Genomic DNA, 56,504 nt, shown 5'->3' on the forward strand with positions numbered 1-56,504 from the left:
TTCTGCCGCTTCCTCGACGGCAAGCTGACCGAGGATGAAGAGAGCGTGGAGATGGTGTGGTGATGAAGGGCGAACAGATGATGAATATAGATTTCAGTGGCAAGCGGGTCTGGGTGACCGGCGCCGGCCGTGGCATAGGGCGCGAGGTGGCCGAGCAGTTCGTGGCCGCCGGCGCCTCCGTGGTGGGGCTGGATCTGGCCTTCTCCTATGAGGATTACCCCTTCGCCACCCGGGTGCTCGACATTCGTGACTCGGGGGCGGTCAATGCCTGCTGCGCGCAACTGCTGGCAGATGGCGGGCTGGACGTGCTGGTGAACGGAGCCGGGGTCTTGCGCCTCGGCCCTACCGAAACCCTGAGCGATGCCGACTGGGACGACTGCCTCGCGGTCAACGCCAGCGGCGTCTTCTACCTGCTGCGGGCCCTGGTGCCCCACTTCAAGGCGCAGCAGAGTGGCGCCATCGTCACCATTGGCTCCAACGCCGCTCATGTGCCGCGCATGCAGATGGCGGCCTACTGCGCCTCCAAGGCGGCGGTCACCAGCCTGACCCAGACGGTGGGGCTGGAGCTGGCCCCCTTCGGGGTGCGGGTCAACCTGGTGTCGCCGGGTTCGACGGATACCGAGATGCTGCGCGGCATGCTGCCCGATGAAGGGGCCATGGCCCGCACCATCCAGGGGCTGCCAGATCAGTTCAAGCTCGGCATTCCGCTTAACAAGATTGCGACGGCGCAAGAGATAGCCCACACGGTCCTCTTCCTGGCCTCGGATCTGGCCAGCCACATCACACTGCAGGATCTGGTCGTCGACGGCGGCGCCACCCTGAGCGCCTGAGGGCTCAAAGACAGATGAACAATATGATCACGCTGCTCAAGCAGCTGGAACGTCAGGGAGTGAAACTGGCCCTGAACGACAAGGGGCAGCTCATCTCCCAGTCGAGCAAGGAGGCGGTGACCCCCGCCATCGGCGCCCAAATCAAGGCTCACAAGGATGAGCTGGTGCGCTGTCTGGCCGCCCGCGCGGCCTTCGAGGCGCCCATCGCGGTTTCTGAGGAGGCCAAGCGCACCCTGCAGGGACCGCTCTCCTCCTCCCAGAGCGGGCTCTGGTTTATCGAGCAATACGAAGAGGCCTCCCACCTCTACAACATGCCGGTCTACTTCCGGGTGCGCGGCGAGCTGGATACGGCCGCCCTGGAGTTTGCCTTCGATCACCTGTTTGCCCGCCATCCCAGCATGCGCACCCGCTTCGTCAAGGACGAGGCGGGCAGGGGGGCCCAGGAGATCCTGCCCCATGTCCCGTTCAAGCTGCAGATTGAGGATATGAGCTCGGCTCCCCAGGCCGAGCGCGAGGCCTATGTGGCCCGCCGGGTGCGCGAAGAGATAGGGCGCCCCTTCTCGCTGACGAAAGGGGATCTCAGCCGGGTCAACCTTATCCGGTTGGGGACTCATGAACATGTGCTGCTGATCACCCAGCACCACATCATCTCCGACGGCTGGTCGGTCAAGAACATGTTCGCGGACTTGAAGCGCGCGTTTCTCGCCCATCAGAACCGGGAACCCCTGCTGGTGGCCGAGTTGCCGCTCAACTATCTGGACTACGCCCACTGGTTCAACTCCCCGCGTTTTCTCGACTATCACGCCGAGTTCAAGCCGTTCTGGGTGGACCGCCTGGGGGGCAGCCCAGAGGTGCACGGCCTGCCGCTCGACAAGCCTCGCCCCGCCCATCAGGGCAGCGGCGGCGAGCTGGTCTTCTCCACCATAGACAACGATCTGTGGGACAGCTTCAAGCGCCTGTGCCAGCGTCACAGCACCTCGAACTTCATCGGTCTGCACGCCCTGTTCGCCCTGCTGATGGTGCGCCAGAGCGATGAGAAGGAGGTGGTCATCGGCACCCCGCTCGCCTACCGAGAGCGCCACGAGATTGAGTCTCTGGTGGGCTTCTTCGTCAACACCCTGGTGCTGCGCACCCGGCTGGAAGGGCGACCGAGCTTCGTCGATTACCTGCAGCAGTGCCGGGAGGAGGATCTGGCAGCCTTTGACCATCAGCTCTATCGCTTCGAAGCGCTGGCCGAGGCCATTGGGGCGGATCGCACCACCGCCATCAACCCCATCTTCCAGATCATGCTGGTCTATCAGGCCAAGGTGGATTTCAACGATCTCATCCCCGGCTGCGAGCTGGTGGAGGAGACCTCCCCCGTGCTGCCCGCCAAGACAGACATCTCGGTCAAGGTAACCGAGCTGATGGACTCGGTGCGGGTGGACTGGCTGTTCGCCACCGCCCTGTTCGAGCGAGAGACCATCCAGTCTTACGCCGATCGCCTGCTGCACCTGATGCGCGCCGTGGTGGCGGCCCCCGAGACCGACATCTGGCAACTGCCCCTGGAAGCGGGCATGGACGACGCAGCTCTGGGGTTGGAGCTTGCGAGCCTGCCCATCGACTACCCGAGCCGCGACACTCTGCTCTGCCATATCGAGCGTCGCGTCCTGGCCCACCCCACTGCGTTGGCTGTGAGCGATGACAAGCATGTGCTCAGCTATGGGGAGCTGGAGGCCGAGGCCAACCGGCTCGCCCACTGGCTGCTGACCCAGGGCGTGACCCCGGGTGCCGCCATCGGCCTGCAGGCCAAGCGGGAGTCGGCCTTCGTCATCGGCCTCTTGGCCTGCTGGAAGGTGGGGGCAGCCTATGTGCCGCTCGACCCCGCCTATCCCGCCGAGCGGCTGGCCCACATCCTCGGCGATGCGGCCATTGGCCTGGTGCTGGGGGGCGAGCCGGACGCACGCCTTGGCGACGCGCTGGCGGGCACGGGTGCCCAGTACTACAACCTGCACCAGCTGGCGCTGGATGAGATGCCAACCAGCGTCCCCGCCGTTTTCCGCGATGCTGCCATGCTGGCCCAGATCATCTACACCTCGGGCTCCACAGGTTTGCCCAAGGGGGTCATGGTGGAGCAGGGCAGCCTGGTCAACCTGATGGCGGATCACGGGGCGCGCGTCGCCCTTGATCACGATGGCGCCATGTTCAACTGCATGTCCCTCTCGTTCGATGCGGGCAACATGACCACCCTGCTGCCCCTTTACTGCGGTGCCGCCCTGCACTTCGGCGAGCCGGGGGAGGGGGTGATCGCCGCCGCCATGGCCAAAGGCGCCAGTCATATGATCCTGCCGACGGCCCTGCTGGCGAACCTGCTGCCACCGGCGGATCTCGGTTCCCTGAAGGCCATCGGTTTTGGTGGCGAGGCCTGTCCCAGCTCCCTGGTGGAGCGTTGGGGCAACCGGGTCGCGCTCTACAACATGTATGGCCCGACCGAGTGCACAGTGACCGCGCTCTGCGCGCGCCTGCGTCCGGGTGAGCCCATCACCATAGGCCAGCCCATCGACAACCTGAAGGCGGTGATCCTGGACGAGGCGGGCAACCCCTGCCCTGTGGGGGTGCCCGGCGAGCTCTGCCTGACCGGTCTCGGCCTCGCCCGTGGTTACCTCAACCTGCCGGATCGCACCCAAGAAGCCTTTATCGAGCGCACCCTGGTCAGTGGCGCGGGCACCCGTGTTCATCGCCTCTATCGCACCGGGGACAGGGCCCTCAGGCGCCGTGACGGCAACCTCAGCTACCTGGGACGCATCGACGAGCAGATAAAGCTCAGGGGTTATCGCATCGAGCCCGGCGAGATAGAGACCCAGATTGCCGCCATTGAACCTGCCATCCGCCAGATCAAGGTGGTGGTGCAAGAGGGTCGATTGCTGGCCTATGCCTGCCTGCAAGCCGGCGCGACCGAGCCGGACGCCGAGGCCTTGCTGCAACGGGCCGGCGAGTGCCTGCCCGAATACATGGTGCCGGTGCGCCTCTGCTGGTTGCCCGAGATGCCGCTCACCCCCAACGGCAAGCTGGACCTGCGCCGCCTGCCCGCCATCAGCTGGCAGGAGAGCAAGGGCGAGCCGCAAAACGAGCTGGAGCAGACTGTGCTCGCCATCTGGCAGGCGGTACTCAAGCAGCCCCTCGGGGTGGAGGATGACTTCTTCCGCTTAGGCGGAGACTCCATCCTCAGCATCCAGCTCACCACCCGCTTGCGAGACGCCGGCCTGCATTGCAGCGTGAAGGATGTGTTCGAGGCCAAGACGGTGCGCCGTCTGTGCCGCCAGCTCGGTCAGCAGCAGGCGGTCAGCCACCAGACGGAGCAAGGGATCCTGGAAGGGGAATTCCCCCTGCATCCGATCCAGCGCTGGTTCTTCGAGCAGGGCTTTGCCAAGTCCGGTCACTGGAACCAGGGTGTAATACTGCGTCTGCCAGCAGGGGTTGACGACGAGGCCCTGATGGGCTGGATGCGCACCCTGCTCGCCCACCACGATGCCCTGCGTTTGGCGGTCACCCCGACCGGTCAGCGCTATCTGGCCGAGCTGGCGCTGCCGCCCCTGCATCGGCTGGATGCGGCCACGCTGGATGAGGCCGAGTTGCAGGCTTGCCTGACCCAGTGGCAGGGGGACTTTGCCCCCGAGCAGGGCCAGACCCTGGCCTGGGCACGGCTTCGCAACCTCACGAGCGAGGCGGATGCCGAGCCCGTGGAGGGGCTCTTTATCGCCTTCCATCACTTGGTCATCGACGCCGTCTCCTGGCGCATTTTGGCCGAGGATCTGGTCCGTCTAGCCGAGGGCCGTGCCTTGCCCGCCAAGGGCAGCAGCTACCGCCAATGGGGAGAGGGGCTGGCCGCCTACGCGACCCGCGAAGCGGCCCAGCTGGCGTTCTGGCTGGGGCAGGGGGAGGGCAGCGAGCAAGGCTTGCTGCAGGCCCAGCGCGCCCCCGATGGCCGCGCCGCCGCCAGCCTGCTGCGCCTGGATGAGCAGATCACCGCCCGCCTCATCGATGAGGCCAACCAGGCCCACCTGACCCAGGTGCCGGATCTGCTGCTGACGGCCCTGACCCGTACCCTGAGCGAACTCGGTTACGGCGCCAAGCAGTGCGTGATGCTGGAAGGGCACGGCCGTGAGGCCATCGATGCGCAGCTGGATGTGAGCCGCACCCTCGGCTGGTTCACCAGCACCTATCCCCTGGCGCTGGCCAATAACCCGTCCTGGAGCGATCTTGTCTGCGATACCAAGGAGCGGCTGCGGGCCGTGCCGGACAAGGGGGTGGGCTTCAACGCCCTGCGCCTGCATCACCCTCGTGGTCAGGAGCTGCCTCACTCCGCCATCGTCTTCAACTATCTGGGGGTCTCCCACAGAGGCACCCCGGCCCCCTGGCAGCCCCTGCCGGTGGCGCCGGGCCAACCCTCGGCGCCACAGAACCTGCCGCGCGAGCTCATCAGCCTGCACGGCGGCGTCTACGGCGGCTGCCTCACCCTGCGCCAGGTCGGTGCCCTCAACCAGGAAGCGAGCGACGCCCTGATGGCGGCGCTGGCGGCCAATATCGAGGCCCTGGTGAACGCCTGCTGCGCGCAAGCCAAACCGCGCCGCACCCCGAGCGACTTCCCGGGGCTGGCCCTGACCCAATCCACCCTGGATGGGGTGCTGGACGCGGCAGAGGCTGGCGGCGAGGTGGAGACCCTTTTGCCCATGACCTCATTGCAGCAGAGCATGCTGCACCACAGGGTTCTGGTGCCCACGGATAGCGCCTATCACCTGCAAACCGAGATGAGCTATCGGCAGGCGCTGGACGTGGCCACGTATCGCGCCGCCTGGCAGGCCCAGCTCGCCCGCTGGCCCGTGCTCAGAGCCGGCCTCATCCTGGCGGATGGGATGGCGCTGCAACGCATCATGGCCAGGGCCGAGCTGCCCTTCCACTATGAAGACTTGTCCGGGCTTGGAGATGCCGAGGCACGGGTTCAGGTCTATCGTCAGCAGGATCTGGCCAGACCCATACCGCTGGATCAGGCTCCCCTGCTGCGCATCGCCTGCTTCAAACTGGGCCCCGATCACCACAAGGTGATCCTGAGCGCCCATCACGCCGTGCTCGATGGCTGGAGCGGCCCAGTGCTGCTGGGTTCGGTGCATCGCTGCTATCAGCAGTCAATGACGCACGCCCTGAAGCAGGGGGCCTCGCCCGAGGTGCAAGCAGACGGCGCCTGGCTCGCCTTCGGTCGCCATATCGCAAGCCAGGCCTCGGCCAGTGCCGCCTACTGGCAGGGTCGCAGGGATCTGCTGGCCAAGCCCAACGATCTGTCGGCCTTGTTCGGGGTAACTCTCGAACCCGGCCTGAGCGGACGCCTCACCCAGCAGACCCCCGAGCTGTGCGGCCAGGGTCTGGTCCCGGAGATCTCCGGACGCCTGGAGAGCCGGGCCCGCGAGCTGGGTGTCACCGCAGGCCTCTTGGCCCAGTACGCCTGGCATCGACTGCTGGCCCGTCACTGCGGCGACCCTGTGACCCTGGTGGGCAATGTGACCCCGGGCCGGGATTTCCCCATCGAGGGGATCACCCAGAGTGTGGGGCTCTATATCAACAGCCTGCCGCTGGCCCTGGATTGGCGCACCGACCTGACCCTGACGCAGCATATCGCTCAGTTGCAGGGGGACTTGCTGGCGCTCAATCAGCACGGTACCCAGTCCCTGGCGGCCCTGACCCGAGGTGGCCCGCGCCTGTTCCAGAGCCTGTTCGTGTTCGAGAACTACCCCATGCCATCGCCGCCGGCGACCCCAGAGCCCCATCAGCTGGTGCCGCAGTTTGGCGCCGTGGTGGAGAAGGTGGAGCTGCCTCTGTCCCTGGTGGTCAACGCCCGCGGCGGCCGGCTTAACCTGCGCCTCGAGTTCGATGGCGAGCAGATAGATCGGGGACGTGCGCAAGCCGTGCTGGCCCTCTGGGTCGCCGAGCTGGAGTGGCTGGCAGAGGTCAATCTGGTCCAGAGCGCCCGTCTCTCGGATGCCAAGGCGCCTGGCGCTCTGGCGGCGTCTGCGCCGGTGGCGGGCGAGGCCATGCCGACCCAAGCCATGCCGACCCAGGCAGAGGCGCGCCGACTGCTGGCCCTGTGGCAGGATCACTGCGGCCAGCATGCAAGTTGGCAGCAGAATGTGAGCGAGCTTGGCATCGATTCGGTGCAACAGCTCGCCCTGCTGGCGGCCCTCAACGAGGCGTTCGGCGCCCGCCATGGGACGCTGAGTCTGCAACGTCTCAAGGTGCAGGGCTCGCCGAGTCAGCTGTTCAACCACTGGCTGGTGCGTCTGCCCGAGGAGGTGATATGAGCACGGCGATAACCCTTAATCCACGGCAAGGGGATACCCCCCCTATTGCCCGGCAGGGCGAACAGGGACTGGGCGTTCGGCTGGCTCGCGTGTTGGGGGGGACACCGCTCGCCCCCGCCATCGCTATGAACGGCCACTGGCTGAGCTACGGGGAGCTGGACTCTCGGGTCGGCCAGATTGCCGCCAGTCTGCGTGGCCTGGGGGTAGGAGAACGAGTCGGCCTCTATCTGACCCGCACCCCTGACTTGGTGGCCAGCCTGCTCGCCTGCCTGTGCCTCGGGCTCTGTTTCGTGCCCCTCGAGCCGGATTTCCCGGTGGAGCGGCTGCAGGGCATCGCCCGCCAGGCGCGGCTCTCGGCTGTGCTCTGTGATGACGTCGAGGGCTGCCCCGAGTTTGGCTGCCCTCTGCGTCCCCTGAGTCATGTGAGTAACGAGGCTCAGGGTGGGGAGGCCTGCGCCTGGCCCCAGGTGGATGACGCCCTGGCCGCCTACATGATGTTTACCTCGGGCTCCACCGGCGAGCCCAAGGGGGTGGTCATCAGCCGTCGGGCCCTGCTCTGCTTCCTCGACGGGATCCGCGAGCGGCTCGGCCTCTCACCCAGCTGCCATTGGCTCTTTATCACCACCCCGGCCTTCGACATCTCCTTGCTGGAGATGTTGGGGCCGCTCTGGGGTGGCGGTCGGCTGACGGTGGCGGACAACGGCCACAACAAGGATCCCCTGGGGATGATGGCCCTGCTGGCGGCGGACTTTTCCATCAACTGGCTGCAGGCGACCCCCGCCTGCTGGCGCATGCTGCTCAAGGCCGGCTGGCAGGGCAGTGACAGCCTCACCGCCCTGTGCGGCGGCGAGGCGCTGGACGCAGGATTGGCCGAGCAACTGTGCGCCCGCACCCAGCGGCTCTGGAACTGCTACGGCCCGACCGAGGCCACCGTCTGGTCCCTGGTGAGCGAGGTGCGCATGCCGCTGGCCGATGGGCGCATCCGCATAGGCAACAGCCTGCCGGGCTACCGGCACTGGGTGCTGGATGGCGCGGGTCAGCCGGTGGCGGAAGGAGAGGAGGGGGAGCTTTGCATCGAGAGCCCGGCCCTGTGTGAGGGGTATTGGCGAAAGCCTGCCCTGACGGCGGCGGCCTTCCTGCGATTGGATACCCATCGCCTCTACCGCACCGGCGATCGGGTGCGCCAGCTTGGCTGCGATCAGTTCCTCTATCTCGGGCGGCGCGACGATCAGATAAAATTGCGCGGTTTTCGTATCGAGCTCGGCGAGGTGGAGGCGGGCCTTCGCCGCCAGGCCGGGGTGCAGGAGGCGGCAGTGCGACTCATCGGCGAGGGGGATGACGCCATGCTGGTGGGCTATGTGGAGGCAAAAAGCGGGATAACCCTCAACCGGCTCGCCATGCGCAAGGGCCTGCAGGCGAGCCTCCCCCACTATATGGTGCCGGCGCGGATTATTCTGCTCGATGCTCTGCCCAAGACAGGCAGTGGGAAATTGGACAGAAAGGCGTTGCCGCTGCCGGAGTGAACATCATAGACAGACCCATAAAAAGAGAAGCCCGCATGATGCGGGCTTCTTTCTATCCGTCGAGGTGGCTCACAGGTTAGCGGGTGATGGGGGCGGCGTCCGGCTTGCTCATCAACTGCTCCACGTCGCTGATCACCTGAAGAGCCGCCTGGGGGCCGCCGGTGGAGGTCCAGAGGGACCCGTCCACGGCGCCGAAGCGCTTGCCCTTGATGGCGCCGAGCTGCTGGAAGGCCGGGGTCTGCTCGGCCTGCTTCATGGCATCCACCGCATCGCCGCTGGCGCTCAGGGTACCGATCACCAACCAGTCACCGTCCAGCAAGTTGAGGGATTCCAGGCTCAGAGCCGGGGAGTGGGGAGTCCTGTCACCGATCTGGTGGGGCGGGCGGGCCAGCCCCATCTCCTGCACCACGCTACTGGCGAAGGTGCTGCCGTGCATGTAGCTCGGCCCCTTGGGGTTCCAGCGCACTATGCTCACCTGCTCGCCTTGATGCTTGGCAAGCTTGGTGCGGGCCTCCTGCAAGCGGGCATCGTATTGGGTGAGGAAAGCCTTGGCCTCGGCCTCCTTGTTCATCACCAGGGCGCTGCGCTGGAAGATGACCTTCCAGGGCTCACCCCAGTTGCCGGTGACCACGGTCGGGGCGATCTCATTGAGCAGGGTCAGCAATTCCGGTTTGGTCTGACCGGTCAGGATGAGATCCGGCTCCAGATCGATGAGCTTCTCCAGGTTCGGGTTGTCCAGATCCCCCACTATGGTGATCTCCTTGCCCGCCTTGTCCAACAGATAGCGGGGCAGGGTAGCCTGGCCGCGTCCGTTGACGGTGCCGACCGGCTGCACCCCCAGGGTCAGGGCGGTGTCCAGGTCGAGCTCGCCCAGCACGACGACGCGCTCTGGTGCATCCGGGACGGTTTGGGACTGGCCGTTGGCATCGATAACCTGGCGAGTCCCGGCCTGGGCCTGGGAACCGACCAGGCTCGCCAGCATCAGGGCGGCGGCCAGGGGGGAGGAGATCTTCATGGTTACATCCTTATGGGTGAAATCGGCGGGCACCCTGGCGGTTCTGCCTATCGACTGGACGGCTCTGTCTATCGCCAGGGTGCACTCTCTTTGTTCGGCCCCAAATGGGCGGGAACATGCTACCACAGGAGCGATTGAGAAGCGTTGTCATTTGTATTTGTGGCATGTTCCGGGCTGGCTTTGGTACCATCAGACACCCATGCTAGGAGCCTTCCATGCCCCCTTCCTCCCCCTCCGCCGATGGGCGCTTTATCCGTCACGCCGATGCCTTGTTCATGCCTTGTCTCGACAGCCTCCCCCTTCACAGGATCTGTTTCGATCTCGCAGCCTTCGGGCCCCAGTGCTTCGCCGAGCAGGGGATGGCCTTGCCGGATGAATTACAAAACGCCGTGGCCAAGCGGCAGGGGGAGTTTCTGGCGGGTCGGCTGGCGGGGCGGCTGGCCCTGCGTCCCTATGGGCTGGGCGACGAGACGGTGGCCATAGGCCAAAACCGGGAACCGCGCTGGCCCGCGGGGATGGAGGGCAGCATCAGTCACAGCCAGTTGGCCGGGCAGGGCATGGCGCTCTGCGCGGTGCGCCCTGGCCGAGCGGGACTGGGACTGGATCTGGAGGCCTGGCTCGATGCCGATCAAGCGGCGCAGCTCTGGCCCGGTATCGTCGATAAAGGGGAGTGGGAGAGGCTGGCCGTGGGGGCCGCAGCCGCCGACCTGAGCCTGGCAGAGGGGCTGACCCTGGTTTTTTCGGCCAAGGAGAGCCTGTTCAAGGCACTCCATCCTAGGGTGGGGCGCTATTTTGACTTCCTCGACGCCAGTTGGTCGGCCATGGGGCCCAGGACCCTGGCGCTTTCCCTCAACACTCGGCTTGCCCCGGATCTGCCCGCCGGCTGGTATTGCATCCTGCACTGGCAGCGGCTGCCGGGGGGCCTGCTTACCTTGCTGGCGCTTTGATGGGGATGAAACATCAGAAATAAGAGATAAAAAAACCGCCGATGGGCGGTTTTTCATGACTGCGTCAGGCTCGCTGCCTGTTCGTTTCGGGCTCGCTGTGGTGGTGCTGCAGGGTTTCTGAGCGCCGGCGGGGCACTATGACGGGGGCACCGTCGCCGGGGGCATGCAGAATGTCCACATCGGTGTGGTAGAGGCGGTCGATAAGGGGCTTGGTCACCACCTCCCGGGCCGGCCCCATGGCCTGGATGCCGCCATCCCCCAGCGCAATCAGTTCGTCGCAGTAGCGGGCGGCGGTGGCGAGATCGTGGATGACGATGAGCACCGTCTTGCCCGCTGCAGTGATCTGGTGGATGGCCTCCATCACCTCGGTCTGGTGGCCTATGTCGAGCGCGCTGGTGGGCTCGTCCAGCAAGATGATGTCCGCATCCTGGGCCAGCACCATGGCGAGCCAGACCCGTTGCGCCTGACCGCCGGAGAGGGAGCTGGCGCTCTGATGCCAGATGGACTCCAGCTGCATCCGCTCGCAGGCCCAGCGCACCATGCGCGCATCCTCCTCGCTCCACTGATTGAACCAGCCCTGATGGGGATGGCGACCGTATTGCACCAGCTGTTCTACCAAAATGCCGGCCGGCACCAGGGGGCGCTGGGGCAGGTAGGCGAGCTCCCGGGCCAGGGCCTTCATGCCGTAGCTGGCGAGCGGCTTGCCCTTGAGCAGGATCTCCCCGCACTGGGGCTGCTCCTGGCCCGCCAGGAGTTTCAGCAGGGTGGACTTGCCGCCGCCGTTCGGTCCGACTATGCCCACCAGCTTTCCCTTGGGGATGGTGAAGGAGACGTCCTGGAACACGGCTTTTTGCTGATAGCCGAAGTGGAGGCCGTTTGCGGAGAGCGTCATCGAGGAGCCCCTTGTTGTTGATTGATCAGAATAGATGGCGTCATCAGTCGGCCTTCTGTCTGTCTTTGATGAGCACGAACAGCAGCAAGATGCCGCCGAGAATACGGGTCATGATGCCGGTGGCCACCTCGTGGGGGCTGGCCAGCACCCGCACCAGGGTATCGCTCGCCAGCAGCAGCAGGGCGCCGCACAGGGCGGCTATCCAGAGCGGCACCACCCGATCCCGGGAGAGCCAGGAGGCGAGGATGGGGGCCGCCATGGCGATGAACACCACGGGGCCACCGATGGCGGTGCCGAGCGCAGCCACGATAATGGCCTGGGCCAGCACCCCGAGCTGCACCCGGTTGACGTTCACCCCCAGGGTCTGGGCCGTGGTGGGGCCGAGGCGCAGCACGCCGAGGGCGCGAGAGAGATACAGGATCCAGGGGCAGATCAGCAGGATGATGAGGGCCACCGGCAGCACGGTGCCATAGCCCTGGCCGACGAAGTTGCCCATGTTCCAGAGATAGAGGCTGGTGAGATGCACCAGGGACTGGGTGGACATGACGAACTGGCCGATGGCGTTCATCAGCTCGGAGACCCCTATGCCGATCACCACGAACAGATAGCCCTGCTCCCCCGGCTTGTTGCACAGGGCGTAGAGTACGGTGGCGGCGAACAGGGCGCCGAGGGGGGCAGCCCACCAGGGCCAGCTGCCCAGGGTCAGGTAGAGGGAGAAGATGATGATGGCCAAGGAGGCCCCCTCGTTGACCCCTATCATGTCCGGGGTGGCGAGGCGATTGCGAATGAGGGTTTGCACCAGGCAGCCGGAGAGGCCCATGGCGGCCCCTGCCACCAGTACGGCGACGATGCGCGGCAGCCGGATCTTGAAGACCGTCACCTCGCCGAGGCGACTCCCTTCCCCCATGAGGGTCTGGATCACCCCCAGCATGCTGAGCTTGCCCGAGCCCAGGGTCAGCGCCAGCAGGGAGAGCAGCGCCAGGGCGAGTACCAGGGCGAGGGTGATGAGCCAAGCCCGGCGGTCGAGCAGCAGGGTACGGCGGCCGAGGCGCAGGCAAAAGGTGCCGGCGGGCAGGGGCGTGGCGGCTACGGGCAGAGTCTGGGTTGCAGGATCATGCATAAGAGGCTTCCTTATTTCACGGCCAGCAGGGAGCGGAAGCCACCGCTTCGCACCACCAGGATCAGCACGGGGGCTCCGATGAGCGCGAGAATGACGCCGTTAGGCAGCTCGAACGGTTGCAGCAGCCAGCGGGCCAGCACGTCGGCGGCGAGCAGGAACAGCACCCCGAACAGGGCAGAGAAGCGCACCTGGATGGACAGGCGTACCGGCTCCACCAGGCGGGCGCAATAGGCCGCGAGGAAGCCGACGAAGCCGATGGGGCCGGCGATGGCGATGGCGCAGGCGGTGAACAGGGTGGCGGCGAGCAGCACCCCGATGCGCACCCGGGTCGGGCGGATGCCGAGCGCCTGGGCCTGGTTGTCCCCCATCTGCATCAGGGTGAGCTGACGGCACAGGGCCAGGGTCAGCAGCAGGGCGGCGAGGGCGAAGGGCAGCACCGTCAGCACGGAATCCAGGCTGGAGGCGGCAAGTGACCCCAGGTTCCAGAAGCGGAACTGTTCCAGCACCACCTTGTTGGAGAGCAGCAGGAAGTTGGAGAGGCCGCCGAAGGTGGCGGAGAGGGCGACGCCTACCAGGATGAGTTTGAGGGGGTTGGAGCGACCCACCATCAGGCCGAGGCCGAGCACTACGATATTGCCCATCAGGGCCCCCATGCCGGACCAGAGCAGGTAGCCGTAGGCAGACTCGACACCAAAATAGGTGAGGCCTATGACCAGGGCGAAGACGGCGCCTGCGTTGACCCCGAGCAGGCCGGGTTCGGCCAGGGGATTGCGGGTGGCACTCTGCAGCATGGAGGCGGCGAGCGCGAGACAGACACCGACTACCAGAGCGGCCAGGGTGCGGGGCAGTCGCAATGTGTTGACTATCATGGCGAGCTTTTCATCGACCACGAGGGCGGGATCGCCCAGGAGAAAACCGGCGACCTCGCGGCCACCATAGACACCGGCCCCGGTGGCCAGTGACAGCGAAATCAGCAGGAACAGGAGCAGTACGCCGAGCCAGAACAGCCGGGTTTGGTATCTGAGCACGCAAGGACTCCTTTCATGTCAGGGCAGTAGAAACGCAAAAAGGGAGCCCCGTTGCCGGAGCTCCCACAGGGGGGATTTTACAGCTTATAATCGATCCCGGCGTAGACGGTACGACCTTCCAGGATAAATTCGGCGTCGGTGGCGACCTGATCACGCTGGGTGTTGGTCAGGTTGGTGATGCCGAGCTTGAAGTCCAGGGCCGGCGTGACCTTCCAGTTGGTGTTCACGTCCAGGGTCTGGTAGTGCTTGGACTTGAACGCCTGGGCGTTGCGGGCCGGTACAGTGATCACCTGGCTGCCGACATATTGCCAGGCCAGGTTGGCACTGACGACGTCGCTCGCCTGCCAGTCGAGACCCAGGTTGCCGGTGTGATCCGGGGTTTTGATCAGATCCTGGCCGTTACTCTTGTCTTCGGAGTCCAGCAGGGTCCAGTTACCGGTCAGCTGTACGTTATCCAGCACGTCGACCCAGCCGGTCAGCTCCAGCCCCTTGATGCGGGCCTTCTTGATGTTGTGATATGTCATAACGGAAGGCATATAACCCGCAGCTGGGCGCCATTGATCGCTCTGGATCAGATCCTCGATGTCGTTGTGGAAACCGGTCACGCCGGCACCGAAGCGATCGCTCTCGTAGGCGGTCCCCAGCTCATAGCTGACGGCGGTTTCCGGCTTCAGGTCCGGGTTGCCGATAACCTGGCAACGACCACGACAGGCGGTGGTGGAGAAGCCTTCGCTGGACTGGGCCAGGGTCGGGGCCTTGAACGCCTTGCCGGCGCCGCCTTTTATCACCCACTCGTCGGTCAGGGTGTAGAGGGCGTAGGCACGGGGGCTGAACTCGTTGCCATAGGTCTCGTGGTGATCCAGACGGCCGGAGAGGGTCAGGGCCAGATCGCCGAAGCTGAATTCGTCCTGCAGGTAAACCGCGCTCTGGGAGGCATCCACGCTGCCGTTGGCGATACTACGGCTGTGCTCCAGCTCGGTCTTGCGGAATTCCGCGCCAGAGGTGAGCAGGTGCTCGCCCAGGTAGCCGCTGACCTGACCGTCGACGGTGTTGTTGGTCTGGGTGACATCGGCGGCGCCACCGTTGAGCTCAGCGTTATCCATCAGGTCGATCTGCTCGAAGTAGTAGCGTACCCGGCTGTCGAAGTGTTCCCAACGGCCGTTGTGGCTCACGCCCAGGCTCAGGCGATCCAGATTCTGCACATTGTGGGCAGTGAGAGGTCCAGGGGAATTAGGTGGAAGGGGGACATTGTTGAAGTAGCTGTCCATGTCGTTCTGGTTGTAGCCCAGATCGAATTCGATGTCCTGATTGTCGGCAACCAGCCACTTCAGGCCGGTCAGCACGTTGACCACTTCCCGTTTTTCCAGGGCGTCTGCGTTCGGATTATTGCTCTGCTCACTTCTCCAACGGTCACGCTGATAGCCTTCGACCACGATGTTGCCGAGCAGCTTGTTGTCGATGAGGGCACCGGACACATAGGCGCTGCCCTGGTTGGCGTCACCGCCGTCACCCTTGGTGGGCATGGTGTGGGTGTAGCCGACGGCGGCTTCAGTCTGCTCCTTGGCCTGGCGCAGGATCACGTTGACCACGCCACCCAGGGCATCGGCGCCGTACAGGGAGGAGACGGGGCCACGGATGACTTCGATGCGCTCGATGGCCGCCATGGGGATGGAGCTCAGGTCAAAGTCGTTGCCGTAGGCGCTGCCCAGGGTCTCACGGGCGTTGACGCGCTTGCCGTTGATCAGCAGCAGGGTGTAGTCGCCCCCCATGCCACGGATCTTGATCTCGTTGCGACCGGTGGGGTTGGTGGCGATGATGTTGACGCCCGGCACGTGCTTGAGGGCATCACCGATGTTGTTCACGTTCATCTTGTCGATGTCGGCGCGGGTCACGACGGAGACGCTGGCCGGTGCGGTGAATTCAGTGTGCTTGGTCTGGGTGGCGGTGACCACCACGGTTTCGTTGGCTTTGACCGTCTCGGCCTGGGCCAGAGCGGGCAGGGCCATCAGGCCGAGGGAGAGCAGGATGGGGTTTAGTTTGAATACGCCGTGCTGCAACTGCATTGTTAAAGCTCCATGAAAAAACAGAGGTTATTTGGGCCGGGCTCTTCTGGTCCGGTTGCTCACTGACTTCCTTGTCTGGCGACGCCAGACGCGGGGTTATTGTTATTTTTTATCCGCTCCAGTCCCCTGATGAGGAACCAGACGCCGGCGCAGGCCAACAGGCCGCAGCTGATATTGATCCAGGCCAGCTCGGCGAAACCGTGCAGGGCACCGCGCTCGTCAGACACTAGATAGCCGGCGGAGAGCAGGCTGCCGAGCCCAGCCGCCATATTGGTGACAGTGCCCTGGAAGGACATGAAGGCGGCGCGCTGATGGGGGGCCGGAATGGCCGCCGTGATGGCGAGCGTGGTGCTGGCGCGGGCCGAGCTGAGCGCCATGAAGAGGGTGAACAGCAGATAGATGGGCAGGCCCACCGGCAGGGCGAAGCCGAGCAGGGTGACCAGCGCCAGCAACAGGCTGGTGATCAAGATGGCGCCCTGGGCGCGGCCCTGGTCTATCCAGCCACCGCACAGGCGCATGGTACCCATGCTGGCGAGGCCGCCACACAGATAGAGGGCGGCGATCTGCTCCCGGGGGAAACCGAGGTTGAACTGGAAATAGTTCGCGAAGTGCGGGATCAGCAGGAAGTGGCCGAACATCTGCAAACAGAGGATCGCGAGGGCCCCCTGACACAGGGGGTAGGCGAGCAACTGACGCAGGCCGCTACCCTGGGGGGCGCGGGTGACCGGCAGTGAGGGCAGCAGGCGGCTGCTCACCAGGGCCAGCAGCAGGCCTGCTGTACCGAACAGCAGGAAGGGACTCTGCCAGCCGAGCCACTGGGCCAGGGTAAGGGCGACGGGGACGATCAGGATGGCGGCCAGGGAAAACGCCATGCCCACGTAGGCGAGGCGGCGTCCGCGCTCCGCTGGGGGGACCAGGTCCAGCACGGCGGCCATCAGGATGGCGGCAAGGGGACCGGCCACGCAGCCAGAGAGGATGAACAGCACCAGTAGCTGTTGGCTGTTCTGCACCAGGGCGCAGGCCATCAGCAGCAGGAAGCGCAGGGTCAGAAGCAGCAGCAGGGCAGGTTTGCGATTGAAGCGATCGAGCCAGGGGGCGGCCAGGATCCCCATGAGGGCGGCCCCCAGGGTGGCACCACCGCTGAAGTAACCGGTCTGCTCCGGCGCCATGCCGAGGCTGGTGACCAGATCGGGCCCAAGGGGCATCACCATCATCATGCTGCCCATGGAGAGCATGTTGATCAGCATGGCCAGATGGATGGCGGCAGGGGTGCGAGAGACGACAGGATCTGGCTTCATCAGAGGCTGCTCGAAAAAAAGAGTCCGAATTGTATCCGAGGGATCTCGTTGTGACAACAAATGATAACCATTTTTATTTGTATTGATTGGTCTCTCAACGAGTATCTTTTTTGTCCCCTTTTTGGCGCTGAGAAGGGTGAGCAAAGGGGCCTGATCGGCGGTGTTTCACCAGGTGTCGGCGATGGCCATTGCAATCGGGCGTCCATGGTCGATGATGCATTCATGGCTGCGCAGAAAAAGCGGGAGAAATGATGATGAGAGGATGGCGTTGGTGCTGGGTGTTGTGCAGTTGCTGGCTCTGGGTGCAGCCCTTGCGGGCCGAGGTCAAGGTAGTGCCGGTGTTCGAGGCCGACGCCATGGTGCAGACATTGAAAGAGATCTACCCGGATCTCGGGGTGAGCGCCATGGGCAACCAGCTGGTGCTGAGCGGCACGCCCGCCCAGTTGCAGGAGGCCGAGACCCTGCTGGCCAAGCTCAACCAACCTCCCCAGAGCCTGCTCATCGAGTGGCGGGTGGACGGGGCCTCGAGCAGCCAGCAGTTGGGGGTGGGGATCGGCAATGACAACGCCAGACGACAGTGGCTGCTGGAGGGGGGCGCAGAGAATTATCAACGCACTCAGAATGACAGCTGGCAGGTGCGCGGCCTCTCGGGTCGCCCCGTGCTGCTGCAGATGGGATCCTATCAACCGGTCACCTTCTACCGCTGGCAGGGGGGCAGGGTGGTGGGCATGGTGCCGCTGGTGAACGGTCTCTACGCCACCGCCACCCTGGTGGGGGACAGGGTGCAGATCGCGCTCAGCAGCGAGCAGGCCAGGCTGGAGCGGGGTGACATCAAGACAGGCCAGAGCGCCACCGAGGTGAGCGGCGCCCCCGGCGAGTGGTTGACGGTGGGGGAGCTCTCCACCACCCAGGGGAGCCAGGGGGCCGCTATCGCCAATCCGTCAGGCATAGGCACGACCAGCGGTAGCGAGCGCCAGACCCTGCAGATCCGGGTCAGCCGTCAATAGGCTGCCCGGCTGCTCACCGCCTTTCCGCCTCTCTGATCATCTGGATTGCAGCGGGTTGATCAACTTCCGGTGTGGGGTTGATCCACCGCATACTCCCGCAGCTGGCGGCTCTTTAGCAGATACCAGAGTGCCCACAGGCTGCCGATGAGCACCAGGGCCGTCGGCCAGCTGAAGGACCACTTCTGCAGGTTGAGGCTGTGCAGTTGCAGCGCCAGGCCACCCAGGGTGGAGCTGAGCAGCAGGCCGCGGCTGTGGCGCCTGAGCCAGGCTCGGACGCTGTGGGTCTTCTGATGGGTGCCGCCGTAGGCGAGCAGGGCCAGCATGGCGGGCAAGTCGCTCAAGAGGCCGAGGTAGAGGCTCATCCGATCCGGATAGAAGAGGGTCAGGATGGCACTGCCGCTCTCGCGGGTGACCCCGGCCATCAGAAACAGCCAGACCGATCGGGTCAGCAAGAGGGCGATGGGCCAGAACCAGAGCGGCGGGCGCAGCTGGCCGTGATCGTCATATCGGTGTTCGGGGTAGAGGGTCATGGGGCCCGGTCTGTTCCGCATCGGGTGAGTGATGCCAAGGGATATGGGGCAGGGGTCGGCCCTTTACAAGGTGAGGGGTAGGCGGGAATTAATCGGGGAGCCTTAGGCTCCCCGATTCGTTTCTGGGTTTTGGCTGCTGGCTACAGCCAGCCCTTGCGCTTGAAGAAGAGACCTGTGCCGAGGGAGGACATCACCATCAGCACCAGGGAGAGCGGGTAACCATACTCCCAGGCGAGCTCCGGCATGCGGCCGAAGTTCATGCCGTAGATGCTGGCGATAAGCGTCGGCGGCAGGAAGATCACCGCGGCTACCGAGAAGATCTTGATCACCTTGTTCTGCTCCAGGTTGGTCACCCCCATGGAGGCCTCCAGCTGGAAGTTGATCTTGTCGAACAGGAACTGGGTGTGGGGCAGCAGGGACTCCACGTCGTGGAGCATCTCGTCGATCCACTTGTTCTGTTCGCTGGTCATGCGCTGGCGCAGGCTGCGTTTGAGGAAGCGCAGGGCGCGACGGGTATCGTGCAGGGAGAGGCGGATCTGGCCGTTGGCCTCTTCTTGGGCCATCAGCTCCTTGAGCATGGGGTTGATCTGATCCGGTTCGAAGATCTGATCGGCGGTGTTTTCCAGGGTCTTGTAACCGTCCTCGATGAGATCGGAGAGATATTCCACCTTCAGATTCTGCACTTCCAGCAGAATGTCCAGGGCATCTTCCACCTCCAGCCGGTCCTGGCGCATGTAGTGGCGCAGCAGGCGCACCAGGCCGATGTCATCCTCGCGGATGCTGATCAGCAGGTTGTGGCGCAGGGTGAAGGAGACGTGGACACCCTTGGTGTCGCGACCGATCCGCTGGGGAAACAGGGAGTGGATGTGCAGGCCGTCGGTGTCCCAGTAGAAGCGGGCGGACGCCTCGATGTCGTCCAGCTCTTCCTTGTCCGGTACCTCTTCCAGGAACAGGCCCGTCAACCATTCTCGCTCCGCCGTGTCCGGCTTGTAGGCATCCAGCCAGACGGTGTTGTCGGGGACTATGTCGTCCGGCCCGAGCGTGACAATGTCCAGCACCTTGTTGTTGAGAATGTAGGCGGTGATCATCTGTCCCCCTTAAGAAGTCATGGGTTATCAGGGATGGTTGCACAGGTTCATGCGGCCTTGGATCGTGGGAAGAGCGATCCTGGGAAAGCATAACGGGGCCGATGGACAACCTGAATGCGGCGAACTATACAGGGGTGCGCCGCGCTTGTCAGGGCCTATTCATCGGGGGTTCAGCCCGTTCGCTCAAAAAAACGTCGAGGTCGGAGCAGCGGATCCCGCCCCGGCGCCATCGTTTTTCTGCCCTCTCCTCAGGAGAACAGACAAGGATGACAGTGAGAGGATGATGCAGCCTCTCCCCATCCTGTTGATCCGCCTGGGATCCGGCATAGAGCTTCCTGGGACTGAGCATCCCTGATGTCGCAGATGCCTTGAATAGTCAACACCCATTACATCTTGGGGTAGTTGGGACCAGAGCCCCCCAGGGGTGGGGTCCAGACGATGTTCTGGGACTGAGCATCCCTGATGTCACAGAGGCCTTGAATAGTCAGAACCCGTCACATATTGGGATAGTTGGGTCCCGAGCCCCCCTGGGGCGGCGTCCAGACGATGTTCTGGCTGGGGTCCTTGATGTCGCAGGTCTTGCAGTGGATGCAGTTCGCCGCGTTGATCTGCAGGCGAGGTTGGCTCTGCGCCGCGAGGGGCTCGGCCTCCACTATCTCAAAGACGCCTGCGGGGCAGTAGCGCTGGGCGGGCTCGGCCCAGGTGGGCAGGTTGACGGTGACCGGTATGCTCGCATCCTGCAACTTGAGGTGACAGGGCTGATCCTCGTCGTGGCTGGTGTTGGCGAGATAGACGGAGGAGAGCTTGTCGAAGCTGAGCTTGCCGTCCGGCTTGGGGTAGGGGATGGGCTGACAGCGGCTGGCCAGGCGCAGTTGGCGATAGTCCGGCTCCTTGTCCAGCAGGGTGAGGGGAGAGCCGTTCGTTGACTTGCCGAACAGACGCTGCTCCAGCCAGTTGAAGGCCCCGCCGAGCCAGGGGCCCCAGCGATGCAGGGCGGCGCCGAAGTTGCGGGCCGTCTTCAGCTCGCTCGCGAGCCAGCTCTGCTGCAGGGCATCGCCGAATTCGGCCAGATCCCGGCCCCCCTCATCGCCGCCGTGCAAACTCATGGCGACCGTGCTGGCCGCCAGCATGCCGGACTTCATGGCGGTGTGGATGCCCTTGATCCGGGAGAAATCCAGCGTCCCGGCGTCGCAGCCGATGAGCAGGCCGCCGGGGAAGTGCATGCGGGGCAGGGAGTGCCAGCCCCCCTTGGCGATGGCGCGGGCGCCGTAGCTGATGCGCTCACCCCCTTCCAGGGTCTGGGCGATGAGGGGGTGGTGTTTGAGACGCTGAAACTCGTCGAAGGGGCTGAGCCAGGGATTCTGGTAGTTGAGATCGACGATGAGGCCGACCGCCACTTGGTTGTCCGCCAGATGATAGAGATAGAAGCCCCCCTGGCTCTTGTTGCCCCCATCCTCGTTGAGGGGCCAGCCGCTGCCGTGCAGCACCCGGCCGGGGTGAGACTGGCCGGCGGGCACCTGCCACAGCTCCTTGAAGCCGATGGCGTAGTGTTGCGGCTGAGGGCCGTTTTCCAGGTTGAATGCCTTGATCAGCTGCTTGCCCAGATGACCGCGGGCCCCCTCCGCGAACAGGGTGTAGCGACCGAGCAGCGCCATGCCGGGCACGTGATCCCCCTTGGGATTCCCCTCCCTGTCCAGACCGAGATCCCCGGTGATCACCCCCCTTATTTTTCCCTCTTCCAGGATGAGCTCGCTGGCGGCGAAGCCGGGGTAGATCTCGACCCCGAGGGCTTCCGCCTGCTTGCCGAGCCAGCGGCAGAGGTTGCCGAGGCTGATGATGTGGCAGCCGTCGTTGTGCATGCGGGGCGGCACGGCCCAATCGGGCAGTTGCAGGGCGCGATGTTCATTTTGCAAGAGGTGCACCCGATCGTCGCTCACCGCCACCCCGAGGGGGGCCGTTTGCCAGCTGTCCGGCAACAGCTCCCTGAGGGCGACGGGGTCGAGCAGGGCACCGGAGAGCAAATGAGCTCCCACCTCGGCCCCCTTCTCCAGCAGGCATACCGACAGCGCCGGGCTTTGCTGCTTGAGGGCGATGGCGGCGCTGAGGCCTGCCGGGCCGCCACCGACGATGACGACATCAAATTCCATTGCTTCGCGTTCCATCTTGCCTCTGTGCTCGACTTGGCCTAGGGTAGTGATGGTAGTTTACGTAAACGTAAACCATTTTGTAAGCACTAACACGCAAGTGCACGCAATGGACTCACTCAACCGGTACGAGGAAGACCGACATGAAGCTGCTGGTCGCGGTCAAACGGGTCGTTGATTTCAACGTCAAGATCCGGGTCAAGAGCGATGGCTCCGATGTGGAGCTCGCCAATGTGAAGATGGGTATCAATCCCTTCTGCGAGATCGCGGTGGAGGAGGGGGTGAGGCTGCGGGAAGCCGGGCTGGCGAGCGAGCTGACAGTGGTCACCTTCGGGCCCGAGGCCGCGGCCGAGCAGCTGCGCCACGCCCTGGCCCTGGGGGCGGATCGGGCACTCCACTATGTGACCGACGAGACCCTGAGCCCCCTCAAGGTGGCGCAGGGGCTGCAAACACTGTGTGAGGAGCTGCAGCCGGATCTGGTGCTGCTCGGCAAGCAGTCCATCGATTCTGACAACAACCAGGTGGGCCAGATGCTCGCCGCCCTCAATGACTGGCCGCTCGCCACCTTCGCCTCCGCCATCAAGCGGGTGGAGGGCGAACTGCAGGTGACCCGGGAGGTAGACGGCGGCCTCGAGACCCTCGGCATGCCCCTGCCTGCCGTGGTGACCGTGGACCTGCGCCTGAACGAGCCGCGCTTCGCCTCGCTGCCCAACATCATGAAGGCGAAACGCAAGCCGCTGGAGAGCCAGCCCTTTGCGGCCCTGGGTCTGGATGCCGGGAGCGAGATCCGCGTGCTCGGGGTGATGGCCCCTCCGGTGCGCAGCGCAGGGATCCGGGTCGGCTCGGTGGACGAGCTGCTGAACAAACTCAAGAACGAAGCCAAGGTGCTGCCATGAGCGTACTCATCATTGCCGAACATCATCAGGGCCAGTTGGCCGACAGCGCCGCCCGCGTGGTGGCGGCAGCCGGGCAGCTCGGCGGCGAGGTGCACCTCTTGCTGCTGGGCCAGGGATTGACCGAGGCGGGGGAGCAGGCCGCCAGTCTGCAAGGTGTCGACAGGGTGCTCTTAGCCGAACATCCTCTGCTGGCGGAGGGGCTCAATGACGGGGTGGATACCCTGCTGGCCCCGCTGGTGCGGGACTATCGGCACTGCCTGATGGCGGCGAGCAGCCAGGGCAAGGATCTGCTGCCGCGGGTGGCGGCCCGGCTCGGGGTGGAGATGATCTCCGAGGTGACGGCCATCGAGTCCGCCGATACCTTCCTGCGCCCCATCTATGCGGGCAACGCCATCGCCCGGGTAACGAGCTCGGCGTCCATCAAGGTGCTCAGCATCCGGGCCAGCGCCTTCGAGGGTGTGGATAAAGGGGGGAATCTGGCTCCCATCTCGTCAGTGCCGGTCTCCGATCTCAGATGCCGGACCCGCCTTATCGAGCGACGGGCGGTGCGATCCGCGCGCCCCGAGCTCGGCGCGGCGCGGGTGGTGGTCTCGGGTGGCAGGGCGCTGGGTTCGAAAGAGCAGTTCGCCCTCATCGAGGCCCTGGCGGACAAGTTGGGGGCCGCGGTCGGCGCCTCCCGGGCGGCGGTGGACGCGGGCTTCGTCGCCAACGATCTGCAGGTGGGCCAGACTGGCAAGATAGTGGCGCCCGAGCTCTATATCGCCGTCGGTATATCGGGTGCCATCCAGCACCTGGCTGGTATGAAGGAGTCCAAGGTCATCGTCGCCATCAACAAGGATCCGGAAGCCCCCATCTTCCAGGTGGCGGATTACGGCCTGGTGGGGGACTTGTTCAGCCTGCTGCCGGAGCTCACCGCCAAGCTGTGATGCACTGACAGGATGCTGTAAAAAGGAGCCTGGCTACGCATTTATGCCAGCAGCCGGCCATTTCTCTGCATGTTCTCTGCAAGCCCTGACCCGTTCAGGGCTTTTCTGCTTCCATGGCCTGGCCTGCTTGCCCAAAAAGGGTGCGCCAGATCCCAAAAAGCCTTTGCCCCCACGGGGGCCTCTCGTGTAAAACCGTTCGAGTCGTCATTCACTCTCATCCATTCACGGAAAGCGTCATGAGCAAACCGATTTACAACTTCTGCGCCGGCCCCGCCATGTTGCCGGTCGAAGTCATGGAGCGCGCCCAGCGCGAATTTTGTAACTTCCAGGGGCTGGGAGCCTCGGTCATGGAGCTTTCCCATCGCGGCAAGCCCTATATGGCGGTCGCCGAGAAGGCGGAGGCCGACCTGCGCGACCTGCTGGCGGTGCCGGACAACTACAAGGTGCTCTTCATGCACGGTGGTGGCCGCGGTCAGTTCTCCGCCGTACCCATGAACCTGCTGGGTGGCGCCAACAAGAAGGCGGACTACCTGCTGACCGGGGTCTGGGCCGCGAGCGCCGTGGACGAGGCCCGCAAGTACGGCGACATCCAGACCGTTGACGGGGTCGCCAAGAACGCGCAGGGGATCACCCATCTGCTGCCGACCCCGGCGTTTCGCGCCGATGCGGCCTATGTGCACTACTGTCCGAACGAAACCATCGACGGTATAGAGATGTTCGACATCCCGGCCACGGGGGATGTGCCCCTGGTGGCGGATCTCTCCTCCACCATCCTCTCCCGTCCCCTCGACGTGAGCCGCTTCGGCGTCATCTATGCCGGCGCCCAGAAGAACATAGGCCCCTCTGGCCTCGCCATCGCCATCGTGCGGGACGACCTGCTGGATCAGGCCCGCGCCGACGTGCCGTCGATTTTCGACTACCGACTCACCGCCAAGAACGACTCCATGTTCAACACGCCGCCGACCTACGCCTGGTATCTGGCGGGCCTGGTGTTCGAGTGGCTGAAGGAGCAGGGGGGCCTCTCGGCCATGGAGGCGCGCAACAAGGAGAAGGCCGACTTCCTCTACGGCTACCTCGACCAGTCCAGCTTCTATGGCAACCAGGTGGATGCGGCCTGCCGTTCCCGCATGAACGTGCCGTTCCAGCTCAAAAACGAGGCCCTGGACAAGCTGTTCCTTGCCGAGTCGGAAGCCGCCGGCCTGCTGGCGCTCAAGGGGCACCGCATCGTCGGTGGCATGCGGGCCAGCCTCTACAACGCCATGCCGCTTGAGGGCGTCAAGGCTCTGGTGAGCTTTATGGACGGCTTTGCCAAGCGCCACGGCTGAGGCGTTTTTCCCCATTGTGAGGCGCCGGGGACTCCCCGGCGTCTGTTTTTGTAGAGGATCCTGACCCTGAGTGCTCTTCGCCTCGTATTTGTGCCAAGCGCGGTATTGCCGCGCAGGGGCGAGGCTGTTAACGTCCGGTCAGGTGATTTATTTGAGGTCGTACAGGAAGTCTATGAATTCGTTGCGTCTGGAACCCATCTCTCGCGTGGCCGGGGTAGTCAATCTGCCTGGCTCCAAAAGTGTCTCTAACCGTGCCCTGCTGCTGGCAGCCCTGGCCCGCGGCACCACCCGGCTGACCAACCTGCTGGATAGCGATGATATCCGTCACATGTTGGTGGCCCTGACCCAGCTCGGGGTCAAGTACAAGCTCTCCGCCGACAAGACCGAATGCACGGTACACGGCCTCGGCCGCAGCTTCGCGGTCAAGGATCCGGTCAACCTCTTCCTCGGCAACGCCGGCACCGCCATGCGCCCGCTCTGCGCCGCCCTGTGCCTGGGCTCCGGGGAATACATGCTGGGGGGGGAGCCTCGCATGGAGGAGCGCCCCATCGGTCACCTGGTGGATGCCCTGCGCGAAGCGGGTGCCCATATCCAGTACCTGAAGAAAGATGGTTATCCGCCCCTGGTGGTGGATGCCAAGGGGCTCTGGGGCGGCGACGTGCACATCGACGGCTCCGTCTCCAGCCAGTTCCTGACGGCGTTTTTGATGGCAGCCCCCATGGCGGCCGGCGATACCCGCATCCACATCAAGGGGGAGCTGGTCTCCAAGCCCTACATCGATATCACCCTGCACATCATGAAGCAGTTCGGGGTGGTCATCGAGCACGACGACTACAAGCTGTTCTACATCAAGGGCAACCAGAGCTACGTCAGCCCGGGTGACTTCCTGGTGGAGGGGGATGCCTCCAGCGCCTCCTACTTCCTCGCGGCGGGGGCCATCAAGGGCAAGGTGCGGGTCACCGGCATCGGCAAGCACAGCATTCAGGGCGACATCCACTTCGCCGACGTGCTGGAGAAGATGGGGGCTCGCATCACCTGGGGCGATGACTTCATCGAGGCGGAGCAGGCGCCCCTGCACGGCATCGACATGGACATGAACCAGATCCCCGATGCGGCCATGACCATAGCGACCACGGCGCTGTTCGCCGAAGGGCCCACCTCCATTCGCAACATCTACAACTGGCGGGTGAAGGAGACGGATCGCCTGCACGCCATGGCCACCGAGCTGCGCAAGCTGGGTGTGGAAGTGGAGGAGGGGCACGACTACATCACGGTCACCCCGCCGGCCAGCCTCAAGCATGCGGCCATCGACACCTACAACGATCACCGCATCGCCATGTGCTTCTCCCTGGTGGCCCTGTCGGACACCCCGGTGACCATCAACGATCCGGGTTGTACCTCCAAGACCTTCCCGGATTACTTTGACAAGCTGGCGGGGATCAGCCAGGCCGTCTGATCTCGTGCTCGTTGTCATCCAGGAGGCCCGCCACAGTGCGGGCCTCCTGCTTTCCTGGCTGTTGCTAGCAGTATTGTGACAACTTGCAAGACTCCACTTAAAAATACTTTATCCATGGATGTAATTTTCTATTTACACCACTTCGATGGAAGAATAGATTGGGATCACTCAATCGCAGTCATTTAGCAGGAAGTATTGTCATGCAGCATCAAACCGACGACGTTCGTATCAAAGAGATCAAAGAGTTATTGCCTCCGGTTGCGGTGCTCGAGAAGTTTCCGGCGACTGAGACCGCCTCCTCTACGGTGTTTGAATCCCGTCAGGCCATCCATCAGATCCTGGCCGGTGAAGATCAACGCCTGCTGGTGGTGATCGGCCCCTGCTCCATCCATGATCCGGTCGCCGCCCTGGAATACGGCAAGCGCCTCAAGGTGCTGCGTGACGAGCTCAAGGGGGAGCTGGAGATCGTGATGCGGGTCTACTTCGAGAAGCCGCGCACCACGGTGGGCTGGAAGGGACTCATCAACGACCCTTACCTCGACAACAGCTGCCAGATCAACGACGGCCTGCGCATCGGCCGCAAGCTGCTGCTGGATCTCAACGACATGGGGCTGCCCACCGCCTCCGAGTTCCTCGACATGATCACCCCGCAGTACATGGCGGATCTGATGAGCTGGGGCGCCATCGGGGCTCGCACCACCGAATCCCAGGTGCACCGTGAGCTGGCCTCCGGCCTCTCCTGCCCGGTGGGCTTCAAGAACGGCACAGACGGCACCATCAAGGTGGCCATCGACGCCATCGGCGCCGCCAGCGCGCCCCACCACTTCCTGTCGGTGACCAAGTTCGGTCACTCCGCCATCGTCTCCACCGCCGGCAACCCGGACTGCCACATCATCCTGCGCGGTGGTCGCGAGCCGAACTACAGCGCCGCCCACGTGAGCGAGGTGGTGAAGGGGCTGGACAAGGCCGGTCTGTCACAGAAGGTGATGATCGACTTCAGCCACGCCAACAGCAGCAAGCAGTTCAAGAACCAGATGCTGGTGGCCGAGGACGTGGCCGGTCAGCTGCGCGCCGGCAGCAAGGCGGTGTTCGGCGTCATGGTGGAGAGCCACCTGGTGGAAGGGCGACAGGATCTGGTGGATGGGTGCGAACTCACCGTCGGTCAGAGCATCACGGATGCGTGCATCGGCTGGGCCGACACCGAGGTGCTGCTGCGCAACCTGGCGGACGCGGTGGCCACCCGCAACGCACTCTGAATCGCTGGCGGCAAGCCCGCTCACCGTTCAAGGCAGATAAAAAAAGCGCGACCTCGGGTCGCGCTTTTTGTTGGCACAGCGTTTGGCATCAAGCCGCGTCGGCTTATTTTGCCTTGGCGCGGTCCTGATGGTCCCGCAGGCGGATGTTGATCATCTCCACCACCAGCGAGAAGGCCATGGCGAAGTAGATGTAGCCCTTCGGAATGTGCAGATCCAGCCCCTCGGCCATCAAGGCCACCCCGACCAGGATCAGGAAGGAGAGGGCCAGCATCTTGATGGTGGGGTGGGCATCGACGAAGTCGCCGATGGCCTTGGCGGCGAACATCATGACGCCGACGGCGATGACGATGGCCAGCACCATGACGGGCACGTGATCCGCCATGCCGACCGCGGTGATGACGGAGTCCAGGCTGAAGATGATGTCGAGGATGGCGATCTGCACCAGGGTCGACAGGAAGCCGGCAGCCTTGCTCACAGAGCTCTGCTCATCGGCGGCCCCCTCCAGGCTGTGGTGGATCTCGTGAGTACTCTTGGCGATGAGGAACAGGCCCCCAATCAGCAAGATGAGATCCCGACCCGAGATGGCTTCCCCCAGCACGGAGAAGAGCGGCTCGGTGAGGCGCATCACCCAGGCGAGGGAGAGCAGCAGCAGGATGCGGGTCCCCATGGCGAGGCCGAGACCCAGGATCCGGGCCCGCTGACGCTGGGCTTCCGGCAGGCGCCCCACCAGGATGGAGATGAAGATGATGTTGTCGATACCCAGCACGATCTCGAGCAGGGTCAGGGTGGCGAGCGCGACCCAGGCGGAGGGGTCAGCAATCCATTCCAGCATGATTGAACCTTGGTTGAACTTTGGATGACGGTTGAAACTGCGCATTCTATCAGGCGCCCCCGGCTTGTCCCATAGCGCCGAACAGATAAAATGGCGGCGAGCAGAGGGAGGGAATCATGTTTCGTTTAGGGCTTATTATCAATCCGGTCGCCGGCATCGGCGGGGCCGTGGGTCTCAAGGGCAGTGACGGCGTGGTGGCCGAGGCGCTGGCGCGGGGCGCCGTGCCCAAGGCCCAGGAGCGGGCCCGTCAGGCCTTGCTGCCCCTGTGCAGTGTGAGTGCCTCCTTCGAACTGCTGACGGTCGGAGGGGAGATGGGGGCCGATCTTGCCGCCTCGCTGCAACTGCCCCATCGCATCCTTCATCAGCCCGCCTCGCCGAGCAGCGCCGCCGACACCCGCACCGCCGCCGAGCTGATGCGCGACGCCGGGGTGGATCTGCTGCTGTTCGCGGGCGGTGACGGCACAGCCCGGGACATCTGCGCCGCCGTGGGGGAGTCCTGCCACGTGCTCGGCATCCCGGCGGGGTGCAAGATCCACTCCGGGGTCTACGGCGTGACCCCCGCCGCCAGCGGCCGGGTGGTGGCCAGGATGATTGCTGGGGAGCTGCTGAGCCTGGTGGACGCCGAGGTGGTGGACATCGACGAGGAGGCGTTTCGGGCCGGCAAGGTGCGCGCCCGTCACTATGGCCAGATGCAGGTGCCCGGGGATCTGCGCTACGTGCAGGCGACCAAGCAGGGGGGGAGGGAGTCCGAGGAGCTGGTGCTCGCGGATCTCGCCGCCGGCGTGGTGGAGGAGATGGAGCCGGATACCCTCTATCTGATGGGCTCCGGCAGCACGGTGGCCGCCTGTATGGGGGAGCTGGGTCTGGAAAATACCCTGCTCGGTGTGGATCTGGTGGAAAATGGCCGGCTTATCGGGCAGGATCTGTCCGCCACGGACATCCTGACCCGGATCCGTGGCCGTCGCTGCCGTCTGATCATTACCCTGATCGGTGGTCAGGGACATCTGTTCGGGCGCGGAAATCAGCAACTGAGTCCAGACGTGATCCGGACCGTCGGGCGAGACCACATCCAGGTCCTCGCCACCAAGAGCAAGCTGGCGGCGCTCGAAGGCCGTCCGCTGCTGGTGGACACCGACGATCCGGCGCTGAACCGGTCGTTAAGTGGTTATCTGCGCATAACCACAGGATACAAGGATCAGGTCATCTACCCGGTGGCCAACCCGGAATAGGACATCAAGGATGCGGCTGGCCTGGCGCCAGAGAGCCGCGATCAACCGGATCGCGGTTCCACTCCCCGAATTATTTTGCCGGCAATCCCGGAAATGAGGCTGCGTTAAATGACGATTCACGATTTTGAACACAAGTTGTTGGGACTGATCGACGCCATGGTCGCCACGGCCAGCGAAGACGAGCTGTTTGCGGGTGGCTACCTGCGCGGTCATATCTCCCTCGCCGTCGCCCGGGCCGAGCTGGAGGGCAAGACGCTAGTGCAGGATGTGAAGAGCTATGTGCTGCGTAGCCTGAATGAAGCCATCTTGCAGGGGGAGCTCTCCGAGCAGGACGAGGAGCTGGTGCAGGAGATGTGGAAACGCCTGCAACAACAGGCTGAAGCTTGATCCCATTCGCAGTTCAAACAGAAGTTTGAGTAATCTGCTTCCCTGAGTGTTATCAAAAGGTTAATAATGAGTCTTGCCTTTTGTTTCAGGGAATAAACTATGGCCTCCTCCTCACGCATTGCCAACAAACTGCCGCTCGAGATGCTCTATCACTGGGAGCGGCAGACGCCAGACCGGGTCTACCTTCGTCAAACCATCCACCGCGAATACGTCGATTTCACCTGGGGTGAGGTCGCCGACCAAGCGCGGCGCATGGTCACGGCACTGCGCGAGCTGGGGCTGGCCCCCGGCGACAAGGTGGCCCTGCTCTCCAAGAACTGCGCCCAGTGGTTCATCGCCGATCTGGCGATGCAGATGGGGCAGTATGTGAGCGTCCCCATCTACCCGACCGCCAACGTCGACACCATCGAATACGTGCTGCGCCACAGCGAGGCCAAGGCGATCTTCGTCGGCAAGCTGGACGACTGGAAGAGCCAGGAGGCGGGGGTGCCGGCGGACTTGCTGCGCATCACCTTCCCCTACGACACCATGCCGGCCCCCCATCAGTGGGACGCCCTGCTCAAGGCCCACGAACCCATAGCCGACAGCCCGGTGCAGGTGCCGGACGCCCTGCTGAGCCTGGTCTACACCTCCGGCAGTACCGGCAAGCCCAAGGGCGCCATGCTGAGCGTGGAGCGCTACGCCTGGTCCTGCGAGAAGCTGGTGGAGGCGGTCTCGCTGACGGACGCCGATCGCGGCTTCTCCTACCTGCCGCTCGCGCACATCACGGAGCGGGTCTACATCTACGGCGGCAGCCTGTTCAGCGGTGCCACCATCGCCTTCCCCGAGTCCCTCGACACCTTCATCGAGGACGTCAAGCGCTGCCGCCCCACCGTCTTCATCTCGGTGCCGCGGCTCTGGGCCATGTTCCGCATCAAGATCCACGAGAAGCTGCCCCAGAAGAAACTCGCCCTGCTGCTCAAGATCCCGCTCATCTCTGGCCTTATCAAGGGCAAGCTGCAGAAGGGGCTGGGGCTGGATCAGGCGCGAGTGCTGGGCTGCGGCTCGGCGCCGGTGGCGCCGGCCCTGCTGGAGTGGTATCACAGCATAGGCCTCGAGATCACCGAGGCCTGGGGCATGACCGAGAACCACGCCTACTCCACCCTCAACTATCCGTTCAGAGCGGACAAGATAGGCTCCGTCGGCAAGGCGGGGCCAGGGGTGACCATCAAGATCTCCGACGAGGGGGAGATCCTCTGTCGCTGTGACGGCATGATGCTGGGTTACTACAAGGATCCCGAGCACAGCAAGGAGGCCATAGACTCCGACGGCTGGCTGCACACCGGCGACATGGGCAAGCTGGACAAGGAGGGCTACCTCACCATCACGGGGCGGATGAAGGATGTGTTCAAGACAGCCAAGGGCAAGTACGTGGCCCCCGTGCCCATCGAGGGGATGCTGGGGCAGGAGCCCCTCATCGAGCAGCTGTGCGTCATCGGGTACGGCATGCCGCAGCCCGTCGCCCTGGTGCAGCTCGCCGAGAGCGCCATGCGGGGGGACAAGGCCGCGGTCAACGCCCAGCTGGAGGCGGCCCGCAACCGGGTCAACGAGCAGCTGGAGCCCCACGCCAAGATCCGCGGCATCCTGGTGGTGAAGAGCCCCTGGAACATAGAGAACGGGGTGCTGACCCCCACCATGAAGATCCGCCGCCACCTGCTGGAGCAGAAGTATGCCGAGATAGGCGAGCGCTGGGGCGGGGCCGAGACCATCGTCTGGGAGTCCTGAAGGGAGGGGGCTCTGTGCCCCCGTGCCGGCATTTGGCCAATAACTTCAACGCGCCAGAGTATTAAGAGAAGAGCATTTAGAAAACAAATGAAAAAGGGGAGCCATCGGCTCCCCTTTTTACGCTCAAGACATGGCTTAGACAGCCCTGTACTCCAATTCCACCAGTCCCAATGCCCTGAGGGTGGACTGGGCGGCGTCCTTTTGGCTGATCTGGCCGGATTTGTTCTCCAGCAGCACGGCGCGGCGCACCGAGCCAAGCTCCTCGCCGTTGAGCACGGCGTGGGCGCAGGCCATCTGCATCGGCGGCAGGCTGGGGTTGAAGGCGGCGTTCTCCGCGTAGCGACCGCAGAAGATGCGACCATCCGCGAACTGCAGCGCCACCGCGGCATAGCCCTGGCTGTAGGGGGCATAGCTCTGGCGGGCGGCGGCGAGGGCGGCCTGCCAGAGGGGGTCGTCGGTTTCCAGCACCAGCTCATCGTGGGCCTGGGGGCTCATCAGGGCATCGGTGATGTCGAGATCGGCGGGGCCGAAGGAGTGAGGCAGGAAGGCCTGCAGCTCGCTCAAATCGTCCGGCAGGGAGACCTTGAGCGTCTTGGCGGTGCTCAGCTCGTTCATGAACTGGCGGCAGTGGCCGCAAGGGGTGTAGTTGACGGTGATCTCGGAGATCCCGGTCTCGCCGCCGAGCCAGGCGTTGGAGATGGCGGACTGCTCGGCGTGTACCGAGTGGAACAGCCCCTGGCCTGCAAACTCCATGTTGGCGCCGAAATACCAGGTACCGCTCAGGCCGCAGGCGATGGCTCCCACGAAGAACTTGGAGATGGGGGCAACCGAACAGGCGGCGGCCAGCGGCAGCAGGGCCAGACGCAGGGCGCGATCCTCAAGGCCGGTGGCGGCTTTCAGGGTGGCGACTTGCGCCGGGGTAAAGCGGGCCTGAAAATCGTCTGCCAGCATGGGGCGCAAGGCCGCTTGCAGCGGGGCAGACAGGGTCTCGAATGGCTTGGCAAAACGGGGATGCATAATGTGTCCTCAAGGGCCAATTGGGGGGCCATTGTAGGGAGCAAGCGCACTGAAATGTGTGAGGGCGCTCACGCCTTGGTGGGCAAAGGACGATGGATGTTAAAGGAAACGTTTGTCTTGCGCAATCTGTGCGGCCGCTCCCACAAGGGGCGGGAGCATGGGCCGCTATCGGCGCCGGTTTGGAGCCAGAATGAGGTGCCGGGTGTCCCGATGATCCCCTCCTTGCCGGGCAGAGAGCTCCTGCGGGGAGTCAGGCAGGGCGAGAAAGAGGCGAGACAAAGGGGGTAACGGGGGAGGCACTGTGCTCTGGTTCACAGCGTCCCCCCTTGTCCATGTCGGTTGGAGCGGGTTCAGGTCAACCAGTGGTAGATCGCAAACAGCAGGGGGGCGACGGCGGCGGTGAGCACCCCGCACACCACCATGGCGAGCGACGAGAAGGCCCCCTGGGTGACCCCCTTCTCGGCGGAGGTGGCGGTGCCGATGGCGTGGGCGCAGGCCCCCATGGCGAGCCCCTGGGCCTCGGGATCGGTGACCCGCATCAGCTTGAGCAGGGGGTAGCCGATAAGAGCCCCCAGGATCCCGACCACCACCACCACGGCGGCGGCGATGGCGGGAATGCCGCCGAGGGACTGGCTGACGCTCATGGCGAGCGGCGTGGTGATGGACTTGGTGGCGAGGGAAGCCAGGAGCGCCGGATCCGCCCCCATGGCGTGGCCGATCACCAGCGTGGTGCAGACCGAGATCAGCACGGAGGCCAGGGTGCAGACGAGGATGGGCTTGAGCCTGGCCTGGATCTGGCGCGCCTGCTGGTAGAGGGGCAGTGCCAGCGCCACCACCGCGGGTTCGAGCAGCGCCGTGATGGGGAAGGTGCCGTGCTGGTACTGATCCAGCGGCAGATTGAAGGCGAGCAGAATGGCGATGATGACGGCGGTCGGGATCAGCACGGGGTTGATGATGGGCCAGGGCAGGCGGCGATAGAGGGCCCGGGTGGCGAAGTAGAGCGCGAGCGTCAGGGGTATGGCAAACCAGAACATCATGGCTGCATCCTTGTCATGGGATGGCGGGATTGAGCGGGGGAGATGGCGAGCCAACACATCATTGTTTGTTCATCCTCTGATAGAGATGGCCGACGGTGGCGAGGATCAGCACGATGCCGAGCACCACGCAGAGCATGATGAGGCCGAAGGATTGGCGCAGGGGCTCGAGCCAGGCCACCAGACCGACCGCCACCGGTACGAACAGCACCCCCATGTGGCGCAGCAGCTGGCCGGCGCCCTGCTCGACCCAGTGCAGCTTGATGAGTTGCAGGGAGAGCAGCACGAACAGCAGCAGCATGCCGATGATGCTGCCGGGGAAGGCGAAGGGCAGCAGGGCCGCCAGGGCTTTGCCGGCCAGCAGGCAGGCGATGATGACCATGAAATCACGAAGGTAGAGCAAGGCGCGTTGAAGCAGCACGAGGGCCTCATCTTGGCAACTGTGAGCGAGGTCGCAGTTTAACAGAACGCAGGGGGCGCAGGACAGGGTCAACTGACCCATAGGGGATACAATGGCGCCAGAGTCGTTTCCATTCACAAGATTGTGTCGTACCTGTCCATAAGAAGGAGATCCCATGTCGACCCCCTCGCTCTTGTCCCGATTGCGTCAGCTATCCGCCAAGCCTGCCCCCGATTCCCAACTGCTGCAGACCCCAGCCTGGGATGGTCCCCTGTGCCGGGTGCGGTTGGACAACACGGGCGCCGCCCCCCAGGCGGTGCACGACTGGCTGCTGTTTGACGGCGATCTTGGTATCGATCCCGGGGCGGCCATCTACGGGGAGGGGTTCCAGATGCTGGCCCAGACCATGGGAACTTGGCGCTCCCCCGAACCGGTCGGGCGTTGCCCGGACGCGAGCGTCTATCGCATCACGGTGGATCTGGGCTATCACACCGTCCACAACCTGCTGCTGGTGGAGCAAGCCGCAGGCTGGCTGCTGCTGGCGTTCGCCAGCTGTCGGCGATTTGGCGGCGAGTTTCGGCTCTATCCGAGCGGTCGGCTGCAGATCCTGATGAACGACGAGGGGCGGACCCTGGCCCCCGGCCAGCACTGGCAGAGCGAAGCCCTGCTCTGCCTGGAGGGACCGGACAGGGAGGCGCTGTTGGCGACCCTTGCGACTCATATCGAGGCCGAGCACGGCAGTCTGATCGACAGCGTGTCGACCCGCCCCAGCGGCTGGTGCTCCTGGTATCACTACTATGCGGACGTGAGCGCGGACGATATTCGCGAGAACCTGGCGATGCGGGCCGCGCGCTTCCCGACCCTGAACTACGTGCAGATAGATGACGGCTACCAGGCCAGGATGGGGGACTGGCTGACGCCCTCTGCCAAGTTCGAGCAGGGGGTGGCGGCGCTTGCCCGCGAAATTCGCGATGCGGGCTGCGAGCCGGCGCTCTGGGTCGCCCCCTTTATCGCAGAGCCGGGCTCCCAAGTGTTTCAGGATCACCCCGACTGGTTCGTGAAGGGGGATGACGGCTTGCCGCTCCCCTCCGAGCGGGTCACCTACGGCGGTTGGCGCTGTACCCCCTGGTACGTGCTGGATGGCACCCACCCCGAGGTGCAAACCCATCTCGAGCGGGTGTTCCGTACCCTGCGTCAGCAGTGGGGCATCCACTACTTCAAGCTGGATGCGAACTTCTGGGGCGCCATCCACGGTGGCCAGTTCCACGACGCTTCCGCGACCCGGGTCGAGGCCTATCGCCGCGGCATGGCAGCCGTGCTGCGCGGCGCCGGGGAGGGGGCCTTCCTGCTCGGCTGCAACGCCCCCCTCTGGCCGAGCCTCGGCCTGGTGCACGGCATGCGGGTGAGCGATGACGTGGAGCGCCATGGCCCCCGTTTTCGCCAGATAGCGCGGGAGGCTTTCTGCCGCGCCTGGCAGAACGATCGGCTGTGGGCGCTGGATCCTGACTGCGTCTGCCTGCGGGACCTGCCAAACCAGAGGGCCGGCGCGGCGGATTACCAGTTCCACCTGGCGGCCCTGGTGGCAAGCGGCGGCATGGTGCTGGCGGGGGACAGGTTGCAGGATCTGGACGAGGCACAGGCGGGGCAGCTTCGCAAGCTGCTGGCCCTGTGCGAGGTGCGCACCCCGGCGGCCCGCTTCGATGACATGTGCTTCACCCGTGGCCATGTGACCCTGCCCGGTGGCGGCGAGCTGCTCTGCCTGTTCAACTGGGGCGAGGGTGAGAAGGTGATCGAGGTGCCAACAGGAGGGCAGGACTTCTGGAGCGAGCAGCCTCTGGGGCCGCAAGTTGTGCTGCAAGCCGGGCAGGGGATGGTGATCCAGTATCGCTGACCCTGCATCAGGTAGATAAAAAGGCTCCCTCGGGAGCCTTTTTCGGTGTGTTTGGCAGGCCTTCATATCTTCTAGAAGTGCCACTCCATGCCGACGGCATAGTTGGAGGAGCCGTAACCCGGGATCTCGTTGCTGGAGACCAGCGCCTTGAGGGTCAGACGCTTGCTCAAGGGCACGCCGAGCCCCATGCCGATGGCCACCTCGTCGGTCTGATCCCCCATCATGTCGACCCGCAGGGTGCGATAGAGGGAGAGATCCTCGTTCATCTGGGCGTAGATCTGGGACGACTTGTTGTAGAGCTGGCCGAACACCTCCATCTGGAAACCGTTCTGCGGCGTGATGGCGAGGGGGATACCGGCGAAGCGGTAGAGATCCGAGTGATTGAAGTAGCTGTTGGTGATCTGGGGGGTGAAGTCGGTCTGCTGGTAGAGGGTGCTGAAGTTGCTCTCGATGAGCCGATAGGTCTGCTCAGGCAGACGCAGCAGATAGTCCGGCACCTCGAAGCGCACGCCAGCCATGGCGGCCGATGGCAACAGGCTGCAGGCGACAAGCACGGCGGCTGATAATCCCAAATGCATCAAGCGAGCGATCCCCAAGAGTCGATAGCACGGCATCCTGCCGATCCACATACAAATAATCAAATTGTCAGGAGACCAGGCTCCCTTGCTCATTATGTCGCGAGCCAAGGGAGCGTACAGGGATTTAACTGTGAAATCACTCACATATCAGAGATCTTCGAGGTAGCGATAGAGGCTCTTGAGGATGGCAAAGTTCCGTTCGTTCCCCTGGTTCTGCTCGGCCAGATCTTCCAGGCGGGAGACATAGTCCGGCAAGCGGCTGCTGAAATAGTCGCTGCAGTGCAGGCGCCAGCGCTTTTGTTCGGCTTCGCTCAGGGTGTGGGGCCAGTTGCGGGCACGGTAGCGGAACAGCATCTCGGGCAAGCGTGAGTCACTGAAGGCAAATTCCCGCTCTCCCAGCAGATCCGCCGGGGTGGCGCGCACCAGATCCATGCTGGCCTTGTCGCCGTGGCCGAAGAAGCCGGCATAGAGCTGGGTATCGGGATCGCCATCGTTCTGGCCGGCGAACTCCTGATTGAACACCTCCACCAGTTTCTCCCGCACCTCGGGATGGGCCCGCAGCAGGTTGAGGCTCTTGCGGCACTGCTCCCGGTCGACACCGAGCTCATCGGCGCGCTCCGCCGTGAGGGTGGCGGCCGGCGCCAGCACCGGGCACTTGTTGATGTGCACCAGTTTCACCGGAATGCCCGCCAAGTCCCCCAGCTCATCCTTCTTGGTGTAGAGCCGCTCGCGGATCTCGTCGCTGCTGAGCTCGATGAGCGGGGTGGGATCCCGGGTGAGATCCACCATGATCACCGCATTCTGGTTGGTCGGGTGCCAGGCGAGTGGCGAGACCCAGCTCACGCAACCCTGCCAGGGGGAAAACATGCCGGAGACATGGGTCAAGGGCTTCATGGTCACCACGTCGATAAGGGCCTTGACCTTGTTCTTGTTGCGCAGGGCAAACAGGTAGTCAAACAGCTTCGGCTGGGCTTTTTTCACCAGCTTGGCCATCTCTATGGTGGCCAAGACGTCGGAGAGGGCATCGTGGGCGTTGGCGTGAGCCACGCCGTTGGTCACCGTCAGCTTTTCTAGTCTGAAGCTCGGCTTCCCCTCCTCATCGAAGGCCCATTCTATTCCCTCCGGGCGCAGGGCGTAGCAGGCCCGCAGCATGTCGAGGATGTCCCAGCGGGAGTTGCCGTTCTGCCAGCTGTAGGCATAGGGGTCGTAGAAGTTGCGATACAGGGTGTAGCGGGTCACCTCGTCATCGAAGCGAATGCTGTTGTAGCCCAGCACGCAGGTGCCCGGGGTGGCGAACTGCTCGTGGATCTGGCGGATGAAGTCCGCCTCGCACAATCCGTCCTTCATCGCCTTCTGCGGCGTGATACCTGTGATGAGGCAGGCCTCGGGCTCCGGCAGGTAATCCGCCGGCGGCTTGCAGTAGATGACCAGCGGCTCGCCGATGAGGTTGAAATCCGCGTCGGTACGAATGCCGGCAAACTGGGCCGGCCTGTCCTTCGCCGGGCTGATCCCGAAGGTCTCGTAGTCGTGGAAATAGAAGGTCGGCCCTTGGCCAGATTGTGCTGCGTTGCTCATGTTGTCCGGGATGAGGGGGCGCCGGGCGCCGGGGTGGATGGTGACGGGCACCACAGATGCCAGCATGGTAAACCATAGCGCAGGCAGATCGAAGCGCGGGCCGCCCGCCTGGTGATTTAATAAGCGCCTGGGGAGGGGGCGAGAAGTAAGGGCCCTGAGCTCGCCGGTGCGGCAATGGCCGTACTGCTTATCGGGAGGCTCCTATGGTCACCGGGATCAGGCTGTACAGATCCAGCAGGGTGAAGTAGCCGCCCTCCTGGGGATACCAGCCGCCGGTGTCGATGTAATAAACATTGCCGAGACGGGCAGGAGCCCCCAGCGGGGTATGGCCCACCACCAGGGCGACCAGGCCCTCGATGCCGCTCTCGTCCAGCAGCTCGATGCGGCGTCGCGACCAGAGGCAGACGTTCTTGATGGCCCGCAGCTGGCCACCGCTCACCCCGGTATCCAGCTTGTCCAGCAGGCCCTGCCAGTTGGAAGACGGGCAGTCGGCATGCAGCAGGCCGACGGGCCCGGCCTGGGTCTGCACCTCGATGGCGAGGGGCAGGGCGCGATAGCGCTCGGCGAACCTGGCCTGCTCGGCCTCGGTCAGTTGCTGGAACCAGCCCCCGCCGTTCTGGATCCAGTTGTCCAGATCGCAGCTCTGGTAGCGGCAGACGTAGTCGTCGTGATTGCCGCAGACCGGGTGGAACCAGGGTTTGGCCAACCATGAGAGCACTTCGGTGCAATCGGGCCCGCGATCGGTCAGATCGCCGACGGAGAAGAGGCGATCCCGGGTGGGATCGAAGCCGACTCCCTCCAACGTTTGCTGCAACAGCGCAAAATAGCCGTGGATATCGCCAACGGCGAGATCCCGTCCCAGGAGGTTCTGGGAAAAACGTCTGACAAGCCCCGACTCGTTCATCTCACCCTCCTTGTCCATGCTCATCGGCATCTGGCTCGCTTTTCTCTGCCTGTACATAAGGTTACAGAAGATGGATGGCACTCACCAAGGAGTCGGTGGTAAATCATAGGGCCATCGGTGGTTTGCCGCTGGATAGCCCCGGCCAGGGGGGAGGGTGAGCCCCGTCTTGTTCTCATTTGGGCTATATTTTTCCACCCTGTGGTTTTTTGCCAGTAGGCTCAATGGGGTGTTTTCATTATTTTCATCTGCCACAGGAAGCTGGAATGCGGCGTTCATTGTTAGTCTGGATTGGCCCCCTGTGCAGTCTGCTGCTGCTGGCGGCCGCCCTGACCGTGTTGTATCACCTGACCGAGTCCTGGCATTGGCACGACATCCGGCTGGCCATCTGGTCACAGCCCCTGCCGCAACTGGCAGGGGCCCTGCTGCTGACCCTGCTGAGCTATGGTTGCCTCTGCGGCTATGACTGGCTGGCGGTGCGCATGCTCGGCAAGCCCTTGCCCTGGCCGCAGGTCGGGATGACCTCCTTCATCGCCTACACCTTCTCCAATACCCTGGGCTTTGCGCTGCTGACCGGCTCCTCGGTGCGCTATCGGCTCTACTCCTCCCTCGGGCTCGGCACCACAGAGGTGGCGCGCATCATCCTGCTCTGCTCCATCACCTTCTTCCTCGGCCTGCTGGCCTGGGGGGGCGTCTCCCTGTTGCTCGGCCAGGCCAGCACCCTGCTGCCGGGCTGGCCGCTCTGGGCCGACTGGTTGTTGCAAGGGGCCGGAGCCCTGGCGCTGCTGGCAGTGCTGGGCTACCTGCTGTGGCCCGGATCCGCGCTCGGCTGGCGTGGTCATCAGCTGGTGCTGCCCAGCCTGAAATACAGGTTGCTGCAACTGCTGATAGCCCTGCTCGACTGGATGGCCGCCGCCGCCGTGCTCTATGTGCTGCTGCCAGCGGATAGCGTGCCCTATTCCGTGCTGCTCAGTGCCTTCGTGCTCTCCAGCCTGCTCGGGGTGCTGGCCCATGTACCGGGGGGGATAGGAGTGTTCGAGGCGAGCATGAGCCTGCTGCTCGCCCAGTACCTGCCGGCGGACAAGCTGCTGGCTTCCCTGCTGCTCTATCGCTGTGCCTATTATGTGCTGCCCTTCCTCTGCGCACTGCTGCTGTTTGCGAGCCAGGAGGCTCTGCAACAGCGGGCTCGCTGGCAGCGGCTGCAGGGGATCATGAACGCCATGCGGGAGTTTTTGCCCGCCCTCATCAGCCTCGGCACCTTCGCCGCCGGCACCCTGCTGCTCTGCTCCGGCATGGTGCCGACCATGCGAGTGCGCATCGAGGCCATGTTGCAGCTGTTGCCGCTGCACTTGCTGGAGCTCTCCCACGTGCTCGGCAGCGTCAGCGGCGTGCTGCTGATCCTGCTGGCTCACAGCCTCTATCGGCGCCACGATGCCGCGTTTCGGATCACCCAGTGGCTGCTGGCGCTCGGCATGCTCTTCTCCCTGTTCAAGGGATTTGACTGGGCGTCCATCCTGCTGCTCGGGGCCTTCCTGCTCATCATTACCCCCTGTCGGCCGCTGTTCTATCGCAAGGGTTCATTGCTCCATGCCCAGTTCACCCCAGGCTGGCTGATGTCGGTGGGGGCCGTGCTGCTGGGGGCCCTCTGGTTGCTGCTCTTCTCCTATCGCCAGGTGGAGTATGACCATAGCCTCTGGCTCAACGTCTCGGCCCATGGCCCGGGCGCCGCCTCCCGCGCCTTGCGGGCCATGGGGAGCGTCATCGCCGTGCTGGCGGTGGTCGGGGTGGCCCAGTTGCTGGCGCCCTTGCGGGTCTCGGGCAACAAGCCGAGCAAGGAGGAGCTGACCCGTGCCCAGGCGCTGGTGCGGCGAGATGGGGGAGGCCACGGCTATCTGGCACAGCTCGGCGACAAGTCCCTGCTGTTCCATCCGAGCGGCGAGGCGTTTCTGATGTACGGGGTCGAGGGCAACAGCTGGATAGTGATGGGGGATCCCATAGGTCAGGGCTGTCTCATCGAGGAGCTGCTGTGGCAGTTTCGCGAGCGGTGCGACGAGCACGACGCCAATCCGGTGTTCTACCAGGTGTCGGCCCGCTACCTGCCGCTCTACCTGGATCTTGGCCTCATTCCGTTCAAGCTCGGGGAGGAGGCGATCGTGGATCTGCATGAGTTCGATCTCGCCGGCAGCCGGTTGCGCAACCTGCGTCAGAGCCACGCCAAGGGCAAGCGGGAGGGATTGTCGTTCGAGGTAGTGGAGGCCGGCCAGGTTACCGCCTTGCTGCCTGAGCTCAAGGCCATTTCGGATACCTGGCTGGCGAGCAAGCAGGGCAAGGAGAAGGGGTTCTCGGTGGGCAGCTTCGAGCCCGACTATCTCACACTGAGTCCGGCGGCCCTGGTGTGGCACGGGGGCCAAGTGGTGGGCTTTGCCAACCTCTGGGTCAGCGACAACAGGGAGAGCCTCTCCATCGATCTGATGCGCTACGGCCTGGACACGGGCACGGCCCCCATCATGGACTTTTTGTTCGTCGAGCTGCTCTTGTGGGGCAAGGAGGAGGGCTATGAGAGCTTCAACCTCGGCATGGCGCCCATGTCCGGCTTCAACGATCACCCCTTAAGCGGTTACTGGGCACGGCTCGGCAATACCCTGTTCACCCGGGGTAGCCGCTTCTACAACTTCCAGGGGCTGAGACGCTACAAGGAGAAGTTCTCCCCCGACTGGGAGCCTCGCTACCTGCTCTGCACCAGCCGGTTGACGCTGCCCAGAACCCTGACTCACCTGATCTCCCTGATAAGCCGTGGCCCGTTTGGGCTGATGAAGAAGTAGGAGTGGACCATGAGCGCATCGTTGTTACTGCCAGTGTGTTGTTTTTTACCCTTATCCACGAGCGGGCCAGTGTGCTGGCGCATCAAGATTGACGGGAGTGGGTCATGAGAGCCTGGTTATTACTGTTGTGGTGTTGTGCGTTTCCACTTCTGGCCGCCCCCTCGTCAGTGAAAACGGATCTGGGGCTGGTGGAGCTGCCGGTGACACAGGCCTCGTTGGCCCCCATGGTGGTGTTTATGAGCGGGGATGGGGGTTGGGCTGCGCTCGACAAGGGGCTCAGCGCCGAGTTGCAGCGCCACGGCATGCCGGTAGTGGGCTGGAGTTCGCTCACCTATTACTGGAAGAAGAAGACGCCGGAGCAGGCCACGGCCGATCTGGTACGGATCCTCTCGGATTATCAGGCCCGCTGGGGGCGTCAGCGCTGGCTGCTGGTGGGCTTCTCCTTCGGGGCCGAAATCGTGCCCTTCGTCATCAATCACCTGCCGGATGCCTATCGCAGCAGCCTGGTGGGGGCCGTGATGCTCTCCCCCTCGACGGCATCGGATTTTGAGATCCACGTCAGCGACATGGTGGTGCACGACAAGGCGGGGAGCTATCCCACCCTGCCCGAGGTCAAGGCCATCAAGACCCTGCCGCTGCTCTGCCTGCAGGGGGCGGACGATGACTCCCCGGTGCGGCTCTGCCCGCTGCTCAAGCAGCCAAACGTCACCACGGTGACCCTGCCGGGCTCCCATCACTTTGATGATGACTATGGCTCGCTGTACCGGCACATCGTCACGCACCTCAAGCTGGATGCGGGTTGAGGCGTCTGAGGCTTGAGTGACCCAGCTCAATGACCAAGCGCACGGAGCCTCGCTCGCCGTGATGAAGGAGAAAAGGGAGGGAGGCATGGTGCCTCCCTCCCTTGTCATTTACTGGCCATGGGCACTCAGAGCAGATCTTCGAGCTGATACTTCTTGAGCAGCTGATCGAAGGTGCCATCCGCCTTGACGCTGTCGATGGCGGCATCGAACTGACCCTTGAGCCTGGCGTCGTTCTTGCGCAGCGCCACCGCGACCCCTTCACCCAAAATCTTGTCCTGGGTGCCGTTGAACTGGGGGCCGACGAAGGCGAATTGTTTGCCCATCTCCTTGTCGAGGAAGCCCACTTTCAGCTGCACCATGTTGCCGAAGGTGTAATCGGCGCGGCCGGACTGCAGATCCAGCATGGGAGATTGGGCGTTGACGTAGCGTTTGATGCTGGCCACCTCCCCGTAACGGGCCGTGATGAAGTTGTCCTGGGGGGTCCCCTCCTGCACCGCTATCACCTTGCCCTTGAAGTGAGCCTGGTCGTCGGCGAAGGTGGCTGCCTTGTCGCTACGCCCCACGAAGCGGTTCTGCATCATGTAATAGACCTGGCTGAAGTCCACCTTCTGGCGCCGCTCGTCCGTGATGTTCATGGAGGACATGATGGCGTCGTACTTGCGCACCTGCAGGCCCGGCAGCAGGGCGTCCCAGGGCTGGTTGATCACCTCGCACTCGGTCTTCATGGCCGCGCACAGGGCGTAGGCGAGATCCACTTCGAAGCCGCCGAGCTTGCCGCTGCTGTCGATCATCTCGAAGGGGGGGTAGGTGGCATCGGTGGCGATCACCAGGGGTTTGGCGGCGGCCTGGCCGGCGGTGGCCAGGGCCACCAGCATCATGGCTGTGTTGAGTTTCATGGTCAGTCCCTTGCAGTTGTGGTGTCTGTGGCGTCATGCCGATGGTCGTGAATGTACCGGCCTCAAGGGCCGACGGATATCTTGCGATGGTTGAGGGCCGGCAGCTGGCTGCGCACCTTGCGCTGGGCGGCCAGATCCAGGGTGGCGATGGCCATGCCCTGACCCTCTTCGATCCGGGCCAGCACCCGGCCCCAGGGATCGATGATCATGCTGTGGCCGAAGGTGCGGCGCCCCCCCGGATGATGGCCGCCCTGGGCGGAGGCCAGCACGAACGCCAGGTTCTCCACCGCCCGGGCTCGCAGCAACAGCTCCCAGTGGGCCTCCCCCGTGGTGTGGGTGAAGGCGGCGGGCAGGGCGATGAAATCGGGGGCGGGATCGAGTCGAAACAGCTCGGGGAAGCGCAGGTCGTAGCAGATCCCCAGACGCAGCAGGCCCCAGGGCAGAGGATGGCTCACCACCTGCCGGCCCGGACTCATGGTGGCGGCCTCGTCGTAGCGCTCGTTGTCGGTGCAAAAGCCGAACAGGTGCAACTTGTCATAGCGGCTGGCCAGTTGCCCTTGGGGGTCGATCAGCAGGCTGCTGTTGTGCATCTTGCCGGGCTCCTCGCTTGCCAGCGGCAGTGTGCCCGCCAGGATCCAGAGCCCGAGCTCCCACGCCAGCTCTTGCGCCCAGGCGAGCAGGGGGTGATCCTCCACCGGGGCGGCCAGGGCGACCCGCGCCCGCTCATCCTCGGGCATCAGGTAGAAATACTCGGGCAACTGGGCAAACTCGGCCCCCTCGGCCGCGGCCTGGCGCAGCAGCGCCTCGGCCTGGACCAGGTTGTGGGCAAGATCATCCCCCGACACCATCTGCAACACGGCAACGCGCACGCTATCCATCGAACCTCCTAGACGCCGCACAGGCGCTCGGCGCCCGCCAGCAGGGTGTCGTCATCCTTGGAGAAGGAGAGGCGGATGACCCGCTGATCCGTGCCGTCGTGATAGAAGGCGGATACGGGAATGGTGGCGACCCTGTGCTCGCGAATGAGCCGCTGCACGAACAGGCTGTCCGCCTCGTCGCTGATGCGCTCGTAGCTGGCCAGCATGAAGAAGCTGCCGGCCGAGGGCAGAAGCGTGAAGCGCGAATCCCTCAGGGCCGAGACCAGCAGATCCCGCTTGCGCTGGTAGAAGGCGGCCAGCCCCTGATAGTGGGCCGGTTGCTGCAACAGGTGGGCGAAACCGTACTGCATGGGGGTATCGGCGGCAAACATGGCGAACTGGTGCACCTTGCGGATCTCCTCCATCAGGGGGCGGGGAGCCACGCAGTAACCCACCCGCCAGCCGGTGACGTGGAAGGTCTTGCCGAAGGAGAAGACGGCGACGGAGCGCTCCACCAGCTCCGGGTAGCGGATGACGCTCTGGTGCAGGGCGCCATCGAACACCACGTGCTCATACACCTCATCCGAGAGGATGACGATGTCGGTGCCGCGCACCAGGCGGGCCAGGCGCTCCTGATCCCCCGCCTGCCAGACGGTGCCGGTGGGATTGTGGGGGGTGTTGAGCACTATCATGCGGGTGCGGGGCGTGATGCGAGCCGCGACCTCGTCCCAGGGGATGGCGAAGCCCGGTGCCTTGAGGGCGATCACCACGGGAGTGGCACCCTGCAACTGGATCATGGGACGGTAGCTGTCAAAGGCCGGCTCGAACATGATCACCTCGTCCCCCGGATGCACCAGGGCCGTGATGGCGCAGAACAGGGCCTCGCTGGCGCTGGCGGTGATGGTGATCTCCTCGCCGGCGTCATAGTGGTGGCCGTAGCTGGTGGCGATCTTGGTCGCCAGTTGCTCGCGCAGTTCGGGCAAGCCGGTCATAGGGGCGTACTGGTTCTCCCCGGCCAGCATGGCCTCATGGGTGACCCGGATGAGGTCGGGATCGCAGGGGAAACTCGGCGCCCCCTGGGAGAGGTTGATGCTGGGGTGACGGGCGGCCAGATCACCGATGACGCTGAAGATGGTGGTACCCACCTGGGGCAGTTTGCTTAGAATGCGGGGGGAAGACATGGCGCCGTCACCTGAGTGTGTGGAAGATGCCTCTTTTTAGCCTCCCCAAGGCTTGCCGGACAACGGATTATTCGGCATGTTATGCATGAGTTTTTCTCAAGCATGGAGGCTTGAATGTTGACCAGCCCACCCCGCAGCCACCTTCCCCTCTACGGCTTGCAAGTATTCGAGTGTGCCGCTCGCCACCTGAGCTTCACCCTAGCAGCCGATGAGCTGTGCGTGAGCCAGGGGGCGGTGAGCAAGCAGATAGCCCAGTTGGAGGAGCGCCTCGGTCATCTGCTCTTCCTGCGCGGTACCCGTTGCCTGAGCCTGACCCCGGCCGCCGAGCGCCTGCTGCCCTTCGTCAGGGAAGGGCTGGCGCGCATGGGGGAGGGGCTCTGCGCCCTGCAAGCCCTGGCCCATGAGAAGGCCATCAGCATCAAGGTGCCCTCCTGCGCCAGTCGCTGGCTGCTGCGCCGGCTGCAAGCGTTCGAGGGGGATGAGGTCGAAGTGCGGGGCAGCCACAGCCACGGCATCGATTTTTCCCGTGAGTCCTTCGATCTCGCCATCGTCTATCAATCCAGCCAAGCCAGATATGCTCACAGCCAGCCGCTGTTTCGGGAGCGATTGACCCCCATCTGCGCTCCCGCCTTTGCGCAAAAGCATGGCCTGTTCGAACGCTCCATCGAGGAGCTACCCCTGCTGCCCCTGCTCCATGCCAGTACGGACAGGCGGGATTGGCGCAACTGGTTCGCCGCTTTTCTCGACACTCCCTGGCAACCTCAGGGAGGGCAGCTGTTCGATACCCTGGATCTCGCGATGAACGCCGCCCTGCAGGGCTTTGGCCTCTCCCTCGGCGATCCCACCATAGTGGCGGAGGAGCTGGAGAGAGGTACCCTGGTGGCGCCCTTTGATCTGGTGCTCGGCACGGATCACGAATATGCCTTGCTGGTGCGCCCCGACAATCAGCGCCCCGGCGTGACTCAGGTCAGCCACTGGTTGCAGGGCAGCCATCCAGGCCCATAAGCCTTGCGGCCGTAGCTGAGGGAGTGGGAATGGCTCATGCCACGGCATGACGCCACTGTGATGAGGGAAGAGAAGAGGGGCCGCCCATGAGTGCCATCCTGGGTGACCTGGAATGGCCACTCCCGGCCAGCGGGCCGGGAGTGGGGCAGGACTCAGCGCTGGCGAGCCTTGAAGCGCGGATTACTCTTGCAGATCACGAACAACTTGCCGCGGCGACGCACAATCTGGCAATCCGGATGGCGTGACTTGGCGGATTTCAGGGAGGAGAGCACTTTCATGATTTTTCTTTTCCTCTGTTCATGAACTGACCGAAGCGCTGGCCGAAGCGGGCCACCTGTCCCTCCTTGCCAACCTGTTTCTGCTTGCCCGTATAGAAGGGGTGGGAGGCGCTGGACACATCCAGCGTCACATAGGGGTAGGTATTGCCATCTTCCCACTGCTTGGTGCGATCGGTCTTGAGGGTGGAGCCGATCAGGAAGTGGGTATTGGTGGTCAGGTCGTGAAACAGAACCTGGCGGTATTCGGGGTGGATATTGGGGCGCATGACTCATCCTGTGATGTTATATTATAACATAAGCATGTTGCGACAGATGAGAATCAATATCAACACTTTTCTGATGTGGCGGGTGTTGCCCCTTGAGGCGAAGCGGTCAGACAGGGGAATACTCGGCCTGGGAGCGGAGAGGGCTAGCGACACACTGCTTGGAGCACCCGCATGAGAGGGTGATGAGGGGACTTTACTTTTTCATTTTGCTGTATAAAAATACAGTCAACCATCATGGAGAAGTATCCTATGCGTCTGGAAATCATCATCGACAAGAAACATCAGATCCCCACCTCGACCATGGAGGCGCTGCGCCAGGAGCTGCTCAAGCAGCTGGGTGAGAAATTCCCCGATCTGCATGTGCGGGTGGCGCCGGGCAGTGCCATGGCCTTGACGGTCAGCCGTGCCAGCAAGGAGGACAAGGAGCTGGCGGAGGCCATGGTGCAGGAGGTGTGGGAAAACGCCGACAGCTGGATGCCGGAGGAGCAACACGCCTGATCCCCCAATCACCGGGCAGAGGCAGGTATCCGCGCCTCTTGCGATGACAAAAAACGCAGCTTTGGCTGCGTTTTTTGTTGATGGCGTGGCGGCGCTCAAGCCGAAAGATGTGACTGCCGACTGCCGACTGCCGACTGCCGACTGCCGACTGCCGACTGCCGACTGCCGACTGCTGGCATGGGGTTGGTTAGAGCCCGGCCCAGCGTTTCAGACTCTCTATCTGTACCCGCTGATCGGCCTGGGCGATGTCGCCATTGGCTCGCAGGGTCTTGATGGCGGCGGGCAGGGCGGCCCGCACCTCGTCCGCTGTCATGCCCGAGCGCAGGGCCGGGTGGTAGGCGAGCTTGAGCAGCACATAGTCGAGCCCGGTGGGGAAGCTGTCGATGCTGTGGTCGTTGAAGATGGAGGGAAAGACCTTGTCCGAGTCGTTGGGCAGCCCCATCACCTGGGTGAGCTCCTCCACCACGCAGTCCAGGAAGCGCCCCTTGTCCCGGCTGTAATCCACCGGAATGATGATGGTGGCGCGGGCTATCTCAAAGCTGGGGTTGGTGGCGAAGTTGGCCAGGCAGATCCCCTCCTTGAGGGCGATCTTGACGGAGCCACCCTGGCCTATGGTGCGGTTGGCCCAGCTCGCCATCTGCTGGTGGCGCGTCATGATGAGGGTGAGGTTGGGGTTAGTCTCCACCAGCTTGATGGGCTGGCCGGTGATCCGGGCCAGATGCTGGCTTTGCACCCTGACCACCTCGGCCTGCAGGGGCTTGTCGCCAAACTCGTTGATGAGCTTGAGGCGGATGGGGGCCTGCCAGCGGGAGAAGCGGATCTGGGCCTCATGGCCGTATTCACGCTTCATGGCGACTTCCATGAAGCTCTGGATGAGATATTCATCGCTCTGCCAGCGGGCGGCGGCCTGCAGGGGGAGGCCAGGCAGCCATGCCAGCCAGGCGGCGGCCAACCAGGGCCCCATCAGGTGGTGGGCGGATCGTTTGGAACTGTGTCGCCATGGGAACATGCTGCCTCCTTGCAACCTGATCAGCTTTTGCTCCGCTCAAGGTCGCGCCAGGTGAGCCAGAGCCTGAGATCGAACTCCAGTTGATGATAGTCCGGTTCCATATGCTGACAGAGCTGGTAAAAGCTCTTGTTGTGATCTTTCTCCTTCAGGTGGGCCAACTCGTGCACCACTATCATCTTCAGGAACGCAGGATGGGCTTCCTTGAACAGGGCGGCGATACGGATCTCGTTCTTGGCCTTGAGCTTGTTGCCCTGCACCCGGCTGACATAGGTGTGCAGGCCGAGGGCATCCTTGATCACGTTGATCTTGCCATCGAAGATCACCTTGGAGAGCGGGGCCGAACTCTTGAGGTAGCGGTTCTTGAGCTCCATGGTGTAGGCCAGCAGCGCCTTGTCACTCTGGATGAGGTGGGTCTCCGGGTAGCGCTTGGCCAGTACCTCGCCGAGCTTGTTTGCCGCAATCAGCTGTTGCACCTGGGCCTTGAGGGGCTCTGGGTAGCCTCCCAGATAGGTCAGTTCCGCCATGGGTCCTTACTCGTCACATCAAAAAAGAGCGTCATTGTAATCATGACGCACCGGCTTGAACACCGCGGCTATCCCTCGCACTCTTTCTCGCCACTCATGACAAGGGCCGTCATCGTTGCCAATGACGGCCCTTCGCCGTGTATCAATCAAAGCGAACCGGGTCAGCGTCGACGATAGAGGCCGGGGTCCACCGCTTCATAGCGCTCGGTGAGGTATTGATAGAAGGCGAGGCTGGAGGGGGAGTTCGGTTTTTTCAGCTCGTCCGCGACTCGTTCCGGCTTGGCGATGATGAACTTGGGATCCTGGCGCTTGAGATCAGCCAGCACCCGCTCGCGCACGTCATAGGGCGGGTTGACGTTGGCGAAGAAGAGGTAGGCGGACGCCGGCTGGCGATCGGTCCAGAGGTAATATTGCGGCTGGATGCCGTCGACCCAGATCTTGTCGGCGGGCGTGGTCTCGGCCTTGATCCGATCGACCCGCACCTGGGCCGGCGGGTTGAACGGCTTGCCCTTCTGGTTGCCTTCCCAGGCGTTGTTGAGCAGCAGGGCCAGCATGGCCAGGGAGGCGAGCCAGGGGGTGGCGCTGCGCACATCCCAGGCGCGCCACAGGGGCACCAGGATCAGCACGGGCAGGGCCCACAGCAGGCTGTTGCCGAGCACTTCTCTCACCCGTTCAAGGGACCACTCCTTGGTGCTCCAGCCGTAGCCGAGCTGCTGGGCCAGCAGCCAGCTGGCGGTCAGCACCACCAGGGAGATGCAGAGCAGGCCGAGGAGATCGGACTGCTGTTCGCTGCGATCCAGCAGGCAGGCCAGCGGCAACAGGCCGAGCTGCAAATAGAGAACGTCGTAGTGATCGAACACATGGCCGGAGACAGAGTTGGCTATCAGGGTGAACAGCACCCCGAGCAAGGTGGCAGACAGGGCAGGCAGGTACCACTCCTGGCGACGGCTCAGCATCAGCAGGATGAAGGCGGGCAGCAGCATGACGAGGCCGGTGCGCAGCAGGCCGACGCTGCCGACCTCGGGGGAGAAGCCGTTGCCGTAGCTACCCTCGAAGAAGATGCCGAAGGCGTAATATTGGAACTCGGCCAGCAAGCCATGGTGCTGGAAGTAGGCAAACAGCGGGCCACCGACCAGCACCAGCCCCAGCAGGCTGGAGAAGAGCAGGGCGAAGGCGCAGCGCCACTGCTCACGCAGGCACCAGGTGCAGAACAGCACCAGATACCAGGCTCCCCAGAAGGCGCCGTTGTTGGTGCGCATCCAGGCGACGATGGCGAAGGTGAGGGCCGCCACCAGGGCGGGTCCCCAGCTGAAGCGCTTGTCCAGCAGCATGGTGATGAAGGCCCACTGGGCGATGAGGGCCAGATGGAATGTCCAGTCCTCGGTCATGTTGCCGTAGTAGTAGCGGGTGCCGTAGAGCGCCAGCAGCGCCAGCATGCTGCCGAGGCGGGCGCGCAGGGAGAGGCCGAGTTGGGCGAAGGCCTGCCAGCTGGCGAGCAGCCCGAGCCAGCACAGAGCCCACTCCAGCAGCCAGATCCCGAAGAAGCCACCCATCCCGTAGCCCAGCGCATCCAGGGCGAAGATCATGGGGCCCTTGATGTCGATCATGTCCCGATAGAGCACGCCCCCCTCGCTCCACATCTTGCCCATCACCGCGAACAGCGAGGCGTCGAAGCCCGGTGCCATGCCATGGAACAGCGGGTTGCGCAGGCAGAACAGCAGTGCCATCAAGGCGGTGAGCAGGATCACCAGTGGCTTGAGCCCCGGGTTGTGGCGCTGTGGGGTAAAACGGATGGCGTGATTCATGGGTGACCTGTTCCTGCAGGGAAGACAAAAAGCGGGCCTATCTTGCCGAGCCTGATTGCCTGATGCAATGGGATAGGGAAATGTGTCTGAAATTATTTATAAAAGTACCGCTTTCAGGCAAGAAAGCGGTACTTCAGGTGAGGTTTTTAGCCGAATTTCGTGCGGGGCTGACTCAGCCGCCCTGATACTCCACCAGTGCCGGCAACGTGGTCAGGGATGGCAGATGGCGGGCCCAGCGGATAAAGGCATCCGCCAAGGTGATGCCGAGCTCCTGATTGTGTTGGGTCAGGGTGCGCGCCAAGGCTGTGTAGCCCTCCTTGCCGGAGGCGGTGTAGGCGCTGGAGACGCCGCGATAGATGGCATCCGGCTCGACCGACAGCCATTGGCCCGGACTTGGTTCCCACTCCAGCCGGGTAATACGGCGCCCCTTGGGGTTCTCTGCCCGGTAGCTGAAACGCACCCCGGCGGTATAGGGGAAGCTGCCGTTGCCATTACCGATGACGCCGTTGTTGGTGGCGTTGTCGATGGCCCCCTCCAGCGCCTCGGCGAGCTCATGACCGTGAACCCGGTAGAGGGTCAGCGGGATGGCAAAGGGCAGCAGACGCCCGGCGATGTCCGCCTCGCTCAGGGGGCCAGGTTCCAGGGAGCAGCGCACGCCCCCTGCGTTGTGCAGGGCGAAGTCCACCTGACCCACCTGCTCGCGGGCGGCTGCCAGCATGGCGCCGGCCACCAAAGGGGCAACCTGGCTGCCGGCGGGGTAGTCGGCATCGGGCAGGCGCTGGTGATGGAGCGGAGCGGTGAGCCGGGTCACCACCCGCTGGGTCATGGTCTCGAGCTCGGGACGATAGCGTTTGGCCAGGATCTGCTCTATCTCGGGATCGGGCTCGCAGAAGGTGAGGCCTGCCGGCGGCGCTGAATCGAAGGGCCAGGGCTGCCAGGGCAGCCACTCCAGCTGGCCGCGGCTGCGCCTGATCCGGCCGAACTCGTTGAACTCCAGCTCGCACACCCCGAGGCAGAGGGCGCTGTGGGCGGCGTGCAGGATGGCGACCCCCTCGACCATCAAGGGGTAGCTGCCCTCGCTCGCCAGGCCGAGGGGGGCGAGATCACCCAGCTGGCTGTGGGTGTGACCGCCAATGATGAGGCTGAGCTCGGGGAAACGCACCGCCAGCTTCTTGTCCTGCTCGAGGCCGAGGTGGCTCAAAAGGATGATGTGGCGGATCCCCTGGGCCCGGATCTCCCCAAGGGCCCGGGTGAGGGTCTCCTCGATGCCGCGAAAATGGGTGTGGGCATCCGGGTTCGCGATGGCGGCCATCTGGGGCAGGGTGATGCCGAGCAGGGCGAAGGGGACGCCGCCGATGACCCTCAGGTGCCAGGGATGGCTGGCGTCATGGAGCTTGGGCAGCCCCTGGAGCTTCAGCGGCGTGTCGGTCGGCTCCTGGCTGCTGTCGAGGTTGGCCGCCAGCACCGGGAAGTCGAGCTGGCGCAGGAACTCCACCAGGGGGCCGTTGCCGAGATCGAACTCGTGGTTGCCGATCACCATGGCATCCGGGGCCAGCAGGCGCAGCAGATCCGCGTTGGCCCTCCCCTTGAAGCGGTTGAAATAGAGGGAGCCCTGGAAGGTGTCGCCGCCGTGCAGGAAGAGGCAAGTCTGGCCGGCGGCCGCCGCTTGCTGGCGCAGGGCCTTGAGCCTGCTCAGGATGCGGGCGTAGCCGCCGCACTGGGTGCGCCACTCGGACTCACCGGCCGGGGAAAAGCGCATGGGGGCGCCGTCGAAATGGGAGTGGCAGTCACTGAAGTGGGCAAGTTGAACCGTAATACTCATTTCGGTCCTCCTTAGAGAAAAAGAGCACCGAGTCTACTCCAGGGGAGGGGGGAGATACCAGCCCGGCGGGCGCCGGGCTGGTGGCAGATCAGGCTGGTGCTTAAGCCAGCACTTAATCCAGTACTTAAGCGGGCACCAGGATCTGGGTGGCGAGGATCACCACCAGCAGGCCGACGCCCACCGGCAAGGAGGTGCGCTTGACCACCTCGAACGGCGACAGATTACCCATGCCCGCACAGGCGACCACCACGCCGGAGACCGGGGAGATGGTGCGCCCCAGGTTGGAGGCCTGCAGCATGGGGATGACCAGATAGGCCGGGTTGACCCCGAGGCTGGTGGCCAGATGGGGGATCAATTCCACGAAGGCGTAGAAGGGCGCATTGCCCGAGCCCGTGGTGAAGGCGGCCAGGGTGGTGATGACCACCAGTACCAGCATGATGACGATGCCGCCGGTGCCAAAGCTCTGGGCGAGATCCAAGAGGTTTGCGATGAAGCCGAGCCCCATCAGCCCCTGGGCGAAGACCCCGGCCCCCACCAAGAGCATGACCACGCCGGCGAAGGCGTCCGCCATGCTGCGCCAGCACACCTGCAGGCCGTCCAGCAGCTCTTTGCCGTCGCGTTTGCGCACCAGCTCCAGCAGGGCGGCCAGCACCAGACAGATGACGATGATGGTGACGATGTCGAGCTTGGGCCCGACCTTGCCGTCAAACAGCAGCACGCCGATGATGGGGGTGAAGGGCAGGATGGCGTAGAAACCGGGGGCGTCCGTGATGAGATCGCTCGGCGCCACAGGCGCATTGTGTTCGCCGGACTTTCTGTCCAGATAGCGCTGCCAGAAGAAGTGGGTCACCGCCATGGCGGCGATGGCAGCCAGGGAGATCGGCAGGGTCAGCTTGAAGGCGAACTCGATGAGATCCATGTTGGCCGCCTGGGCCGCCATCACCACGTCCCCGGAGGTGGGTGCCAGTATGATGGCAGCCGGGGAGGCGCACACCGCCGCCGCCGCGCCGCGGGAGATCCCCATGTTGACCATGAGCGGGAACAGGGTCGCCATCAGGAGTACTCCCAGACCGGTGGCCGAGCTCACGGCGAGCGACATGGCGCAGGCCACCAGGTAGGCGGCGACCAGCAGGATATAGGGGGACTTGATGATGCCAAGGGGCTTGCTCGCGAGTTTCACCAAGATGGTGTTGGCACCTATGTGGCTCATGTAACCGGCGAAGCCACACAGCACCATGATCAGCATGCCGAGGCCACCACCACGGTCCACCAGCAGGAAGCGCACGTACTCGAACACGTCGGTGGCCACATGGCCGGTGGAGGTGACGCTGGCGGGCAGCACGGCCTTGCCCATCAGGGCCGTGATGGCCAGCAGCAGCAGGCCGCCGCTGAGCAGCACCCCGGTGGCAGAGTAGCCTTTGAATATGTAGCGACCCACGGCCAGGGTGACCAGGGTGCCGATAAGGAGTTCCATCATAGATTAAGTTCCTGAGTACGAGTAACGGTGGAGCCCGGGCCTGCCCGCATTGACGCAGATCTGACCAGCTTTACCCTGCTCCGCAAAAAATCGTGCTGATTATTAGCTCGAAAGTAGTATTTTTCTTTGATCTATCTCCAGATCTTTCACTCTGCCCCCTGCCTGCGTGATCACATATTGCGCATTTACCAGGGCGGCGACGCGACAGCAGGTGACAGTCGTATCGATCGCGGGTAATCTCCATCTTTGAGTATTAATTCATTGATTCTTAATCGAAATTACGCCGGACTCACAAGGAGCAAGGCAGCGGACAGATGGGACTCTTCAGCAAGATTGGGATGGCGGCAACGCTGGCGTATGCCGCCTCATGCGGGGCACAGGCTTCCCATTATGCCGGTATTCGGGTGGCGCCCGACATCAAGGTCGATTTTCAGTTTTACAAGGTCTCTGGGCCGGACGTCGCCACTCTGATGCGCCAGATCGCCTCCTTGTCCCCCACCCAGGCGGACGGTCACATCGGCAAGGCGAGCTATCAGCTCTCCTGGCAGTTGCAGACCAGGCCAACGGCGGCACGCTGCGAGCTGGATCAGGCCAGCGTGACCGCCCGTATCCGGGTGCGGGTGCCGAACTGGATGGACAAGGCCAGGGCCTCCGCCGCCGAGCGCCAGAAGTGGGACAAGCTGGTGGCCGCCATGTTCGACTACGAGAGCCGCCACAAGGACATACTGCTGGAGAGCGTCAGCCAGCTCGGCATTCGGCTCACCCAGTTGCCGGTAACGCAGGATTGCGCCGCCCTGCAATACCAGGGGTGGCAACAGGGGCAGGCGGTGCTCGATCAGACCCGCACCCGTTTCGCCACCTTGGCCCAGCAGACCGACGGTGGTCGCAAGCTGGGGCTGATCTGGCGTTGAGCCGCCGCAAGGCTTAAAAAACGGGCTACCCAGGGGTAGCCCGTTTTTATTTTGGCGAATCGCATGCCCCTCAGTTCAGGGGCTTGCCCTTGAGCAGCTTGCGCACCCAGTAGCGGGCAGGGTGGAGGGCTTCCAGCAGATCGGCGGGCAGCGGCAGGGGGTCGCCGCAGATCTCGCTCGCGACCAGCTCACCACAGAGCGGCGCCGAGCAGAGGCCCCGGGAGCCGAGCGCTCCCAGCACATAGAGCCCCGTATGGAGGGGCAGGGGCGCTGCATTATCGGGATCAGACTGCAGCCTGGCGTAGTGATCGGCAAGCCCTGCCAATCGGGCGACTGGCCCCGCCACCGGCAGATGATCCCGGCTGGCGCAGCGCACACCCACCCTGGCCTCGCCACCGCTCACATCCACCTCGCTTGGCCAGATCTCGTCCGGCAGGCAGGCTTGCAGCCGCGCCTGGTTTTGCACCTGTTCCTCGGCGCTATACCCCAGATCGGTCTGGTTGCGGCCATAGCTGGCGCCGATGCAATGGGCGCCGTCGTGAGCCGGGGTGAGATAGCCGTCGTAGCAGAGCACAGTCCTGAGCTCGCTTAACCGCGCCGTGGTCGGCACATGGCTCACCTGGCCGCGCACCGGGTAGAGGGGCAGCTCGGCGAAGGGGATGAGGGCGGGCAGTCGATGGCCGGCAGCCACCACCAGATTCGGCGCCTGCCAGTGGCGGCCGTCACTGCTCTCCACCTGCCAGCCATCCGCCTGCTCGTGGATGGTCGTGACTTCGGCGCCGTACGTTATCTGTAACAAGCCGCTCTGCATGGCCTCGGCCAAGGCCGCCTGGGTCAAGTCTGCCGGGCAGAGCCAGCCGCCCATGGGGTAGCCGACGCCGCCATGGCCGCAGGACAGGCCGCATGCCTGCTTGGCCCCCGCGACGTCGAGGGCTTGCATCAGCTCCGGCGGGAAGGGGCCCTGAGCCATCTTGGCGAGCTTGGCGGCAGATTTGTCGTCGTAGCCAAGCTGCACCACACCACCGAGTTCGAAGGCGATGGGGTGGCGATCGCTCAGGGAGAGCAGCCG

48 protein-coding genes (2 of these 48 only partly in view) are annotated in these 56,504 nt (G+C 64.1%); 20 read left to right on the forward strand and 28 right to left on the reverse strand.

Annotated elements, in window-relative coordinates:
* The 4 genes in view from amoF to ACT5M9_RS21250 are tightly spaced (at most 17 nt apart) and all read left to right on the forward strand, a layout consistent with a single transcriptional unit that may run on beyond the window.
* Window positions 1–63, forward strand: the final stretch of a protein-coding gene (gene amoF / locus ACT5M9_RS21235; RefSeq protein ID WP_457979078.1) for an amonabactin biosynthesis non-ribosomal peptide synthetase AmoF. Its footprint begins 3,027 nt before the window's first position; only the last 63 of its 3,090 coding nucleotides appear in the window; its start codon lies beyond the left edge, outside the window; its stop codon occupies window positions 61–63.
* 17 nt (window positions 64–80) lie between these two features.
* Entirely contained in the window at window positions 81–830 is a 750-nt protein-coding gene (gene dhbA, locus ACT5M9_RS21240; protein ID WP_457980574.1) for a 2,3-dihydro-2,3-dihydroxybenzoate dehydrogenase, read from the forward strand.
* A 14-nt stretch (window positions 831–844) separates the two neighbouring features.
* Window positions 845–7,159, forward strand: a complete 6,315-nt coding sequence (locus tag ACT5M9_RS21245; protein ID WP_457979076.1) for a non-ribosomal peptide synthetase — start codon at window positions 845–847, stop codon at window positions 7,157–7,159.
* Window positions 7,156–8,682: an amino acid adenylation domain-containing protein gene (locus tag ACT5M9_RS21250; protein ID WP_457979075.1), complete on the forward strand. Its 1,527-nt coding sequence runs from the start codon at window positions 7,156–7,158 to the stop codon at window positions 8,680–8,682. The genes ACT5M9_RS21245 and ACT5M9_RS21250 overlap by 4 nt, the downstream gene beginning before the upstream one ends.
* Window positions 8,683–8,758: 76 nt before the next feature.
* Here ACT5M9_RS21250 and ACT5M9_RS21255 read toward each other — a convergent pair whose 3' ends face one another.
* A complete protein-coding gene (locus ACT5M9_RS21255) occupies window positions 8,759–9,697 on the reverse strand; it encodes an ABC transporter substrate-binding protein (protein WP_457979074.1) in 939 nt (312 codons plus the stop codon).
* 215 nt (window positions 9,698–9,912) lie between these two features.
* Here ACT5M9_RS21255 and ACT5M9_RS21260 point away from each other — a divergent pair, with 215 nt between their 5' ends.
* Window positions 9,913–10,644 carry a 4'-phosphopantetheinyl transferase family protein gene (locus tag ACT5M9_RS21260; RefSeq protein WP_457979072.1) on the forward strand — a complete coding sequence of 244 codons (732 nt, stop codon included), beginning with the start codon at window positions 9,913–9,915 and terminating at the stop codon, window positions 10,642–10,644.
* 64 nt (window positions 10,645–10,708) lie between these two features.
* On the opposite strand, the gene ACT5M9_RS21265 is transcribed toward ACT5M9_RS21260, so the two are convergent.
* The 5 genes from ACT5M9_RS21265 to ACT5M9_RS21285 form a co-directional block, all read right to left on the reverse strand.
* Entirely contained in the window at window positions 10,709–11,536 is an 828-nt protein-coding gene (locus tag ACT5M9_RS21265; RefSeq protein ID WP_457979071.1) for an amonabactin ABC transporter ATP-binding protein, read from the reverse strand.
* A gap of 43 nt (window positions 11,537–11,579) precedes the next feature.
* On the reverse strand, window positions 11,580–12,656 hold the full coding sequence (locus ACT5M9_RS21270; RefSeq protein WP_457979069.1) for an amonabactin ABC transporter permease subunit 1: 1,077 nt from the start codon (window positions 12,654–12,656) through the stop codon (window positions 11,580–11,582).
* Window positions 12,657–12,667: 11 nt separating this feature from the next.
* Window positions 12,668–13,684 carry an amonabactin ABC transporter permease subunit 2 gene (locus ACT5M9_RS21275; protein WP_457979067.1) on the reverse strand — a complete coding sequence of 339 codons (1,017 nt, stop codon included), beginning with the start codon at window positions 13,682–13,684 and terminating at the stop codon, window positions 12,668–12,670.
* A 77-nt stretch (window positions 13,685–13,761) separates the two neighbouring features.
* Window positions 13,762–15,747, reverse strand: a complete 1,986-nt coding sequence (locus tag ACT5M9_RS21280; RefSeq protein ID WP_457979065.1) for a siderophore amonabactin TonB-dependent receptor — start codon at window positions 15,745–15,747, stop codon at window positions 13,762–13,764.
* A 59-nt stretch (window positions 15,748–15,806) separates the two neighbouring features.
* Window positions 15,807–17,045: an MFS transporter gene (locus tag ACT5M9_RS21285; protein ID WP_457979063.1), complete on the reverse strand. Its 1,239-nt coding sequence runs from the start codon at window positions 17,043–17,045 to the stop codon at window positions 15,807–15,809.
* Window positions 17,046–17,299: 254 nt separating this feature from the next.
* On the opposite strand from ACT5M9_RS21285, the gene ACT5M9_RS21290 reads away from it, so the two are divergent.
* Entirely contained in the window at window positions 17,300–18,052 is a 753-nt protein-coding gene (locus ACT5M9_RS21290) for a hypothetical protein (protein ID WP_457979061.1), read from the forward strand.
* A gap of 59 nt (window positions 18,053–18,111) precedes the next feature.
* Here ACT5M9_RS21290 and ACT5M9_RS21295 read toward each other — a convergent pair whose 3' ends face one another.
* The 4 genes from ACT5M9_RS21295 to ACT5M9_RS21310 all read right to left on the reverse strand — a co-directional run bounded on the left by ACT5M9_RS21295 (window position 18,112) and on the right by ACT5M9_RS21310 (window position 21,832).
* Window positions 18,112–18,582 (reverse strand): DUF2919 domain-containing protein, encoded by a 471-nt coding sequence (locus ACT5M9_RS21295; RefSeq protein ID WP_457979059.1) that lies wholly within the window; start codon window positions 18,580–18,582, stop codon window positions 18,112–18,114.
* Between the two features lie 140 nt (window positions 18,583–18,722).
* Window positions 18,723–19,670 carry a magnesium/cobalt transporter CorA gene (corA, locus tag ACT5M9_RS21300; protein WP_100859194.1) on the reverse strand — a complete coding sequence of 316 codons (948 nt, stop codon included), beginning with the start codon at window positions 19,668–19,670 and terminating at the stop codon, window positions 18,723–18,725.
* A gap of 386 nt (window positions 19,671–20,056) precedes the next feature.
* Entirely contained in the window at window positions 20,057–20,158 is a 102-nt protein-coding gene (locus ACT5M9_RS21305; protein ID WP_520395682.1) for a 4Fe-4S dicluster domain-containing protein, read from the reverse strand.
* A gap of 6 nt (window positions 20,159–20,164) precedes the next feature.
* A complete protein-coding gene (locus tag ACT5M9_RS21310) occupies window positions 20,165–21,832 on the reverse strand; it encodes a 4Fe-4S dicluster domain-containing protein (RefSeq protein WP_520395653.1) in 1,668 nt (555 codons plus the stop codon).
* A gap of 125 nt (window positions 21,833–21,957) precedes the next feature.
* Between ACT5M9_RS21310 and ACT5M9_RS21315 the strand changes: the two genes are divergently transcribed.
* The 5 genes from ACT5M9_RS21315 to aroG all read left to right on the forward strand — a co-directional run bounded on the left by ACT5M9_RS21315 (window position 21,958) and on the right by aroG (window position 27,673).
* Window positions 21,958–22,710: an electron transfer flavoprotein subunit beta/FixA family protein gene (locus tag ACT5M9_RS21315; protein ID WP_457979058.1), complete on the forward strand. Its 753-nt coding sequence runs from the start codon at window positions 21,958–21,960 to the stop codon at window positions 22,708–22,710.
* The gene (locus tag ACT5M9_RS21320) at window positions 22,707–23,636 is read left to right on the forward strand and encodes an electron transfer flavoprotein subunit alpha/FixB family protein (RefSeq protein WP_457979056.1); all 930 of its coding nucleotides are present in this window, start codon (window positions 22,707–22,709) and stop codon (window positions 23,634–23,636) included. Before ACT5M9_RS21315 ends, ACT5M9_RS21320 begins: the two co-directional genes overlap by 4 nt.
* A gap of 236 nt (window positions 23,637–23,872) precedes the next feature.
* On the forward strand, window positions 23,873–24,961 hold the full coding sequence (serC, locus tag ACT5M9_RS21325) for a 3-phosphoserine/phosphohydroxythreonine transaminase (protein WP_457979054.1): 1,089 nt from the start codon (window positions 23,873–23,875) through the stop codon (window positions 24,959–24,961).
* 172 nt (window positions 24,962–25,133) lie between these two features.
* Entirely contained in the window at window positions 25,134–26,417 is a 1,284-nt protein-coding gene (gene aroA, locus ACT5M9_RS21330; RefSeq protein WP_457979053.1) for a 3-phosphoshikimate 1-carboxyvinyltransferase, read from the forward strand.
* Between the two features lie 200 nt (window positions 26,418–26,617).
* Entirely contained in the window at window positions 26,618–27,673 is a 1,056-nt protein-coding gene (aroG, locus tag ACT5M9_RS21335; protein ID WP_457979051.1) for a 3-deoxy-7-phosphoheptulonate synthase AroG, read from the forward strand.
* A gap of 103 nt (window positions 27,674–27,776) precedes the next feature.
* Here aroG and ACT5M9_RS21340 read toward each other — a convergent pair whose 3' ends face one another.
* The gene (locus ACT5M9_RS21340; protein WP_438549514.1) at window positions 27,777–28,505 is read right to left on the reverse strand and encodes a TerC family protein; all 729 of its coding nucleotides are present in this window, start codon (window positions 28,503–28,505) and stop codon (window positions 27,777–27,779) included.
* Window positions 28,506–28,621: 116 nt separating this feature from the next.
* Between ACT5M9_RS21340 and ACT5M9_RS21345 the strand changes: the two genes are divergently transcribed.
* From ACT5M9_RS21345 to ACT5M9_RS21355, 3 genes are all read left to right on the forward strand, one after another.
* Complete coding sequence (locus tag ACT5M9_RS21345; protein WP_457979050.1) at window positions 28,622–29,734, forward strand: ATP-NAD kinase family protein; 1,113 nt, start codon at window positions 28,622–28,624, stop codon at window positions 29,732–29,734.
* Between the two features lie 108 nt (window positions 29,735–29,842).
* Window positions 29,843–30,121: a YfcL family protein gene (locus ACT5M9_RS21350; protein WP_457979048.1), complete on the forward strand. Its 279-nt coding sequence runs from the start codon at window positions 29,843–29,845 to the stop codon at window positions 30,119–30,121.
* A gap of 99 nt (window positions 30,122–30,220) precedes the next feature.
* A complete protein-coding gene (locus ACT5M9_RS21355) occupies window positions 30,221–31,885 on the forward strand; it encodes an AMP-binding protein (RefSeq protein WP_457979046.1) in 1,665 nt (554 codons plus the stop codon).
* 135 nt (window positions 31,886–32,020) lie between these two features.
* Here the strand turns inward: ACT5M9_RS21355 and cdd are convergent, their stop codons facing one another.
* From cdd to ACT5M9_RS21370, 3 genes are all read right to left on the reverse strand, one after another.
* The gene (cdd, locus tag ACT5M9_RS21360) at window positions 32,021–32,902 is read right to left on the reverse strand and encodes a cytidine deaminase (RefSeq protein WP_457979044.1); all 882 of its coding nucleotides are present in this window, start codon (window positions 32,900–32,902) and stop codon (window positions 32,021–32,023) included.
* 350 nt (window positions 32,903–33,252) lie between these two features.
* Window positions 33,253–33,939 (reverse strand): LrgB family protein, encoded by a 687-nt coding sequence (locus ACT5M9_RS21365; RefSeq protein WP_457979042.1) that lies wholly within the window; start codon window positions 33,937–33,939, stop codon window positions 33,253–33,255.
* A gap of 58 nt (window positions 33,940–33,997) precedes the next feature.
* On the reverse strand, window positions 33,998–34,357 hold the full coding sequence (locus ACT5M9_RS21370; protein WP_457979040.1) for a CidA/LrgA family protein: 360 nt from the start codon (window positions 34,355–34,357) through the stop codon (window positions 33,998–34,000).
* Between the two features lie 154 nt (window positions 34,358–34,511).
* Here ACT5M9_RS21370 and ACT5M9_RS21375 point away from each other — a divergent pair, with 154 nt between their 5' ends.
* Window positions 34,512–36,227: a glycoside hydrolase family 36 protein gene (locus ACT5M9_RS21375; protein ID WP_457979038.1), complete on the forward strand. Its 1,716-nt coding sequence runs from the start codon at window positions 34,512–34,514 to the stop codon at window positions 36,225–36,227.
* A 71-nt stretch (window positions 36,228–36,298) separates the two neighbouring features.
* On the opposite strand, the gene ACT5M9_RS21380 is transcribed toward ACT5M9_RS21375, so the two are convergent.
* The 3 genes from ACT5M9_RS21380 to ACT5M9_RS21390 form a co-directional block, all read right to left on the reverse strand.
* Window positions 36,299–36,805: a hypothetical protein gene (locus ACT5M9_RS21380; protein ID WP_457979036.1), complete on the reverse strand. Its 507-nt coding sequence runs from the start codon at window positions 36,803–36,805 to the stop codon at window positions 36,299–36,301.
* A gap of 147 nt (window positions 36,806–36,952) precedes the next feature.
* A complete protein-coding gene (gene sbcB / locus ACT5M9_RS21385) occupies window positions 36,953–38,380 on the reverse strand; it encodes an exodeoxyribonuclease I (RefSeq protein ID WP_457980573.1) in 1,428 nt (475 codons plus the stop codon).
* Between the two features lie 187 nt (window positions 38,381–38,567).
* Window positions 38,568–39,314 carry a metallophosphoesterase gene (locus tag ACT5M9_RS21390; protein ID WP_457979034.1) on the reverse strand — a complete coding sequence of 249 codons (747 nt, stop codon included), beginning with the start codon at window positions 39,312–39,314 and terminating at the stop codon, window positions 38,568–38,570.
* Between the two features lie 233 nt (window positions 39,315–39,547).
* Here ACT5M9_RS21390 and mprF point away from each other — a divergent pair, with 233 nt between their 5' ends.
* A complete protein-coding gene (gene mprF, locus ACT5M9_RS21395; protein WP_457979032.1) occupies window positions 39,548–42,103 on the forward strand; it encodes a bifunctional lysylphosphatidylglycerol flippase/synthetase MprF in 2,556 nt (851 codons plus the stop codon).
* 104 nt (window positions 42,104–42,207) lie between these two features.
* Window positions 42,208–42,906, forward strand: coding sequence for an AcvB/VirJ family lysyl-phosphatidylglycerol hydrolase (locus ACT5M9_RS21400; RefSeq protein ID WP_457979030.1), 699 nt, complete (start codon window positions 42,208–42,210; stop codon window positions 42,904–42,906).
* A 125-nt stretch (window positions 42,907–43,031) separates the two neighbouring features.
* On the opposite strand, the gene ACT5M9_RS21405 is transcribed toward ACT5M9_RS21400, so the two are convergent.
* From ACT5M9_RS21405 to ACT5M9_RS21415, 3 genes are all read right to left on the reverse strand, one after another.
* Window positions 43,032–43,802: an ABC transporter substrate-binding protein gene (locus tag ACT5M9_RS21405; protein WP_457979028.1), complete on the reverse strand. Its 771-nt coding sequence runs from the start codon at window positions 43,800–43,802 to the stop codon at window positions 43,032–43,034.
* A 62-nt stretch (window positions 43,803–43,864) separates the two neighbouring features.
* Complete coding sequence (locus ACT5M9_RS21410) at window positions 43,865–44,680, reverse strand: carbon-nitrogen hydrolase family protein (RefSeq protein WP_457979026.1); 816 nt, start codon at window positions 44,678–44,680, stop codon at window positions 43,865–43,867.
* Between the two features lie 8 nt (window positions 44,681–44,688).
* Window positions 44,689–45,840 carry a methionine aminotransferase gene (locus tag ACT5M9_RS21415; protein ID WP_457979025.1) on the reverse strand — a complete coding sequence of 384 codons (1,152 nt, stop codon included), beginning with the start codon at window positions 45,838–45,840 and terminating at the stop codon, window positions 44,689–44,691.
* Between the two features lie 114 nt (window positions 45,841–45,954).
* Here ACT5M9_RS21415 and ACT5M9_RS21420 point away from each other — a divergent pair, with 114 nt between their 5' ends.
* Window positions 45,955–46,845, forward strand: coding sequence for a LysR family transcriptional regulator (locus ACT5M9_RS21420; RefSeq protein ID WP_457979024.1), 891 nt, complete (start codon window positions 45,955–45,957; stop codon window positions 46,843–46,845).
* Window positions 46,846–46,997: 152 nt separating this feature from the next.
* Here the strand turns inward: ACT5M9_RS21420 and ykgO are convergent, their stop codons facing one another.
* A complete protein-coding gene (gene ykgO, locus ACT5M9_RS21425) occupies window positions 46,998–47,123 on the reverse strand; it encodes a type B 50S ribosomal protein L36 (RefSeq protein WP_005300174.1) in 126 nt (41 codons plus the stop codon).
* Window positions 47,120–47,389: a type B 50S ribosomal protein L31 gene (locus ACT5M9_RS21430; RefSeq protein ID WP_457979022.1), complete on the reverse strand. Its 270-nt coding sequence runs from the start codon at window positions 47,387–47,389 to the stop codon at window positions 47,120–47,122. Before ACT5M9_RS21430 ends, ykgO begins: the two co-directional genes overlap by 4 nt.
* Before the next feature lie 249 nt (window positions 47,390–47,638).
* On the opposite strand from ACT5M9_RS21430, the gene ACT5M9_RS21435 reads away from it, so the two are divergent.
* Window positions 47,639–47,887, forward strand: a complete 249-nt coding sequence (locus ACT5M9_RS21435; RefSeq protein ID WP_438549483.1) for a DinI family protein — start codon at window positions 47,639–47,641, stop codon at window positions 47,885–47,887.
* Window positions 47,888–48,074: 187 nt separating this feature from the next.
* Here ACT5M9_RS21435 and ACT5M9_RS21440 read toward each other — a convergent pair whose 3' ends face one another.
* From ACT5M9_RS21440 to dcuC, 5 genes are all read right to left on the reverse strand, one after another.
* Window positions 48,075–48,896 (reverse strand): DUF2927 domain-containing protein, encoded by an 822-nt coding sequence (locus ACT5M9_RS21440; RefSeq protein WP_457979020.1) that lies wholly within the window; start codon window positions 48,894–48,896, stop codon window positions 48,075–48,077.
* A 20-nt stretch (window positions 48,897–48,916) separates the two neighbouring features.
* Complete coding sequence (locus tag ACT5M9_RS21445) at window positions 48,917–49,420, reverse strand: M48 family metallopeptidase (RefSeq protein WP_457979018.1); 504 nt, start codon at window positions 49,418–49,420, stop codon at window positions 48,917–48,919.
* A gap of 161 nt (window positions 49,421–49,581) precedes the next feature.
* On the reverse strand, window positions 49,582–51,225 hold the full coding sequence (locus tag ACT5M9_RS21450) for a hypothetical protein (protein WP_457979016.1): 1,644 nt from the start codon (window positions 51,223–51,225) through the stop codon (window positions 49,582–49,584).
* A gap of 172 nt (window positions 51,226–51,397) precedes the next feature.
* Complete coding sequence (locus tag ACT5M9_RS21455; protein WP_457979014.1) at window positions 51,398–53,047, reverse strand: bifunctional metallophosphatase/5'-nucleotidase; 1,650 nt, start codon at window positions 53,045–53,047, stop codon at window positions 51,398–51,400.
* 124 nt (window positions 53,048–53,171) lie between these two features.
* Window positions 53,172–54,524 carry an anaerobic C4-dicarboxylate transporter DcuC gene (gene dcuC, locus ACT5M9_RS21460; protein WP_457979012.1) on the reverse strand — a complete coding sequence of 451 codons (1,353 nt, stop codon included), beginning with the start codon at window positions 54,522–54,524 and terminating at the stop codon, window positions 53,172–53,174.
* A 314-nt stretch (window positions 54,525–54,838) separates the two neighbouring features.
* Here dcuC and ACT5M9_RS21465 point away from each other — a divergent pair, with 314 nt between their 5' ends.
* The gene (locus ACT5M9_RS21465) at window positions 54,839–55,435 is read left to right on the forward strand and encodes a DUF922 domain-containing protein (protein WP_457979011.1); all 597 of its coding nucleotides are present in this window, start codon (window positions 54,839–54,841) and stop codon (window positions 55,433–55,435) included.
* Between the two features lie 70 nt (window positions 55,436–55,505).
* Here ACT5M9_RS21465 and mnmC read toward each other — a convergent pair whose 3' ends face one another.
* On the reverse strand, window positions 55,506–56,504 hold the 3' end of the coding sequence (mnmC, locus tag ACT5M9_RS21470; protein ID WP_457979010.1) for a bifunctional tRNA (5-methylaminomethyl-2-thiouridine)(34)-methyltransferase MnmC2/FAD-dependent 5-carboxymethylaminomethyl-2-thiouridine(34) oxidoreductase MnmC1. The gene runs 1,020 nt beyond the window's last position; only the last 999 of its 2,019 coding nucleotides appear in the window; the start codon falls outside the window, past its right edge; the stop codon is at window positions 55,506–55,508.

It is taken from the genome of Aeromonas sp. AE23HZ002T15, assembly GCF_054165525.2.

Bases quoted from the DNA above. Each gene is read 5' to 3' on its own strand.
- ACT5M9_RS21440 (WP_457979020.1), bottom strand. From the start codon at position 48,896: ATGTTCCCATGGCGACACAGTTCCAAACGATCCGCCCACCACCTGATG.
- ACT5M9_RS21380 (WP_457979036.1), bottom strand. From the start codon at position 36,805: ATGCATTTGGGATTATCAGCCGCCGTGCTTGTCGCCTGCAGCCTGTTG.
- ACT5M9_RS21450 (WP_457979016.1), bottom strand. From the start codon at position 51,225: ATGAATCACGCCATCCGTTTTACCCCACAGCGCCACAACCCGGGGCTC.
- ACT5M9_RS21310 (WP_520395653.1), bottom strand. From the start codon at position 21,832: ATGGAACGCGAAGCAATGGAATTTGATGTCGTCATCGTCGGTGGCGGC.
- sbcB (WP_457980573.1), bottom strand. From the start codon at position 38,380: ATGAGCAACGCAGCACAATCTGGCCAAGGGCCGACCTTCTATTTCCAC.
- ACT5M9_RS21390 (WP_457979034.1), bottom strand. From the start codon at position 39,314: ATGCCGATGAGCATGGACAAGGAGGGTGAGATGAACGAGTCGGGGCTT.
- ACT5M9_RS21255 (WP_457979074.1), bottom strand. From the start codon at position 9,697: ATGAAGATCTCCTCCCCCCTGGCCGCCGCCCTGATGCTGGCGAGCCTG.
- ACT5M9_RS21340 (WP_438549514.1), bottom strand. From the start codon at position 28,505: ATGCTGGAATGGATTGCTGACCCCTCCGCCTGGGTCGCGCTCGCCACC.
- ACT5M9_RS21260 (WP_457979072.1), top strand. From the start codon at position 9,913: ATGCCCCCTTCCTCCCCCTCCGCCGATGGGCGCTTTATCCGTCACGCC.
- ACT5M9_RS21415 (WP_457979025.1), bottom strand. From the start codon at position 45,840: ATGTCTTCCCCCCGCATTCTAAGCAAACTGCCCCAGGTGGGTACCACC.
- ykgO (WP_005300174.1), bottom strand. From the start codon at position 47,123: ATGAAAGTGCTCTCCTCCCTGAAATCCGCCAAGTCACGCCATCCGGAT.
- ACT5M9_RS21345 (WP_457979050.1), top strand. From the start codon at position 28,622: ATGTTTCGTTTAGGGCTTATTATCAATCCGGTCGCCGGCATCGGCGGG.
- ACT5M9_RS21375 (WP_457979038.1), top strand. From the start codon at position 34,512: ATGTCGACCCCCTCGCTCTTGTCCCGATTGCGTCAGCTATCCGCCAAG.
- ACT5M9_RS21455 (WP_457979014.1), bottom strand. From the start codon at position 53,047: ATGAGTATTACGGTTCAACTTGCCCACTTCAGTGACTGCCACTCCCAT.
- serC (WP_457979054.1), top strand. From the start codon at position 23,873: ATGAGCAAACCGATTTACAACTTCTGCGCCGGCCCCGCCATGTTGCCG.
- ACT5M9_RS21400 (WP_457979030.1), top strand. From the start codon at position 42,208: ATGAGAGCCTGGTTATTACTGTTGTGGTGTTGTGCGTTTCCACTTCTG.
- ACT5M9_RS21315 (WP_457979058.1), top strand. From the start codon at position 21,958: ATGAAGCTGCTGGTCGCGGTCAAACGGGTCGTTGATTTCAACGTCAAG.
- ACT5M9_RS21250 (WP_457979075.1), top strand. From the start codon at position 7,156: ATGAGCACGGCGATAACCCTTAATCCACGGCAAGGGGATACCCCCCCT.
- ACT5M9_RS21405 (WP_457979028.1), bottom strand. From the start codon at position 43,802: ATGAAACTCAACACAGCCATGATGCTGGTGGCCCTGGCCACCGCCGGC.
- ACT5M9_RS21350 (WP_457979048.1), top strand. From the start codon at position 29,843: ATGACGATTCACGATTTTGAACACAAGTTGTTGGGACTGATCGACGCC.
- ACT5M9_RS21290 (WP_457979061.1), top strand. From the start codon at position 17,300: ATGAGAGGATGGCGTTGGTGCTGGGTGTTGTGCAGTTGCTGGCTCTGG.
- ACT5M9_RS21465 (WP_457979011.1), top strand. From the start codon at position 54,839: ATGGGACTCTTCAGCAAGATTGGGATGGCGGCAACGCTGGCGTATGCC.
- ACT5M9_RS21420 (WP_457979024.1), top strand. From the start codon at position 45,955: ATGTTGACCAGCCCACCCCGCAGCCACCTTCCCCTCTACGGCTTGCAA.
- ACT5M9_RS21410 (WP_457979026.1), bottom strand. From the start codon at position 44,680: ATGGATAGCGTGCGCGTTGCCGTGTTGCAGATGGTGTCGGGGGATGAT.
- mprF (WP_457979032.1), top strand. From the start codon at position 39,548: ATGCGGCGTTCATTGTTAGTCTGGATTGGCCCCCTGTGCAGTCTGCTG.
- ACT5M9_RS21320 (WP_457979056.1), top strand. From the start codon at position 22,707: ATGAGCGTACTCATCATTGCCGAACATCATCAGGGCCAGTTGGCCGAC.
- corA (WP_100859194.1), bottom strand. From the start codon at position 19,670: ATGATCACCGCCTACATTCTCAACAACAAGGTGCTGGACATTGTCACG.
- dcuC (WP_457979012.1), bottom strand. From the start codon at position 54,524: ATGATGGAACTCCTTATCGGCACCCTGGTCACCCTGGCCGTGGGTCGC.
- ACT5M9_RS21245 (WP_457979076.1), top strand. From the start codon at position 845: ATGAACAATATGATCACGCTGCTCAAGCAGCTGGAACGTCAGGGAGTG.
- ACT5M9_RS21430 (WP_457979022.1), bottom strand. From the start codon at position 47,389: ATGCGCCCCAATATCCACCCCGAATACCGCCAGGTTCTGTTTCACGAC.
- ACT5M9_RS21295 (WP_457979059.1), bottom strand. From the start codon at position 18,582: ATGACCCTCTACCCCGAACACCGATATGACGATCACGGCCAGCTGCGC.
- ACT5M9_RS21365 (WP_457979042.1), bottom strand. From the start codon at position 33,939: ATGATGTTCTGGTTTGCCATACCCCTGACGCTCGCGCTCTACTTCGCC.
- ACT5M9_RS21355 (WP_457979046.1), top strand. From the start codon at position 30,221: ATGGCCTCCTCCTCACGCATTGCCAACAAACTGCCGCTCGAGATGCTC.
- dhbA (WP_457980574.1), top strand. From the start codon at position 81: ATGAATATAGATTTCAGTGGCAAGCGGGTCTGGGTGACCGGCGCCGGC.
- ACT5M9_RS21435 (WP_438549483.1), top strand. From the start codon at position 47,639: ATGCGTCTGGAAATCATCATCGACAAGAAACATCAGATCCCCACCTCG.
- aroA (WP_457979053.1), top strand. From the start codon at position 25,134: ATGAATTCGTTGCGTCTGGAACCCATCTCTCGCGTGGCCGGGGTAGTC.
- ACT5M9_RS21445 (WP_457979018.1), bottom strand. From the start codon at position 49,420: ATGGCGGAACTGACCTATCTGGGAGGCTACCCAGAGCCCCTCAAGGCC.
- ACT5M9_RS21270 (WP_457979069.1), bottom strand. From the start codon at position 12,656: ATGCATGATCCTGCAACCCAGACTCTGCCCGTAGCCGCCACGCCCCTG.
- cdd (WP_457979044.1), bottom strand. From the start codon at position 32,902: ATGCATCCCCGTTTTGCCAAGCCATTCGAGACCCTGTCTGCCCCGCTG.
- aroG (WP_457979051.1), top strand. From the start codon at position 26,618: ATGCAGCATCAAACCGACGACGTTCGTATCAAAGAGATCAAAGAGTTA.
- ACT5M9_RS21285 (WP_457979063.1), bottom strand. From the start codon at position 17,045: ATGAAGCCAGATCCTGTCGTCTCTCGCACCCCTGCCGCCATCCATCTG.
- ACT5M9_RS21265 (WP_457979071.1), bottom strand. From the start codon at position 11,536: ATGACGCTCTCCGCAAACGGCCTCCACTTCGGCTATCAGCAAAAAGCC.
- ACT5M9_RS21280 (WP_457979065.1), bottom strand. From the start codon at position 15,747: ATGCAGTTGCAGCACGGCGTATTCAAACTAAACCCCATCCTGCTCTCC.